The sequence below is a fragment of the Pseudoclavibacter sp. RFBG4 genome (genome assembly GCF_002931515.1).
Lineage (GTDB): Bacteria > Actinomycetota > Actinomycetes > Actinomycetales > Microbacteriaceae > Pseudoclavibacter.
This window is the reverse complement of record NZ_PSYC01000028.1, coordinates 56,265-112,275: the sequence shown is the minus strand read 5'-3', so window position 1 is coordinate 112,275 and position 56,011 is coordinate 56,265. Positions and strand designations below refer to the sequence as shown.

General features: G+C 69.8%; 51 protein-coding genes (2 of these 51 only partly in view). 30 read left to right on the top strand and 21 right to left on the bottom strand.

Features of this window, described 5'->3' with window-relative positions; genetic code table 11:
* Together C5E10_RS11100 and C5E10_RS11095 are read left to right on the top strand one after the other, a co-directional pair.
* A protein-coding gene (locus C5E10_RS11100; RefSeq protein WP_104331684.1) for an ABC-F family ATP-binding cassette domain-containing protein crosses the window boundary here: on the top strand, positions 1-1,030 show its 3' portion. Its footprint begins 656 nt before the window's first position; the window shows 1,030 of its 1,686 coding nt (coding positions 657-1,686); its start codon lies off the left edge, out of view; it ends in the stop codon at positions 1,028-1,030.
* 76 nt (positions 1,031-1,106) lie between these two features.
* Complete coding sequence (locus tag C5E10_RS11095) at positions 1,107-1,514, top strand: DUF5684 domain-containing protein (protein WP_104240949.1); 408 nt, start codon at positions 1,107-1,109, stop codon at positions 1,512-1,514.
* A 76-nt stretch (positions 1,515-1,590) separates the two neighbouring features.
* On the opposite strand, the gene C5E10_RS11090 is transcribed toward C5E10_RS11095, so the two are convergent.
* On the bottom strand, positions 1,591-2,433 hold the full coding sequence (locus C5E10_RS11090; protein WP_104331683.1) for an alpha/beta fold hydrolase: 843 nt from the start codon (positions 2,431-2,433) through the stop codon (positions 1,591-1,593).
* Between the two features lie 134 nt (positions 2,434-2,567).
* On the opposite strand from C5E10_RS11090, the gene C5E10_RS11085 reads away from it, so the two are divergent.
* Positions 2,568-4,742 carry a cell wall-binding repeat-containing protein gene (locus C5E10_RS11085; protein ID WP_104331682.1) on the top strand — a complete coding sequence of 725 codons (2,175 nt, stop codon included), beginning with the start codon at positions 2,568-2,570 and terminating at the stop codon, positions 4,740-4,742.
* Between the two features lie 63 nt (positions 4,743-4,805).
* Here C5E10_RS11085 and C5E10_RS11080 read toward each other — a convergent pair whose 3' ends face one another.
* Both C5E10_RS11080 and C5E10_RS11075 read right to left on the bottom strand, forming a co-directional pair.
* The gene (locus C5E10_RS11080; protein WP_104331681.1) at positions 4,806-5,585 is read right to left on the bottom strand and encodes a response regulator; all 780 of its coding nucleotides are present in this window, start codon (positions 5,583-5,585) and stop codon (positions 4,806-4,808) included.
* 43 nt (positions 5,586-5,628) lie between these two features.
* On the bottom strand, positions 5,629-6,921 hold the full coding sequence (locus C5E10_RS11075; protein WP_258071095.1) for an ATP-binding protein: 1,293 nt from the start codon (positions 6,919-6,921) through the stop codon (positions 5,629-5,631).
* Between the two features lie 191 nt (positions 6,922-7,112).
* Here C5E10_RS11075 and C5E10_RS11070 point away from each other — a divergent pair, with 191 nt between their 5' ends.
* Genes C5E10_RS11070 through C5E10_RS11060 form a run of 3 tightly spaced genes read left to right on the top strand, consistent with a single transcriptional unit; the run spans position 7,113 to position 10,313 of the window.
* Positions 7,113-8,156, top strand: a complete 1,044-nt coding sequence (locus tag C5E10_RS11070; RefSeq protein WP_104331680.1) for a tripartite tricarboxylate transporter substrate binding protein — start codon at positions 7,113-7,115, stop codon at positions 8,154-8,156.
* A complete protein-coding gene (locus C5E10_RS11065; protein ID WP_104331679.1) occupies positions 8,153-8,782 on the top strand; it encodes a tripartite tricarboxylate transporter TctB family protein in 630 nt (209 codons plus the stop codon). Before C5E10_RS11070 ends, C5E10_RS11065 begins: the two co-directional genes overlap by 4 nt.
* A gap of 1 nt (position 8,783) precedes the next feature.
* On the top strand, positions 8,784-10,313 hold the full coding sequence (locus tag C5E10_RS11060; RefSeq protein WP_104299570.1) for a tripartite tricarboxylate transporter permease: 1,530 nt from the start codon (positions 8,784-8,786) through the stop codon (positions 10,311-10,313).
* A gap of 22 nt (positions 10,314-10,335) precedes the next feature.
* Here the strand turns inward: C5E10_RS11060 and C5E10_RS11055 are convergent, their stop codons facing one another.
* Positions 10,336-11,268 (bottom strand): LysR family transcriptional regulator, encoded by a 933-nt coding sequence (locus tag C5E10_RS11055; protein WP_104331678.1) that lies wholly within the window; start codon positions 11,266-11,268, stop codon positions 10,336-10,338.
* Positions 11,269-11,345: 77 nt separating this feature from the next.
* On the opposite strand from C5E10_RS11055, the gene C5E10_RS11050 reads away from it, so the two are divergent.
* Positions 11,346-13,085: an L-aspartate oxidase gene (locus C5E10_RS11050; protein WP_104240957.1), complete on the top strand. Its 1,740-nt coding sequence runs from the start codon at positions 11,346-11,348 to the stop codon at positions 13,083-13,085.
* Positions 13,086-13,303: 218 nt separating this feature from the next.
* On the top strand, positions 13,304-13,522 hold the full coding sequence (locus tag C5E10_RS11045; RefSeq protein WP_104331677.1) for a hypothetical protein: 219 nt from the start codon (positions 13,304-13,306) through the stop codon (positions 13,520-13,522).
* Here the strand turns inward: C5E10_RS11045 and C5E10_RS11040 are convergent.
* On the bottom strand, positions 13,492-15,240 hold the full coding sequence (locus C5E10_RS11040) for a BCCT family transporter (RefSeq protein WP_104331676.1): 1,749 nt from the start codon (positions 15,238-15,240) through the stop codon (positions 13,492-13,494). The genes C5E10_RS11045 and C5E10_RS11040 overlap by 31 nt on opposite strands.
* Positions 15,241-15,309: 69 nt before the next feature.
* On the bottom strand, positions 15,310-16,254 hold the full coding sequence (locus C5E10_RS11035) for a flavin reductase (protein WP_104331675.1): 945 nt from the start codon (positions 16,252-16,254) through the stop codon (positions 15,310-15,312).
* 117 nt (positions 16,255-16,371) lie between these two features.
* On the opposite strand from C5E10_RS11035, the gene C5E10_RS11030 reads away from it, so the two are divergent.
* Genes C5E10_RS11030 through C5E10_RS11000 form a run of 7 tightly spaced genes read left to right on the top strand, consistent with a single transcriptional unit; the run spans position 16,372 to position 21,884 of the window.
* Entirely contained in the window at positions 16,372-17,079 is a 708-nt protein-coding gene (locus C5E10_RS11030) for a GntR family transcriptional regulator (protein ID WP_104331674.1), read from the top strand.
* A 53-nt stretch (positions 17,080-17,132) separates the two neighbouring features.
* On the top strand, positions 17,133-17,792 hold the full coding sequence (locus C5E10_RS11025) for an amino acid synthesis family protein (protein WP_104331673.1): 660 nt from the start codon (positions 17,133-17,135) through the stop codon (positions 17,790-17,792).
* A complete protein-coding gene (locus C5E10_RS11020) occupies positions 17,789-18,340 on the top strand; it encodes an amino acid synthesis family protein (protein WP_104240962.1) in 552 nt (183 codons plus the stop codon). The genes C5E10_RS11025 and C5E10_RS11020 overlap by 4 nt, the downstream gene beginning before the upstream one ends.
* A 12-nt stretch (positions 18,341-18,352) precedes the next feature.
* Positions 18,353-19,126, top strand: coding sequence for an alpha/beta fold hydrolase (locus C5E10_RS11015; RefSeq protein WP_258071094.1), 774 nt, complete (start codon positions 18,353-18,355; stop codon positions 19,124-19,126).
* Positions 19,119-20,600, top strand: coding sequence for an aldehyde dehydrogenase (locus C5E10_RS11010; RefSeq protein WP_104331672.1), 1,482 nt, complete (start codon positions 19,119-19,121; stop codon positions 20,598-20,600). Before C5E10_RS11015 ends, C5E10_RS11010 begins: the two co-directional genes overlap by 8 nt.
* 6 nt (positions 20,601-20,606) lie before the next feature.
* Positions 20,607-20,804: a 2-hydroxymuconate tautomerase gene (locus C5E10_RS11005; protein WP_104240964.1), complete on the top strand. Its 198-nt coding sequence runs from the start codon at positions 20,607-20,609 to the stop codon at positions 20,802-20,804.
* Positions 20,805-20,840: 36 nt separating this feature from the next.
* Positions 20,841-21,884 (top strand): LLM class flavin-dependent oxidoreductase, encoded by a 1,044-nt coding sequence (locus C5E10_RS11000; protein ID WP_104331671.1) that lies wholly within the window; start codon positions 20,841-20,843, stop codon positions 21,882-21,884.
* 27 nt (positions 21,885-21,911) lie between these two features.
* Here C5E10_RS11000 and C5E10_RS10995 read toward each other — a convergent pair whose 3' ends face one another.
* The 11 genes from C5E10_RS10995 to C5E10_RS10950 all read right to left on the bottom strand — a co-directional run bounded on the left by C5E10_RS10995 (position 21,912) and on the right by C5E10_RS10950 (position 34,952).
* On the bottom strand, positions 21,912-22,829 hold the full coding sequence (locus C5E10_RS10995; protein WP_104331670.1) for a DUF1295 domain-containing protein: 918 nt from the start codon (positions 22,827-22,829) through the stop codon (positions 21,912-21,914).
* Positions 22,830-22,873: 44 nt separating this feature from the next.
* Positions 22,874-24,739: a long-chain fatty acid--CoA ligase gene (locus C5E10_RS10990; RefSeq protein ID WP_104331669.1), complete on the bottom strand. Its 1,866-nt coding sequence runs from the start codon at positions 24,737-24,739 to the stop codon at positions 22,874-22,876.
* A gap of 140 nt (positions 24,740-24,879) precedes the next feature.
* A complete protein-coding gene (locus C5E10_RS10985; RefSeq protein WP_181062729.1) occupies positions 24,880-25,332 on the bottom strand; it encodes a DoxX family protein in 453 nt (150 codons plus the stop codon).
* Between the two features lie 266 nt (positions 25,333-25,598).
* Positions 25,599-26,234 (bottom strand): pentapeptide repeat-containing protein, encoded by a 636-nt coding sequence (locus C5E10_RS10980; RefSeq protein WP_104331667.1) that lies wholly within the window; start codon positions 26,232-26,234, stop codon positions 25,599-25,601.
* Positions 26,235-26,293: 59 nt separating this feature from the next.
* A complete protein-coding gene (locus C5E10_RS10975; protein WP_104331666.1) occupies positions 26,294-26,779 on the bottom strand; it encodes a nuclear transport factor 2 family protein in 486 nt (161 codons plus the stop codon).
* Positions 26,776-28,647, bottom strand: coding sequence for an ABC transporter ATP-binding protein (locus C5E10_RS10970; RefSeq protein WP_104331665.1), 1,872 nt, complete (start codon positions 28,645-28,647; stop codon positions 26,776-26,778). Before C5E10_RS10970 ends, C5E10_RS10975 begins: the two co-directional genes overlap by 4 nt.
* Positions 28,644-30,407, bottom strand: coding sequence for an ABC transporter ATP-binding protein (locus C5E10_RS10965; RefSeq protein WP_104331664.1), 1,764 nt, complete (start codon positions 30,405-30,407; stop codon positions 28,644-28,646). Before C5E10_RS10965 ends, C5E10_RS10970 begins: the two co-directional genes overlap by 4 nt.
* Positions 30,408-30,589: 182 nt before the next feature.
* Positions 30,590-31,957, bottom strand: a complete 1,368-nt coding sequence (locus tag C5E10_RS10960; protein ID WP_181062728.1) for a glycosyltransferase family 2 protein — start codon at positions 31,955-31,957, stop codon at positions 30,590-30,592.
* On the bottom strand, positions 31,954-32,931 hold the full coding sequence (locus tag C5E10_RS19160; RefSeq protein ID WP_181062727.1) for a hypothetical protein: 978 nt from the start codon (positions 32,929-32,931) through the stop codon (positions 31,954-31,956). The genes C5E10_RS10960 and C5E10_RS19160 overlap by 4 nt, the downstream gene beginning before the upstream one ends.
* Positions 32,928-33,842: a WcbI family polysaccharide biosynthesis putative acetyltransferase gene (locus tag C5E10_RS10955; RefSeq protein ID WP_104331662.1), complete on the bottom strand. Its 915-nt coding sequence runs from the start codon at positions 33,840-33,842 to the stop codon at positions 32,928-32,930. The genes C5E10_RS19160 and C5E10_RS10955 overlap by 4 nt, the downstream gene beginning before the upstream one ends.
* 51 nt (positions 33,843-33,893) lie before the next feature.
* On the bottom strand, positions 33,894-34,952 hold the full coding sequence (locus C5E10_RS10950) for an epimerase (protein WP_104331661.1): 1,059 nt from the start codon (positions 34,950-34,952) through the stop codon (positions 33,894-33,896).
* Positions 34,953-34,978: 26 nt separating this feature from the next.
* Here C5E10_RS10950 and C5E10_RS10945 point away from each other — a divergent pair, with 26 nt between their 5' ends.
* The 4 genes from C5E10_RS10945 (at position 34,979) to C5E10_RS10930 (ending at position 39,881) form a co-directional block, all read left to right on the top strand.
* Positions 34,979-35,677, top strand: a complete 699-nt coding sequence (locus tag C5E10_RS10945; RefSeq protein ID WP_104331660.1) for a TetR/AcrR family transcriptional regulator — start codon at positions 34,979-34,981, stop codon at positions 35,675-35,677.
* Positions 35,677-36,660: a DUF4166 domain-containing protein gene (locus tag C5E10_RS10940; protein WP_104331659.1), complete on the top strand. Its 984-nt coding sequence runs from the start codon at positions 35,677-35,679 to the stop codon at positions 36,658-36,660. Before C5E10_RS10945 ends, C5E10_RS10940 begins: the two co-directional genes overlap by 1 nt.
* 73 nt (positions 36,661-36,733) lie before the next feature.
* Complete coding sequence (locus C5E10_RS10935) at positions 36,734-38,089, top strand: glucose-6-phosphate dehydrogenase (RefSeq protein ID WP_104331658.1); 1,356 nt, start codon at positions 36,734-36,736, stop codon at positions 38,087-38,089.
* A 211-nt stretch (positions 38,090-38,300) separates the two neighbouring features.
* Positions 38,301-39,881 (top strand): aldehyde dehydrogenase (NADP(+)), encoded by a 1,581-nt coding sequence (locus tag C5E10_RS10930; protein WP_104331657.1) that lies wholly within the window; start codon positions 38,301-38,303, stop codon positions 39,879-39,881.
* 154 nt (positions 39,882-40,035) lie between these two features.
* Here the strand turns inward: C5E10_RS10930 and C5E10_RS10925 are convergent, their stop codons facing one another.
* A complete protein-coding gene (locus tag C5E10_RS10925) occupies positions 40,036-41,061 on the bottom strand; it encodes a 2-hydroxyacid dehydrogenase (protein WP_104331656.1) in 1,026 nt (341 codons plus the stop codon).
* 276 nt (positions 41,062-41,337) lie between these two features.
* Between C5E10_RS10925 and C5E10_RS10920 the strand changes: the two genes are divergently transcribed.
* The 4 genes from C5E10_RS10920 (at position 41,338) to C5E10_RS10905 (ending at position 45,852) form a co-directional block, all read left to right on the top strand.
* A complete protein-coding gene (locus tag C5E10_RS10920; RefSeq protein ID WP_104331655.1) occupies positions 41,338-42,957 on the top strand; it encodes an ABC transporter substrate-binding protein in 1,620 nt (539 codons plus the stop codon).
* 34 nt (positions 42,958-42,991) lie between these two features.
* Positions 42,992-44,020, top strand: coding sequence for an ABC transporter permease (locus C5E10_RS10915; protein WP_104240982.1), 1,029 nt, complete (start codon positions 42,992-42,994; stop codon positions 44,018-44,020).
* Positions 44,013-45,053, top strand: coding sequence for an ABC transporter permease (locus tag C5E10_RS10910; RefSeq protein ID WP_104331654.1), 1,041 nt, complete (start codon positions 44,013-44,015; stop codon positions 45,051-45,053). The genes C5E10_RS10915 and C5E10_RS10910 overlap by 8 nt, the downstream gene beginning before the upstream one ends.
* A 70-nt stretch (positions 45,054-45,123) precedes the next feature.
* The gene (locus tag C5E10_RS10905) at positions 45,124-45,852 is read left to right on the top strand and encodes a sulfite exporter TauE/SafE family protein (RefSeq protein ID WP_104331653.1); all 729 of its coding nucleotides are present in this window, start codon (positions 45,124-45,126) and stop codon (positions 45,850-45,852) included.
* Positions 45,853-46,354: 502 nt separating this feature from the next.
* On the opposite strand, the gene C5E10_RS10900 is transcribed toward C5E10_RS10905, so the two are convergent.
* The 3 genes from C5E10_RS10900 to C5E10_RS10890 all read right to left on the bottom strand — a co-directional run bounded on the left by C5E10_RS10900 (position 46,355) and on the right by C5E10_RS10890 (position 49,817).
* Positions 46,355-47,329: a 2-hydroxyacid dehydrogenase gene (locus tag C5E10_RS10900; protein WP_104331652.1), complete on the bottom strand. Its 975-nt coding sequence runs from the start codon at positions 47,327-47,329 to the stop codon at positions 46,355-46,357.
* A gap of 41 nt (positions 47,330-47,370) precedes the next feature.
* On the bottom strand, positions 47,371-48,756 hold the full coding sequence (locus tag C5E10_RS10895; RefSeq protein WP_104331651.1) for an enolase C-terminal domain-like protein: 1,386 nt from the start codon (positions 48,754-48,756) through the stop codon (positions 47,371-47,373).
* A gap of 101 nt (positions 48,757-48,857) precedes the next feature.
* Positions 48,858-49,817 carry a 5-dehydro-4-deoxyglucarate dehydratase gene (locus tag C5E10_RS10890; protein WP_104240987.1) on the bottom strand — a complete coding sequence of 320 codons (960 nt, stop codon included), beginning with the start codon at positions 49,815-49,817 and terminating at the stop codon, positions 48,858-48,860.
* A gap of 147 nt (positions 49,818-49,964) precedes the next feature.
* Here C5E10_RS10890 and C5E10_RS10885 point away from each other — a divergent pair, with 147 nt between their 5' ends.
* From C5E10_RS10885 to C5E10_RS10855, 7 genes are all read left to right on the top strand, one after another.
* Entirely contained in the window at positions 49,965-50,864 is a 900-nt protein-coding gene (locus C5E10_RS10885) for a LysR family transcriptional regulator (protein ID WP_104240988.1), read from the top strand.
* Positions 50,865-51,025: 161 nt separating this feature from the next.
* Positions 51,026-52,354 (top strand): enolase C-terminal domain-like protein, encoded by a 1,329-nt coding sequence (locus C5E10_RS10880; protein ID WP_104331650.1) that lies wholly within the window; start codon positions 51,026-51,028, stop codon positions 52,352-52,354.
* A gap of 65 nt (positions 52,355-52,419) precedes the next feature.
* Positions 52,420-54,231 carry an ABC transporter ATP-binding protein gene (locus C5E10_RS10875; protein ID WP_258071093.1) on the top strand — a complete coding sequence of 604 codons (1,812 nt, stop codon included), beginning with the start codon at positions 52,420-52,422 and terminating at the stop codon, positions 54,229-54,231.
* Positions 54,232-54,242: 11 nt separating this feature from the next.
* The gene (locus C5E10_RS19410; protein WP_374953503.1) at positions 54,243-54,653 is read left to right on the top strand and encodes a biopolymer transporter Tol; all 411 of its coding nucleotides are present in this window, start codon (positions 54,243-54,245) and stop codon (positions 54,651-54,653) included.
* Positions 54,654-54,724: 71 nt separating this feature from the next.
* The gene (locus C5E10_RS10865; protein WP_104240990.1) at positions 54,725-55,126 is read left to right on the top strand and encodes an ethanolamine utilization protein; all 402 of its coding nucleotides are present in this window, start codon (positions 54,725-54,727) and stop codon (positions 55,124-55,126) included.
* Positions 55,127-55,146: 20 nt separating this feature from the next.
* Entirely contained in the window at positions 55,147-55,953 is an 807-nt protein-coding gene (locus C5E10_RS10860; protein WP_146080236.1) for a hypothetical protein, read from the top strand.
* On the top strand, positions 55,950-56,011 hold the 5' portion of the coding sequence (locus C5E10_RS10855) for a PDR/VanB family oxidoreductase (protein WP_104331648.1). 901 nt of this gene lie beyond the right edge of the window; the window shows 62 of its 963 coding nt (coding positions 1-62); the start codon lies at positions 55,950-55,952; its stop codon lies off the right edge, out of view. Before C5E10_RS10860 ends, C5E10_RS10855 begins: the two co-directional genes overlap by 4 nt.

The following is a 56,011-nucleotide window of genomic DNA, read 5'->3' as shown; positions in this document are numbered from 1 at the left end:
TGTCGTCGTGAGCCACGACCGGGCGCTGCTCGCCGACGTCGCCGAGACGATCGTCGACCTCGACCCGACTCCGGATGAGCGGCCCCGCGTCTCCGGCAACGGCTTCACCGGGTATCGCGAGGCGCGAGCCGCCGAGCGCGAGCGGTGGGAGCAGGACTACGAACGTCAGCAGCAGGAGCAGGCGCGCCTGCAGGAGAGCCTGAGCGCGGCGCAGAACCGTCTCGTCACGGGGTGGCGACCGGGCAAGGGCGCGAACAAGCACGGCCGAGCCACCCGCGCCGCTGGGCTCGCGCAGAGTGTGCACCGTCGCCAGGAGGCCCTCGAAGCGCACGCCGTGACGGTGCCGGAACCACCGCGGCTCTTCCGGTTCCCGGAGCTTCGCACCCGGGCAGGAGCTGAGCTGCTGAGCGCCGACGGGGTGGTCGTCACGGGGCGCCTCCACGGTCCCGTGTCCCTCGCGCTCACCCATCGGGGCAGGCTGGCCGTCACCGGCCCGAACGGTGCAGGGAAGTCGACGCTCCTGCGCGTGCTGGCGGGCTCCCTCGCCCCGGATGCGGGTTCCGTGCGCGTGCAGCCCGGCACCCGAGTCGGCGTGCTCCCGCAGGAATCGTCGCTCCCGCTCGAGCGGCGCGCGGCTGAGGTGTACGAGCTGCGACTGGGCGAACTCGAAGCCGCCGGCGCCGTCTCAACGAGCGAGACGATGGGGCTCTCGCAGCTCGGCCTGCTGCGCGCGAGGGAGGCGGCCAAGCGGGTCGGCGAGCTGTCGATGGGGCAGCAGCGCAGACTCGACCTGGCGCTGGTCCTCGCCGCGAAGCCGCACGTGCTGCTCTTGGACGAGCCAACGAACCACCTGTCGATGGCCCTGGTCGATGAGCTGACCGATGCCCTCGCGGCGACGCAGGCCGCGGTTGTGCTCTCGAGCCACGATCGGCAGCTCCTGCGGGACGTCGACCACTGGCCGAGCCTGCAACTCGGGCCTCGAAGCGTGCAATTCGTGCCGTCCAGCGACGAAGGGCTCCCAGCAAGTTGACAGCTCGCGGTAGCGTTGCTCCGCTCCCCGAAGCCCAGGGGATCTCACAAGCTTCACGGACCTCAAGGACGTCACTATGTTCACGCTCGAAAACTCCACCCAGATGGACTCCTGGCAGTGGGAAGCGCTCTCGCCCGGCGGCACCGCCAGCGGCTTCGTCGGCTGGGTCCTCCTCATCATCGCGCTCTGGCCTGTCTTCCGGAAGGCCGGCTACCCGGGATGGGGCGCCATCATCCCGATCTACAACGTCTACATCCTCGTCAAGATCGCCGGCTACCACGGGGCGACGGTGCTGCTGTACCTCATCCCGATCGTGAACGTCGTGTTCTCGATCTTCGTCGCGATGCGCATCGGCAAGGCGTTCGGCAAGGGCGGCGTCTTCAGCTTCTTCCTGCTCTGGCTGCTGTCGATCATCGGGTACTTCATCGTGGGCTACGGCTCTGCGCAGTACCGCGGACCGGGCGGACGCGCCATCACGGCCTAGCCTCCGCTCCACCCGCATCGCGCGCGCATCGCGCGTCTCGGCCGCGGTGACCCGCTTGTCCTCGACGGCAAGCGGGTCACCGCGGCCGATCGCGTTGCAGCGGCTGCCGTCTCTCTCCGCTGCCGAGGAACTCCACGAGCGCCGCGGAGACCTCGTCCGGCGCATCCAGCGTCACGACATGGCCGGCGCCCTCGACGACGAGCTCCGTGAGTCTGTCCGCCGCAGCCCAGGCGGGCATGGCTCGCGAGATGTTCCCCGTGCTGTCGCTCGCGCCGCGGACCAGCAGCGTCGGCACCGGCGTGCGGTAACCGGGAGTCGGACGCACGAACTGCGTCGTCGTACGCCAGACCGCCACGAACTCCCGCTTCGACATCGCGGCGAACGTTCGCGTCAGCTCGGCACGTGCCGTCGCCGTCACGGCTGAGGCATCCGCCATGAGCTTCGGTAGGCTCCCCGCCGGGATCAGCTGGAGGATGGGCGCCGCGGCGCGGAGACCGGCGCGCTCCAGGAAGCTGAGCGGGCCTGCGTTCCAGGTGGAATCCAGCACCACGAGGCTCCGGAACCGCTCAGGGGAGCGCCGAACCAGCTCCTGCGCGAGATTCCCGCCGAGCGAATGCCCGAGCAGCGAGACCCGGCGGAGGCCGAGGTGCGCGATGAGCCGCTCGACATCGCTCGCGAGCAGCTCGGGGGAGAGGTCCGTCGAGTTCGGACGCGACGCCCCGTGCCCCCGAAGGTCGACGAGCACGACGCGAAGGCCCGCCCGGCGCAGCGCGTCGGCCTGGCGCCTGAACATCGTGTGGTCGGCGCCCGCCCCGTGCAGCAGGACAACCGCGTCGGCATCCGCGTCGGCCGCATCGAGGCTGTCGGAGTAGCGGAGGGAGCATCCGCCGAGGCTGAGGCGTCCCGGGAGGCTTTGCATGCCAGCGACGGTAGTCGCTCAGCGAATCCGTGCCAATTCACGTGATTTCACATGCACGAGTGATTTCACCCCGTATTTCACCCTACGATCAGGCCAGGGGGCCACCGCTCGATCAATGAACACGGATGTGACTCATGAAGAAAGCGCTCTCCCTGTCTCTCGCCGCGCTCCTCGCGGCCTCACTGCTGACGTTCCTCGGAACCGGACCAGCCCAGGCGGCGAACTTCGGGACCGTGGGCCAGGACGTCATGTCGCCCGCGAACTACGTCGCCAAGGGCAGCTACGCGACCACGACACCGCAGGGCGCGCCCGTCTCGTCGCTCTCCGCGCAGACGGCCGCGATGGTCGACACGCTGCCCGACCGGTACCTCAGCGACGCCTGGCAGGGGCGGCTCAAGACCTCCACGAACCGCGAGAACTTCACGATCCCCATCTACACGGTCGACAGCTCGAAAGCCGACGCCAACTGGGTGAAGGTGAAGATGCAGAGCTATGCGCTCTACCCGGACATCCACCCCGTCATGGAGGGCCGGGCGACCGCTTCGGCGACCGGGGGCACGTACGGGTTCCAGATCACTCCGTTCGCGACCACCGCGAAGAACTACGGCAAGGTCGTCATCCCGGCGCACGCGCTGCCTGGCGGTCCGATTCCGGGCGGCGACCAGTCGATGACCGTCGTCGACCTCGCCACCGGCATCGTGCGCGGGTACTACGTCGCGGAGAAGCAGAGCGACGGGTCCTGGATGATGGGCGGCGGCTACCTCACCACCCTCAACTCCCCGAAGTCGACGAACTGGTTCGACCAGAACGAGTGGCTCAAGGCGGAGCGGGGCACGAGCTCCGTCGGTGGCGTCATGAACGAGTTCCTCATGGCAGGCGCCGAGGAGATCGCGGCGGGCTCCATCAACCACATCACGAGCTGGACCTTCCCCTCCACGCGTTCGGGCACGGCGATGTGGCCCGCCTACCAGACCGACGGGAAGCTGAGCGAGGCGCATGCCCCGAAGATGGGGCAGCGGTTCTGGATCCCCAACGACGCGGCCACGAACGCGAAGATCGCAGCGCTCGGTCTCTCCAGCTTCGAGAAGGTCGTCGTCAAGAACCTGCAGGAGTACGGCGGCATCGTCACCGACCAGAACTTCTGGACCATGGCGCTCAACCTGCAGCATCCCGTCACCTACACCGCGCAGGGCAAGCCCAACCCGTACCTCCCCGGCGGCATCGTCCACAACAAGCACGGCAGCGTCGACCTCATCAACAAGATCCCGTGGACCCTCACGAAGTGGGGCGAGATCACCTCGAGCACGAAGCTCCCGCAGTTCGGGGCGCCGACCGCCACACCGAAGCCGACCGCAACGCCGAGCCCGACTGCGACCGCCACGCCGACGACGCCGGCAACACCGAGCCCGACGACGGCGCCGGGCGTTGCCGAACGCCTCAGCTCGGCCGACACCTACGCCAACGCGGTCACGGCCTCCGGCAAGGTCAACACGGTTGGCAACAAGCTCGTCATCGCAAGCGGTGAGGGCGGTGTGGAGGCACTCCTCGCGGCCCCCGTCGCCGCCAAGATCAAGGGCAACCTGCTGCTCACGAAGCCCGATGCGCTCCCGTCCAGCATCGCCGCGGAGGTGAAGAGGCTGAAACCCTCGGCGATCTTCGTCATCGGCACGCTCTCGGAGGCGCAGAAGACCGCGCTCGGAAAGCTCACGCCGAGGCTCGAGGTCGTCGTGGCCGCGGACAAGTCGGAGACCGCGTTGGCGGTGGCGAAGCGGTTCTTCCCGAACGATCCCAACGTGTACATCGCCAACAGCGGCAAGGCGACGGAGATCGCCAACGCCTCGGGGAGGGCTACCCTCGCGAAAGCGCCGGTGCTCTTGACTGGGCCGACGCAGAGCAGCGCCAACTTCAAGGCCTACTTCGCAACGGGCAAGGTCACCTCGGCCAGCGTCATCGGCACGGAGGCGTCGCTCTCGGCGACCGTCTTCAGCCAGGTGAAGGCGAAGGTCGCAGCCACGACCCGCGTCAACTCCTCGGACGCGTTCACCGTCAACGCGACGCTCCTGAGCGACTTCGCCGCCGGGAGCATACGTCCGAAGGGGTTCGCGCTCGCGAACGCCGGGAGCTCTGCGGATGCTGCGGTGGCCCTGCTCGTCTCTGCCCGCACCGGGTACCCGCTGGTGCTCGCCAAGCAGACGTGTGTTCCTCAGGGGGCCTGGGCTGTGACCTCGAAGTACCCGGGGGCCAACTCCACCATCGTCGGGACGACGACCGACCTCGTCTCGGGCATCCAGACGAAGCGCTGCGCGTAGGAATCACGGAACGCGCACTGCGTGCGATGCCCATGCAGCAGTGAAGTGCCCATGGCTGGGAGATCAGCGCTCGGGGGAGGGAGACAAGCGGTAGAGCACCTGCGGCCGCCCGCGCTTGCCGTACCGGTGCGCTAGGTCGATCACCCCCGTCTCCACGAGGTGGTCGAGATAGCGCCTCGCCGTCGCGCGAGAGATGTCGCAGGCCTCGGCGACGTCGAGCACCGTGGCGGGGATCACCGGGTCGAGCGCCGCGACGACCCGCTCGAGCGTGACCTGGGCCAGCCCCTTGGGGAGAATCGCGGACTGCGCGGCGCCGGTTCGCGCCGTGCGCGCGAGGCTGCGCGGCACGGCGGGCTGACGAATGCTACCTGTGGCCAGCAGCCGGTCGATCTCACCCTGGCCGAGCGGGCGTTCGCGGTCGCTCTCCGAACTCGCCCGACGCTCGGCGCTGTAGAGGTCGAGGCGCTCCTGCAGGGCCGCCTGCGTGAACGGCTTAATGAGGTAGCCGACGACGTGGGCCGCGAGGGCCTGTCGCACCGTCGTCTGGTCGCGGGACGAGCTGATCACCAGCACATCCGGCACCTTCGCACCGAGCGTTCTGAGCCGGTGCAGGACTTCGACTCCGCTGATGTCGGGCAGTCGCATGTCCAAGAGCATGAGGTCGACCCCGCTCATGCTCTGCGCGAGCGCGGATTCACCGGTGCTGGCGGTGCCCGCGAGCGAGAACCCGGGGATGTCGGTGACGAACCCGCTGTGCAGTGCCCGGGCCCCGCGATCGTCATCGACCACGAGCACGCGGATCGGGCTCGAGGCCGCCCGCGGGCTCTCCTCGGTTCTGCTCATGCCGCTCCCCTCCTCGTTGCAACGCCGACGTCGATGATCCCGGTCATGGCAGCCGCTCGATCTCGAAGGCGAAGCGCGACCCGCCGAGTCGTGACGCCCCGACCTCGATGGCGCCGCGGCGCGACGTGACCGTCCGGCGGACGAGCTCGAGGCCGATGCCCCGGCCGAGTCCGCTTGGGTCGGCCTTGGATGAGAATCCAGGGGCGAAGATACGGCCGCTCGCTTCGGCGTCCAGGCCGGGACCATCGTCGTCGACGAGACCGATGATGCGGCTGTCGCTCTCGCGAAGCGTGCAGAGGACCTGGGATGCGCCCGCCTCGCCAGCATTCCGGCAGAGGTTCGCGATGACGGTCACGACGCCGTCGTCGATGTCCTCGTCGAGCTCGAGATCGAAGCTCGCCTGCGCTCCCAGCTCGTGCAGCTCAGCCCGCACCGCCTGCGTCGTGGCGTCGAGGAGGGGGAGGTGGCGACTCGAATCGGTGCTGTCGGAAGCACCGACCCCTGCCGTCCGAACCGGCACGACCTCGTCGATGTACTCGAGCGCGTCCTGGGTGTCGCCTCTCGAGACGAGGCCGTGGACCACGTGCATGCGTGTGCTGAACTCGTGAGACTGCTCGCGCAGGGCGGTGGTCGTGCGCCGCATCTGCGCGTGCTCGGCGGCGAGCGCGTCGAGTCTGCGGAATCGTCGCTCGACTGCGAAAGCGAGGGCCGAGCTGGCGAGCGTTCCGAGGACGAGTGCGCTGATCGTCCAGGGGAGGAGCTCCCCGAGGGCCTCGGCGCTGTCTTCGGAGATGCTCGACTCGAGCACGCCGACGGCGACCATTCCGATGACGACGCCGTCTGGCCCTACGACGGGGACCTTCGCGCGCAGCGAGGGGCCGGACGCACCTTCCTCCGTGCCGTGGAACGCCTCACCGGCGAGGACGGAGGCGTTGGCCGTCGACACCTGCACGCCGCGCTCGGCGGGGTCCGGATGCGTGATGCGCACGCCCTCGTCGTCGGTGATGACGACGTAGTAGACGCCCGTCGCGTTCTCCACGAGGCTGGCAAGTGGCTGCAGCGCATCGGTGGCCCCGACGAGGTCGTCCGCGTCGGCGAGCGCTGAGGTGGTGCCCGCGCTCGTGACGGCTTCGAGCGCTCCACGCACCTCGTCCAGCTGTGCGAGGCTCGACGCGACTTCATGCACGCGCTCGGCGGTGGTCTCGCGAAGCTCCCTCTCCTGCACGGAGAACGCGATCGCCGCCGTGACCGAGACGGAACCGAGCGTGATGAGACTCGGCACCACGAGCATCCCGAGGCGCACGGCTCGCTGGCTGAGCTTGAACGGCATCGTCATCCCCACTTCCCGCGCCCGTGGCTTCCGGCCTCTGGCTCGAGCCCTCGGCCTGCGCAAACCCACGCGGCGCCTCGTCGCACCGGGCTCGCGAGCACTTATGAGCACAACTCCTCGTGGAGCTCCTCGCATGCGAGCGCGGTGCAATCCTAAGGCGATATTGCGGAGACAACGATGTCCGCGCGAATGGAGCAATGATGATCCGAGAAACGAAGGAGCCGGCGGTGCCGGACGAACCGGGCCGGCAGGCCAAGCCCGGCGGCAGGCGCGTCGTCGGCCGCGTCATCGGCGGGGTCGTGGCCGCCGCATCGATCGCCGTCGCGAGCTTCGGGTCGATCACGTCCGCCGCGGCGGGTCAGGACATCAACGCGTCCATGACGATCATCGCCCCGGCAGCTGCCGGTGGTGGCTGGGACACGGTCGCCCGCGAACTGCAGCAGGCGCAGAAAGCCGAGGGGCTCGTCAACAACGTGCAGGTGGTCAACATGCCAGGGGCTGGCGGAACGATCGCGCTTGGCAACGTCTCCGTGCTCGATGGCGAACCCAACAACCTCCTCGTCGGTGGAACCGGCCTGCTGGCCGCCACCATCCAGTACGACTCCGCGGCGAAGCTCGAAGACGTCACGCCGCTCGCGGTGATGGTCGAGGAGTACGACGTCATCGTCGTCCCAGCCGACTCCCCGTACGAGACCCTCGAGGATCTCGCCACGGCATGGAAGGCCGACCCGAAGTCCATCCCGTGGACCGGCGGTGGCTCGTTCGACCAGCTCGTGGTGACCGACCTCGCGCTGAGTGCAGGCATCGAGCCCGTCGACACCACCTACATCTCATCTGACGGCGGTGGCGAGGCCATCCAGGCGCTCCTCAACGGCACGGCGAAGGCCGCGGCAGGAGGCTACGCAGACAACATCGACCAGATCGAGGCCGGCAGGTTGCGAGCCCTCGCGGTGGTGGCTGAGGAGCCCATCGAAGGCGTCGACATTCCGACAGCCGCCGAGCAGGGCTACGACATCTCGCTCACGAACTGGCGCTCGATCCACGCGCCCTCCGGCTTGAGCGAGGAGCAGACGGACGCCCTCGCCGAACTCGTGGTGCAGACGACGGAGACACCCGAGTGGCAGGAAGCCATCGACAGGTACCACTGGAACGAGCGCCTCATCACGGGCGACGAGCTCGACACGTTCCTCGCTGAAGAGGAACTGCGCATCACGGCGCTCTACGAGGAGATGGGACAATGACGCACCACGCCAACCCGACGGCCGCGTCGGCGGTCATCGGCGGAGACCTGACCTTCGCCGCAGGCCCAAGCAAGACGGCTACCCTCCTCAAGGGGCTGACGATGCCGCTGGTCATCGCAGCCTTCGCCACCTACCTCCTCTACGGCATCTTCACGATGAAGGTGCCAGAGGGGGCCGACTTCCCCGGGCCGCAGTTCTTCCCCGGCCTCATCGCCGCCGGCCTGTACCTCTTCGCGGCTCTGCTCGCGGTCGGTGCCGTCCGTGAGCTGCGCGCGACCGCGGCCTCTTCGTCGACGATGACCGAGGAGGAGCTTCTCGCCCGTGCGCTGGCCGACGACGAGGCGCTTGCTGCAGCCGGCGCAGCAGACGCCCCCCGCAAGGTGCGCGTCGACGTGAAGTCCTTCGCCTGGGTCGTCGGCTCGTTCCTGGTGTTCTCGCTGACGCTCGACCTGCTCGGCTGGGTCATCGCAGCAGCTCTCCTCTTCTGGTGTGTGGCCCGCGGCTTCGGCTCGACGAAGCCAGTGGCGAGCCTCGTCGTGGGGTTCACGCTGAGCTCGCTTGCCTACATCGCCTTCGACATGGCACTCGGCATGTCGCTCCCGTCCGGCATCCTCGGAGGTATCTGACATGGAAACGCTCCAACTCCTCATGGAGGGGTTCGCCGGTGCCCTCACCTGGCAGAACCTCATGTGGGTCTTCGTCGGCTGCCTCCTCGGGACCGCCGTCGGCGTGCTGCCGGGCCTCGGTTCCTCGATGGCGGTCGCCCTCCTGCTGCCCGTCACGTTCTCGCTCGAGCCGACGGCCGCGTTCATCATGTTCGCCGGCGTCTACTTCGGCGGCCTCTTCGGCGACTCGACCATGGGCATCCTGATGAACACGCCAGGCCAGGCGTCGGCCATCGCCTCCACGTTCGAGGGCCACAAGATGGCGCTGAACGGTCGGGCCGCCCAGGCGCTCGCGACGGCCGCCATCGGCGCGTTCATCGGTGGCTTCATCGCCTCGATCGTGGTGGTCTTCCTGGCCCCTGCGCTTGCCGACTTCTCCAGCAGCTTCGGCCCGGCGGAGTTCTTCGCCCTTGCAGTGTTCGCGTTCGCCGCGACCTCAACTGTGGTCACCGACAACGTCGTGAAGGGGCTCACGGCACTGTTCATCGGCCTCGGCATCGCGGTCATCGGCATCGATGGCGTCTCCGGCGCCCCGCGCTTCACGATGGACTCCCCACAGCTGTTCGACGGCATCTCGCTCGTGACCGTGACGGTCGCGGTCCTCGCGCTCGGTGAGGTCATCTACGTCGCCTGCCTCGAGCGGCACGTCAACGACAAGGGCATGATCCGTCCGAAGGGTCGCCCGTGGCTGAGCCGCAAGGAATTCAAGGAGGCAACTCCGGCCTGGCTGCGTGGCACCGTCATCGGTCTCCCGTTCGGCGTGGTGCCGGCCGGTGGCTCCGAGATCCCCACGTTCCTCGCCTTCGGCCTGGAGAAGCGACTGGATGCGCGCCGCAAGGACCCGCAGTTCGGCAAGGGCGCGATCAGGGGCCTCGCAGCCCCGGAGGCCGCTGGCAACGCGACGACGGGTATGGCGATGGGCGCGCTCCTGGCGCTCGGCCTTCCCATCTCGGCGACGGCAGCGATCATGCTCGCCGCGTTCCGTCAGTACGGCCTGCAGCCGGGACCGCTGCTCTTCGACCGCGCCCCCGAGCTGGTCTGGGCGCTGCTCGCGAGCTTCTTCATCGCCATGGTGGTGCTGCTCGTCCTGAACCTGCCGTTCGCGATGCTGTGGGCGAAGCTGCTCCTGATCCCGCGTCCCTACCTGTACGCGGGCATCACGATCTTCTGCGCGCTTGGCATCTACGCCACGTCGGGTTCGACGTTCGACCTGCTCATGCTGCTTGGGGTCGGCCTGCTCGGCTTCCTGATGCGGGCCCTCGACTTCCCGATCGCACCGCTCATCATCGGCATGGTCCTCGGCCCGCTCGCCGAGACGAGCCTGCGAGACGCGGCGATGAGCGCCAATGGCGACTTCTCGGTGCTGGTGCAGGGGCCGATCGCGATCGCGCTCTACACCCTCCTGGCGCTGGTGCTCGCCTTCACCGTGCGCGGCCGCCTGGTGGCTCGCAAGCGCGCGAAGCAGGAGCAGAAGGAGCTCGTGAACAGCTAGTGCGCCGTCCCCAGCAGCAGCCTCACGGCTCCACGCTGCTGGTTCCCGGCGTCTGGCCGACCATGGCGGCGGCGATCGATTCGATCGTCGCCGCCATGGCGCGTGCGGCGCGCGAGAGGGGCACGTCGCTCCGGTGCGCGAGGCTCACGGTGCGCTGCAGGATGGAGCTGGTGAGCCTGGCGGAGCGGAAGCCCGCCCGCCCGCGGATGACCATGGCTGGCACAACCGCAACGCCGAGTCCGAGCTCCACGAAGCGCAGCACCGCATCCATCTCCGGCCCCTCGACCACCACGTTCGGTCGCAGATCGGCCTTGAGGAACGCGGCCTCTGCTGTGGCACGAAGGTCGTAGCCCCGCGAGAAGACCACCTGCGGGGCGGCGGCGAGCTCCTCGAGGGAGATGGTGGCAGAGCGGATCGCCGCGGCCCCGTCGATGGGGGATACCACGACGAGTTCCTCATTGAGCAGCGGCAGCCTGGTGAGGGTGGCTCTCGGGGTCTGCCTGGATTCGGGAGTCGTGATGAGCGCGAGATCGAGCGCGCCTTCCGCGAGCTGCTCGATGAGGCCCTGGGAGCCGCTCTCCGAGACGTGCAGCTCGATGCCGGGATGCGAGGCGTGGAACGACTGCAACGCGTCAGCGACGAGGCTCACGCACAGCGAGGGCGTGGCGCCGAGTCGCACCGTGCCCCGCTTGAGGTCGGTGAGCTCCGCCATCTCGCGCCGCACCGAGTCGGCGTCGGCGAGCATTCGCCGCGCGAGCGGGAGCAGGGATTCGCCGGCGTCGGTGAGCGCGACTCGACCTGGCGTGCGGTTGAAGAGGGGCGCGCCGAGGTCCTGCTCGAGGGTCGAGATCTGTCGGCTCAGCGAGGGCTGCGCGAGGTGCAGCACCTCCGCCGCCCGTGTGAAGTGCCCCAGCGAGGCGACCTCCACGAAGCTCCGCAACTGGTCCAGGTTCATGTCGATAGCCTACGCGCATCAGGACGAACAGGACTATGCATTGGAGTAATCATCGGGTGCTCTCTAACGTTGCTGACATGACCGCGACCAAGTCCATCGAACGCCAGATCTCCACCACCGTGCTCGTCATCGGAACCGGCGGTTCCGGCCTGCGCGCCGCCATCGAAGTCGCCGAGCAGGGTGTCGACGTGCTCGCCGTGGGCAAGCGCCCCAAGCACGACGCCCACACCTCGCTCGCCGCCGGCGGCATCAACGCGGCCCTCGGCACGATGGACGCGGACGACAGCTGGCAGCAGCACGCCGCCGACACCATCAAGGAGAGCTACTGGCTCGCCAACCCGCACACCGTCGAGATCGTGACCCGGGGCGCCGAGCAGGGCATCCGCGACCTCGAGCGCTACGGCATGGGCTTCCAGCGCGAAGGCGACGGCCGCATCTCGCAGCGCTTCTTCGGCGCCCACAAGTTCCGCCGCACCGCCTTCGCCGGCGACTACACGGGCCTCGAGATCCAGCGCTCCCTCGTCGCCCGCACGGAGCAGCTGAACATCCCCATCCTCGACACCGTCTACATCACCCGCATCCTCGTGCGCGACAACGTCGTCTTCGGTGCCTACGGGTTCGACATCAACGACGGCACGAGGTACCTCATCCACGCCGACTCGGTCATCCTCGCCGCCGGCGGGCACAATCGCATCTGGCGCCGCACCTCCTCGCGACGCGACGAGAACACGGGCGACTCGTTCCGCCTCGCCGTCGAAGCCGGCGGACGCCTGCGCGACCCCGAGCTCGTGCAGTTCCACCCTTCAGGCATCATCGAGCCCGAGAACGCGGCTGGCACGCTCGTCTCGGAAGCCGCCCGCGGCGAAGGCGGCATCCTCACGAACGGCCTGGGGGAGCGCTTCATGGAGCGCTACGACCCCGAGCGCATGGAGCTCTCGACACGTGACCGGGTCGCGCTCGCCGCGTACACCGAGATCAAGGAGGGCCGCGGCACCGCGAACGGCGGCGTCTGGCTCGACGTCTCGCACCTGCCCCGCGAGACGATCATGAACCGCCTGCCGCGCATCTACCAGCAGATGCTCGACCTGCAGATGCTCGACATCACCGTCAGCCCGATCGAGATCGCGCCGACCGCCCACTACTCGATGGGTGGCGTGTGGGTTCGCCCCGACGACCACGGCACCGACGTCGACGGGCTCTACGCGATCGGCGAGGCGTCGAGCGGCCTCCACGGCGCGAACCGCCTCGGCGGCAACTCGCTCATCGAGCTGCTCGTCTTCGGCCGCATCGTCGGCCGGGCGGCCGTCGCCCATTCCGAGGGCCTGGATGCGCAGCTCCGGTCTCCGGCAGCCGTCGCGCAGGCGCGCGGCGAGATCGACGAGCTGCTCAGTGCGGACGGTCGTGAGAACGTGCGCGCCCTGCAGCGCGCCATCCGCGACACGATGACCGAGTACGCGGGCGTCGTGCGTGACGAGGAGGGGCTCAAGGCCGGCATCGCGGCGCTCGACGTCATCGAGGCCCGGATGGAGGACGTCGGCATCCACCCAGACATCGCCGGGTTCCAGGACCTCGCGCACGCCTTCGACCTCAAGTCGTCGGCCCTCGCCGCGAGGGCGACCCTGGAGGCCGCCCTGGAGCGTCGCGAGACGCGCGGCTGCCACAACCGCAGCGACTTCCCCGAGCTCGACCCCGCCATGCAGGTCAACCTCGTGTGGTCGCCGGGCGGTGGCATCACCCGGGAGGAGATCCCGCCCGTCCCCGCCGAGATCGCCGAGCTCATCGGCGAAGTCTCCGTGGAGGGCAAGCTCGTCGAATGACGGCGAGCCAGGATCGGACGATCGAGCCCCCCTAGCGAATCGGGAATCCCGGTTCCGAGCTGGGTGTAGACACCGCGGGAGCGAGGAGCGCACAATGAAGTGCTCCATCACTCTCGCGGTGTCCGACCTCGGCTGGTGTGCCTTCGATCGTCAGCAGATGTGAACGCGGTTGCCGTGCATCCACTGTCAGGAACACCCCGATCCCGCAGGAGCCCCTCATGAGCACCGACGACACCTCGAACCCACTGGCACGCAAGACGCCGCTCGGCGGCCGGACGGGGGTGGCGATCGTCGCGATCGTGCCCCTGCTCGCGCTCGCCGCGTTCCTCCTCATCGGCTTCCTCGCGGGTGGATGGGGATGGGCGTGGGTCTTCTTCCTCGCCATCCCCATCTCCGCGATCATCGTCTACGGCGTCGGAGGCAAGAGCGGCCGCTGAGCAGCGGAACCCGGCTGTTCCGGTGCTGCGTCGGCGTCTTTCCTTCGAGCGGGGCCGTGGACGGGCAGTCGAAGGACCCCGGTGCGAAGGTCCTCCCGACGCACGTCCCGCGTGTAATCGAAGTGCGGGTCCTTCTTCAGCTGCATGACCAACGAGACAGCGAGCAGCGCGACGATGACCGTGAAGGGCAGTGCGGAGAGCATCGCCGCCTGCTGCAGCGCCTGCAACCCGCCGGTGAGGAGCAGCAGGGCCGCGCAGAGGCCGGTCAGCGCGCCCCAGAGAGCCAACACCAGCTTCGTCGGCTCGAGCGCGCCGCGGGACGACATCATGCTGAGGACGAACGTGTTCGCGTCAGCGCCGGAGACGAAGAACAACACGACCAGGATGATCGCGACGACCGAGGTGATGCCCACCAGTGGCAGGTTGGAGAGCATCTCGAAGAACGCGGTATTGACATCGGCGCTGGCAGCCTCGCCGATGCTGCCGACCCCGTCCATGTCGAACTTGATCGCCGACCCACCGAAGATGGTGAACCAGGCGAAGAAGACGAGGCTCGGGACGACCATCACGCCGATCACGAACTGGCGAATCGTGCGGCCACGCGAGATCTTCGCGAGGAAGACACCAACGAACGCGCCCCAGCTCAGCCACCAGGCCATCATGAAGTACGTCCACCACTGCATCCACTGCCCGTCCTCTGCCGTGAGCGGGGTTGTGAGGCTCATCGAGAAGAAGTCGCCGAAGTACGCACCCGTCGCCCGGAAGAACAGGTTGGTGATGAAGTTCGTCGGGCCCGCGAAGAAGACGTAGATGGCAAGGAGGATCGAGGCGAGCATCGTGAACTGGCTGATGTACTTGATGCCGCGGTTCACGCCGGACAGCGCGGAGAGCGTGAAGATGACCGTGATGACGGCGATGACGAGGATCTGCGTGAAGGTCTCTGCGGGCAAGCCGAAGACCCGGTTCAGACCCTCGGTGATCTGCGACGCTCCGAGGCCGAGCGAGGTCGTCGTGCCGAACAGCGTCGCGATGATGGCGAAGACATCGATGACGTTGCCGAGCCACCCGTCGACGCGTTTGCCGAGAATCGGTCGCAGCATCGGGGAGACGAGGCCGGTGTTGCCCTTGCGGTGCGTCGAGTAGGCGATAGCGACGCCGAAGACGCCGAACACGGCCCAGGCGTGGGGCCCCCAGTCGAGGTACGAGTACTGCATGGCGACGACCGCGGCCTCGGCGGTGCCCGGATCGGCGAGTGCGTGCGGCGGCAGCACGAAGTGCGAGATCGGCTCGGCGACACCGTAGCTGATGAGCCCGACGCCCATCACGGTCGAGACGATCATGGCGAGCCAGGCCCACGTGGTGAATTCGGGGCGGTCCTCGTCAGCCCCGAGTCTCACCCGTCCGAACCTGCTGCACGCAAGGTAGATGAGCAAGCCGATGCAGCCGGTCGTGACAAGAAGGTACGACCAGCCGACGGTTGCCGAGGCCCAGTTGATGGCTCCCGTCATCGATGCGTTGAGGGTCTCGGGCGACAGCGCCGCCCACGACACGAACGCCAGGATGAGGGCGATCGAAACCCAGAAGACGACGCCGGGACGGTGACGCAGTGCGTCGGCCGCCGCCTGAGCTCGACTCGGGCCGGACGTCGGCTCGAGCCCGTGACCATCGAGTGCGTCGTCATCATGCAGCTCGGGCTTCGGAGGATGGTGAAGAGTCATGGTGTTGCTCCACTTCGGAGGAGGCAGGCCCGGGAGGGCGGAACGGTCATCGCGGTTGTGATGACCTGGTCAGAGCTCTGAGAGCCCTCGTCCATCGAAGAACTTGCCGGCCTTGTACAGAATGGGCGCGTCGTCGGTGGTCGTCGCGTGATGCACGCGGCCGATGAAGATGGTGTGCGTGAGCGCCTGGAAGCGCTCCTTGATCTCGACCTCGATGGAGGCGGAGGAGCCGTCGATGAGCGGGCTGCCTTCTGGCCCTTGGTGCCAGGTGATGTCGGCGAACTTGTCCGGGGACTTGGAGGCGAAGGTCGCGAGCACGTGCTGCTGCTCGCTCGAGAGGATATTGATGCCGAGGTGCGTGGATCTGAAGAGCGAGGGGTAGGTGGACGACGACTTCTGCACGCACACGAGCACGAGCGGCGGGTCGAGCGACACCGAGGAGTAGGCGCTGACGGCGAGTCCGCGTGGCCGGCCCTCCTCGTCCTTCGTCGTGACGACCGTGACGCCGGAGATGAACTGCTTGTTGAAGGCCTTGAGCATGTCGCGCGGGGGAGCTGCGGACTCGTCGGCATAGTCGGCGTCGGCATCCTCGAACGCCGAGTGCAGGGAGGGGAGGCCGAGGTGGGTGAGCAACTCGGCGGAGTCCCAGGTCACGCGTTCGTGCGAGACGAGGCCGTCTCGGAGCGTGCCGCTGTTCGAGCCGTTGGTGATGACGCGCTTGCCCGTCGGAGGGACGTTGCCGAGTGGCTGCGTGAACGTGCCGTCGGAGGTCCAGAAGACGGCGATCGCCTCGTCCTCGACGAGCACACTATCGATGCGCGTGACGAGGTCCGGGAACGCGGCGCGCACCTCGGTGACCTCCTGCTTGAACTCGTCGAGTGCGGACACCCGACCCGATCTTGTGCTCTCGCGCCGATAATCCGTGGTCACGAGGGCTTCGAACGCACCGAAGTCACCCCGATCCCAGACGTCGGACCATGCAGCTGCGACAGCATCTTTGATGTTTGCTTGCATGCAACGGAGCGTAACCCCGCGTTCATGCATGCGTCAACGCTTGGTTGTAAACGTTGTGTTTCCTGAGAAAACTAGGGCTCGTTGACAATTCTGTGGCATGCCAGCTAGCGTTCTTGTATGCAACAGATCATGCCGTTGGGTCTCAGCGATGAGGCGTACGCAGACCTCCCTCTCCTCGAGCGACTCCGCCGTCTCGTAACGAGCGGCACGTACCCACCCGGTGACCCGATGCCGGAGCTCGTGCTGGCGCAGGAGTTCGGCGTGAGCCGCACGCCTATCCGCGAGGCGCTCAAGCAGCTGGAGAACGAGGGCCTCGTCGAGATCCGTCCCCGCGTCGGGACGTTCGTGCGAACCCCCACCCGGCGGGAGATCGTCGAGCTGTTCCAGCTCAAGGAATCGCTGGAAGGGCTGGCCGCCAACCTGCTCGCCCGCCGCGGCCCCACCTCGGAGGTCGCAGCCCTCTCGCGCAACCTCGACGAGAGCGACGCCGCCGCCAAGACCGGCGACACGGCCGAGTACGCCCGCCTCGTGCACGAGTTCCACTGGACCATCGTGCTCGGCGCCGACAACGCGAAGCTCGCTGAGCACTACGAGCGCCTCATGAACCAGCTCGCCTACCACCGCATCGTGCTGCGCACGATCGAGCGCCCCGGCCGTCTGCTCGCCTCCAACCACGAGCACCGCGCGGTTGTGCGCTCGATCGTGGAGAAGGATGCGATCGGCGCGGAGTTCGCCATGCGAACGCACGTCGAGGCGTCGAGCCGCGCAGCGCTCGCGCCGGCAGATCACGGCAACCCGGCCGACAGCGAGTCGATCACCGCCTGAGTCGCCGACGCCCATCCGGGCACACCAGACGTTCGAGGAGACCAGGAGCCACCATGACCACCACCACCGCCACAGCGACCGAGCGTCGCGGCGAGACGCTGCGCGAGCGCGCCGTCGCGCTCGGCGTGCGAAAGATCTCGACTGCCTACGAGGACATCATCTCGGACGGCGGCGTCGACGCCCCGACCGCGATCCGGCAGGCGAGCGCCGTCGCCGTCGTCTGCAACCCGTGGGTCGGGGCAGGGCCCATCGCCGACCTCACGGAGGCCACGTCCGAGATCGCCCCCATCGTCGCCAAGCTCCTCAGCGACCGCCTCCTCGAGGCGCTCGGCGGGGCCGCGAACGTCGAAGCGTTCGGGAAAGCCGCCGTCGTCGGCGTCGACGGCGAGATCGAGCACGCGGGCGCGCTCATCCATACCCCCTACTTCGGCAACCTGCTCCGCGAGTTCCTCGAAGGCACCTCGATCATCTGCTTCTCGGACACGAGAGCCGAGGCCGGTGGCGACCTGCGAGTGCCGCTCTGGCACAAGACCGCCGCGGCAACGCGCAGCCACTACCAGTCGCTCGACGTGCACCTCGCGGATGCGCCTCACCGCGACGAGATCGCGGTCATCGCGGTCGCGTCGTCCGGCCCCCGCCCTCACCCCCGGATCGGAGACCGCACGACCGACGTGAAGGTCACCTCCGACATCCTGAAAGGAATCGCAGCATGAAGGTTCGCAGAGTCATCACCATCGTCGACGAGACGCTCATCGAGGGCGGCCGCACGGTCTCGCCCGCGGCGAGGACCGCGGTTGTTGCCGCCATCATCGAGAACCCATGGGCTGGCCAGGGGTTCGTCGAGGACCTGAGCGCCGGCATCGACGCCGTGGCATCCGAGCTCGGAGCGCTGCTCGCGCCCCGAGTCATGGAGGCGCTCGGAGCACCGCTCGAGGCATACGGGAAGGCCGCGATCATCGGGCTGAACGGCGAGGTCGAGCACGGCTCGGCGCTCATCCACACGCTCAAGTTCGGCGACCACTTCCGGAAGGCGGCGAACGCGAGCACCCTGCTGCCCGCCGTCGAGAAGCGCGGGCCGGCCGGCGTCGCTTTCGACATCCCGCTCAAGCACTTCACCGACGCGACGATCCGGTCGCACCACCAGTCGTTCGAGGTGCGGATCGCGGATGCGCCCCACCCGGACGAGATCCTCGTCGCCCTGGCCGGGGCTGCCCAGGGCCGCCCGCAGCAGCGGCTCGCGGCGCTCTCGACCGAGCTGTAGCGGGGCGCCGACGTGAGCTCGACGCCGACACGCACGCCCATCGTGCTGCTGCACGGGGTGGGGCTCGATCGGACCATGTGGGGCCGCGTCGAGGAGCTGCTCGACCGGCCGACCATCGCCCTCGACCTGCCGGGTCATGGAGCCCAGCCGCGGCTGCGCGGGGCGATGTCGCTCGCCGAGTTCGCGGCCGATGTCGCCGAGCGACTTCCGAGCGGGCAGGTCCACCTCGTGGGCTTCTCGCTCGGGGCGCTCGTCGCCCAGCGAATCGCGAGCCACTCGAACCACCGAGTCCGGTCGCTCGTCTGCGTCAGCTCCGTCTGCAAGCGGACCCCACAGGAGCGCGACGCCGTGCTCGCCCGGCTCGCCTCGGCGCAGACCGACTTCGCAGCGACCGTCGAGCGCTCGCTCGAACGCTGGTACTCGGGGAGCGACGTCGCTCCCGAGACGGTCGACGCGACGAGGCGCGTGCTCGAAGCCAACGACGTCGAGTCGTTCGGGCACGCCTATGAGATCTTCGCGACGGGTGACCGGCAGATCGAAGCTGATCTGTCCTCCATCTCCGTCCCGACCCTCGCCATCACGGGCGAGCTCGACCCCGGCTCGACGCCCGACATGAGCCGCAGGCTCGCGGCCGCCATCCCGGATGCCCGGTCGCACATCGTCGCCGGCGTGCGGCACATGCTTCCCGTCGAAGCGCCCGAGGTCTTCTCGGCGAAGCTGGCGGAGCACATCGAAGACACGGAACTCTCCAACTCCAGGCACCACGAAGGAGCACACCATGACTGACCGCTACGGACATTTCATCGACGGAGGCTGGCGCGATCCCGCCGGCGGCGCCTACTTCGAGAGCATCAACCCCGCGACCCTCGACGTGCTGTACGAGGCGGCGAGGGGCGACGCCGCCGACGTCGAGCTGGCGGTCTCCGCGGCCAGCCGGGCGTTCGAGGCGCCGAGCTGGAGTGGACTCACGGCGACGCAGCGGGGCAAGCTGCTGCGCCGCCTCGGCGACCTGGTGGCCGAGAACGCCGACGAGCTCGCCCGACTGGAGAGCCTCGACAACGGCAAGCTCCTGCGCGAGATGCGCGGCCAGCTCGCGTCACTGCCCGAGTACCTCTACTACTACGGCGGGCTCGCCGACAAGATCCAGGGCTCGCAGATCCCCACCAGCAACCTGCAGATCCTCAACTACACGCAGCACGAGCCGCTCGGCGTGGTCGGCGCGATCACGCCGTGGAACTCCCCGCTGACGCTCACGACCTCGAAGCTCGCGCCTGCGCTGGCAGCCGGCAACACCGTCGTCATCAAGCCGAGCGAGTACACCTCGCGCACGGTGCTCCGCTTCGCCCAGCTCGCGAGCGAGGCCGGGTTCCCCGACGGCGTCGTCAACGTCGTCACGGGTCTCGGCGCAGAGGCGGGCGCGGCGCTCGTCGAGAGCCCCCACATCGCGAAGATCTCCTTCACGGGGTCGACGCGCACGGGCTCGGCCATCGCGGCGAGCGCGGCGGCACGCTTCATCGGATGCACGCTCGAGCTGGGCGGGAAGAGCCCGAACATCGTGTTCGACGACGCGAACATCGAGAACGCGGCGATGGGGGTCATCGCGGGGATCTACGCCGCGGCGGGCCAGACCTGCATCGCCGGGAGCCGCGTCTTCGCGCATCTCTCCGTCTACGACGAGCTGCTCGAGCGCGTCTCCGCTCGCGCGAAGTCCATCGTCATCGGCGACCCGCTCGACGATGCGACCGAACTCGGCCCGCTCGCCTTCAGCGACCAGCTCGAGAAGGTCAGATCGTATGTCGGCATCGGCGTCGACGAGGGCGCGACCCTCTACGCCGGAGGCGGCCGCCCCGACGTGCAGCTCCCCGGCTACTACTTCGAGCCCACCGTGCTGACCGACGTCACCAACAGCATGCGCGTCGTCCGCGAGGAGATCTTCGGGCCCGTCGCCGCGATCATGCCCTTCGACACGGAGGACGAGGTCGTCGGGCTGGCCAACGACACCGAGTTCGGCCTCGCGGCCGGCGTGTGGACGCAGAACCTCGCCCGCGCCCATCGCCTCTCGCGTCGCCTCGACGCAGGCACCATCTGGGTCAACACCTACCGCGCCATGTCGCCCATGTCGCCGAGGCAGGGCTTCAAGAACTCCGGCGTCGGCATCGAGCACGGCATCGAGTCCATGCACGAGTACACGCGCCTCAAGAGCGTGTGGATCAACACCGACGAATCGCCCGTCGCCGACCCGTTCGTGATGCGGGGGTAGGGGCGCATGCCACTCATCGACATCTCCATCGCCAAGGGGCGCACCCCGGAGCAGCTCAGGGCCCTCATCGACGGCGTGCACCGCGTCGCCGAGGAGACCGTGGGCGCCGCACCCGAGAACATCACGGTCGTCATCCGCGAGATCGAGCACGAGCACTGGTCTCGCGGGAACACCACCATCGCGGAACGCGCCGCCCGCCGCTGACGGCAGCAGCACCTCCACTCTCGAAAGGACACGACAATGCGTTTCTCTCTGTTCATCCACATGGAGCGCTGGGACGACTCCGTCAGCACCGAGCAGCTCTTCGCCGAGCTCGTCGAGCTCACGCTCCTGGCCGAGAAGGCCGGCTTCAGCACCGTGTGGATCGGCGAGCACCACTCGATGGAGTACACGATCTCCCCGAGCCCCATGCCGCAGCTCGCGTACCTCGCCGCGGTCACCACGAAGATCCGGCTCGGCGCCGGCACGATCATCGCCCCCTTCTGGAACCCGCTCAGGGTTGCCGGAGAGATGGCCCTGCTCGACGTCATCAGCGGCGGGCGCGCCGAGGTCGGACTGGCGCGCGGCGCGTACCAGTTCGAGTTCGACCGCCTCGCGGGCGGCATGCCAGGCAAGGAGGGCGGCAAGCACCTGCGCGAGCTGATCCCCGCCGTGCGCGAGCTCTGGCAGGGCGACTACGCCCACGACGGCGAGGTCTGGCAGTTCCCCGTCTCCACGAGCGTCCCGAAGCCCGTGCAGCAGCCGACTCCGCCGATGTGGGTCGCGGCCCGCGACCCAGACACGCACGACTTCGCGGTCGCCAACGGCTGCAACGTCATGGTGACGCCGCTCATGAAGGGCGACGAAGAGGTCGCCGACCTCGTGACCAAGTTCGAGACAGCAGTGTCGAACCATCCAGAGGTCGCACGCCCCGAGATCATGGTGCTGCGCCACACCTACGTGCACGAGGAGAGCGACCCAGACGGCTGGCGACCGGCCGCCGAGGGAGTCAACAAGTTCTACCGCACCTTCGACGCCTGGTTCGGAAACAAGACCGACCCCGTCGACGGGTTCCTCGAGCCGAGCCCGGAGGCGAAGTTCTCGGAGCGGCCGGAGTTCACGCCCGAGTCACTGCACAAGACCGCCATGATCGGCACGCCGGACGAGGTCATCGCCCGCCTGCGCGAGTACGAGTCGCTCGGGGTCGACGAGTTCAGCTTCTGGAGCGACAACTCCCTCTCCCACGAGCAGAAGAAGCGCTCGCTCGAGCTGTTCATCGAGCACGTCGTACCCGCCTTCCAGTAGCTCGGGGCTCACGCGCCCCGGCCGGGGTCAGGGGCGCGTGAGCTTCAGCAGGAGCACGGGCGTCTTCGCCTTGTACTCCTCGTAGTCGGCGTCGCCGCCCCACTTCTTGTCGGCCTTGGCCTCGAGCAGCGGCACTCCGCTGACCTTCGAGAGCAGCAGCACGACGAAGACCGGCGAGATGAGCGCGATCCATTGCCAGCCGACCAGGACGGGGACGGCGACGATGGCGACGCCGACCCAGAGCAGGATCTCGCCGAAGTAGTTGGGGTGGCGCGAACGCGACCAGAGGCCCGTGCGGATGAATCGACCCTTGTTCGCCGGGTCGGCCTTGAACGCGTTCTTCTGCAGGTCGGCGACGACCTCGATGACGAACCCGGCCACCCAGATGACGATGCCGACGATGCCGAGCCAGCCGATGGGCTCGCGCTCCGCGGTGCCCCCGGCGATCGCGATCCACGCCGCGGCCGCCGTGAGGCTCACCCAGAGTCCCTGCATGATCCAGACCCGCAGGAAGCGCAGCTTGTCGCCCTTGATGTCGTCGAAGCGATCGTCCGACCCCGAGCGGTGGATGCGCGCGAAGAGGAACGAGCCGAGCCGCAGGGCCCACAGGATGACCATGGCTCCGAGGATCCAGGAGCGAGCATCCGGTGCCGGTGCCGCGATGAGCAGGCCGATGGTGACGACGATGAACGTCGCGCTTCCCGTGAGGTCGAAGAACCGCTCGGTCTTCGCCGCCGCCGAGGGCAGGTAGACGAGCACCTGGATGAGGAACGCGGCCGCGACGGCCCACGCGTAGAGGGGGAATCCGGCGAGCTCCGCCCCGCCCTGGCTGCCGGCGAGCGCGACGAGCGCCCCGATCAGCAGGGCGATGGCGATCGTGATGATCGTCGCCCGGTTCTTGCTCCCCGCGGTGCTCGTGCCGCCTGGGGTGATGTCGCTCGTCATGCTGCTGCCTCTCGAGGCGCCGTGCGCCAGGGGGAATGGGGTGATCAGGAAGAGTAGAGGGCGTCGACGACGTCCGTGCTGCGCTGCAGCACCGCTGCGCGCTTGAGCTTCAGCGTCGGCGTCACGAAGGTCGGATCGTCGAGGTCCGTCGCGATGAGCGTGAAGCGTCGCACCTGCTCGCTGCGGGCAACGAGCTCGTTGGCGCGGTCGACGGCGCGCTGGACGTGCTCGCGCGCCTTCGCATCCACGACCGTCAGGAGCTCGTGCTGCTCTGGCCTCGGGTGGGCGCTCGCCGCGACCTCGGCGGAGAACTCGGCGAGTGCCACTGGGTCGAGGATGATGAGCGCCGAGAGGTAGTTGCGTCCCTCGCCGATCATGACGGCGTGCGAGACGAGGGAGTCCGACTCGACGGAGGACTCCCACCGCATGGGGACGATGGTCTTGCCGTTCGAGGTGACGATGACGTCCTTCAGGCGTCCCTCGAGGACAACCCGGCCCTGCTCGTCGAGGCGGCCGAGGTCGCCGGTGCGGAAGAAGCCGTCGACGAACGCGTCCTGGTTGTGATCGGGGTTCCGGTAGCCGCTGAAGACGCCGATCCCGCGGGCCAGGATCTCCCCGTCGTCGCTGATGCGAACCGTGGAGCCGGGCAGCGGCCGACCGACCGTTCCCGAGCGGATGTCGCTTGGGAGGTTGCCGGTCAGGGGTGCCGTCGTCTCGGTGAGGCCGTAGCCCTCGATGACGGGCACGCCGATGCCGCCGAAGAAGAGGGAGAGCTCGGCGTCGAGAGTGGCGCCGCCGGAGAGGATGTGGGTGACGCGGCCGCCCATGACCTGCCGCAGTCGGCGGTAGAAGACCGAGTCGAAGAGGCGGTGCCGGATGCGAAGGCCAAGCGGGGCGCGTGCTGCCGGAGCTGCCGTCTCGCGGAACTCACCCCACTGGACGGCGGTGCTCTGCGCCGACGCCCAGACCTTGGCGAGCCCGCTCGCGGCGGCCTTGGCACCGGCTGCGGCCTGGATCTTCTGCAGGACGCGGGGCACGACGACGAGGAACGTCGGCTTCAGCTGCCCGAGGGTGCCGACGACGGCGGTCGGGTCGGCGAGGTGGGCGATGCGCATGCCGCTCGCGAGGCAGATGAGCTGCAGTCCGCGGGCGAGCACGTGGGCGAGGGGCAGGAAGATGATGGTGTTGCCCGCGGGATGCACGACCTCGCCGTAGGCAGCTGCGATGTTGAGGACCTGGCCGAGGAAGTTCTCGTGCGTGAGCACGGCCCCCTTGGGCTCTCCCGTGGTGCCGGAGGTGTAGACGATCGTCGCGGGGGAGTCGGGGGTGGCGAGCAGGCGGCGCTCCTCGAGCGCCTCGTCGGCGACGCCGAGCCCGAGGGCGGCGAGGCGCTCGAGGTCGCGATGCTCGCCGGGGCCGTCGGCCGTATCCATCGACCAGACGCCGAGCGCGTCGGATCCGCGCGCATCGAGCGGTGTCGTGAGCAGTCCGACGTGGTGGGCGCTGCCGCCGACCGCGAGCACCACCTTGGCGTCGTGGATGATGGCCGAGACCTGGGTGGGTGCCGAGGTCTCGTAGATCGGCACGACGACGCCGCCGGCGAACCACACGGCGAGGTCTGCGACGGCCCACTCGTAGCGGGTGGGCGCCATGATGGCGATCGCGTCGCCGGGGCGCACGCCGATGGCGAGCAGCCCCTTGGCGACGGCTCGCACGGTCTCCGTGAACTCGCTCGTCGACACGTTGCGCCACGGAGCACTCGGGTCGGTGGGGTCGCTCGGCACCTCGAACGCCGCGTGGTCCGGGGCGATCTCGGCACGTCGGGCGAGCAGGTCGGTGACGTTGCGGTACCCGCCGGGGGCTCCGATGACGTCTCGGCCCACGAGGAGGGGAGTCGAGGATTCCAGCACTGCAGCCGCCTTTCGCGCGCCGGGCTGTCTCGCCCGTGTACGAAGGATTCGGAGCAGGGGAAGCCGGTGGATTGGACCGTATCGTGTCTTCGGCTTCTGGGGCTATCGACCCGCCAGATTTTTGCTAGCCAGGCTAGCTATTACGCCGTCTGGGCGACTGCGTGGCGCTCAGTGCTGGCGGTGCGAGCGCTGCGCGGTCGACGAAGGAGGGCGTCGACGGCCCACCGTCCGCCTCCCGTGAGGACAAGGGCGATGCCGAGAAGCGCCAGCACGAGCACGAACTCGTAGCCGCCGTCCTGCGCGAAGAAGCCGGCCGTGAAGTGCACCGTGAACATGGCTCCGAGCGAGACGATCGCGAGCAGGGCTGCGGCGACGCGAGTAAAGAGGCCCGCGATGAGCAGCGCCCCCGCGCCGATCTCCACGAAGGGGAGGGCGACGCCGGCCACGTCGGCGAGCGGGACGCCGAGGCCACCGAGCATCTCTTGGACCCCGCCGATTCCCGTGGTCGTGAGCTTCTGGACTCCGTGGAGCAGCATGGTCGCGCCGAGCGCGATACGGAGGATGAGCAGAGCGGCATTCGCTGAGGTTGACATGCGGTCGACGCTAGGAAGCGAGGCAAGCGGGAACCTGAGAAGCGCGGGTCGGGGGCGACGCCGAGCTCTCCGGGTGTGCCCCGGGTGTTCCAGCTCGTCCGCGACGCGAGCTTCACCGACGCTCGTCTGCGGGGCCGCGGTTGCTTGCATAATGGGAAGCCGGGCGGGTGAACGGCTCTTCATCCCGAGCCCGTCTGTATGACTTTGCTATGACTCAGAGCTCCCGAGCCCTGGCCGGGCGTGCCTGCACGGCGTGGTCGCCGGGGTCAGCCGGCGAGCGGCTCGATCGTCGTGCCGCTCTCGGTCGCTTTGCCGAACTTCGGTGCCTCGCCGACGAACGTGCATCCGCGGAACGTCGTGGCTGCGTTGAACTTGGCTCCGGTGAAGCTGCAGTCGATGAACCGCGTGTTCGTGAACTCGGCGCCGGAGAGCTCGGCGCCATCGAATGCGCAGTTCGAGAAGATCGTGCCGGGGATGGCGCGGAGGCGTCGCAGCTTCGCGTCGCGGAACGTGCAGTCGGAGACCTCCGGCCCGATGGAGGCCTGCGGGATGCTCGCGCCCGTGAATGCGCAGGCCCGCAGTGCCCCCTCGAGACGGGTGTGCGCCGTCAGCTTGGCGCCGTCGAAGTGGCAGTGCGCGAGGGTGCTTTTGCTGATGCTGAGTCCGCCGACGAGTCCGCTGGCGTCGACGTTCGAGAGCTCGAGGTGCGCGATGGCGATGCCGAGACTGCCGGCCTGCAGCTCGCGGAGATCCGTGGTGCCGGCGGACGCATCGTGCCAGCTGGGGGTGAGCCGATGCGGCCCGGGCACGACGCTCGAGAGGCGCGAGAGCTGGGTGCGCAGCGACGAGAGCTCCGCGGAGGTCCATCTTTCGCGGAGGGTCTTGCGGTCGGCGGCGCTCATGCCCTCGAGCGTAGCGGGCCAGACCCATGGGGCTGGGGCCGTTCGGTGCGGCGCACGCGTCAGCGTCGGTTCTCCGGGAGGGTGATCTGCTCGGTGCTCTGCCAGCGGATGCGTGAGGCGCGTCGGCGGATGCGCCACCGGCTTCCCTCGCGCACGAACTCGTCGTCATAGCTTCCGCCCGTGGAGACCTTCGCGGCGACGCCGCCGTGCCAGGTGGCGGGATCTGCGGTGCGGCGGACGGTGATGGCGAGGAACTCGCTGTGGGCAGTGGCCGTGTCGTCGCCCAGGTCGATGATGGAGTTGAGCACGAGGTGCTGCCCCGTGATCCGGTCTGGGCCGGAGGAGTCGGTGAGGATCTGCCTGAGCTCGGCAGGGGAGTGGAGGCCCCAACCCTGGGGGTTCTCCGCCCAGAAGGAGCCCCGGAAGTCGATGACGGCGTCGCCGGTGAAGAGCGTCTCCCACAGGTCCCATCTCCGGTCGTCGACGGCGAGGCTATAGCGATGCAGGAGCTCTTGGATCTCGAGCCGGTCAAGCGCTTCACTCATGGTCGGTGCCTCTCGGTGTCGGTCGTGCTGCTGGGCTCAGCCCGCTGCTCGAGGGGCGCTCGGGATCGGTGCGACGACCAGGCGGCCCACAGTTCGCGGTAGGGGCCCTCGGAATCGAGCAGCTCGACGTGCGTTCCGTCCTCCACGATGCGACCGTGCTCCATGACGAGCACCCGTTCGGCGCTGCTCGCCTGCGTCAGGTGGTGGGCGACGGTGACGACCGTCCGCCCCGCGAGGGCTCGCCGGGCCGCGGCCTCGAGGGCGCGTGCGTCGGTCGTGTCGGCGTCGGCCGTCGCCTCGTCGAGGATGACGATGGGGGCTCGGGTCACGAGCGCACGAGCGAGGGCGAGCCGGTGCGCATCCGTGGCCGTGAGCTCCGCGTTGCCCTCGCCGATGAGCGTCTCGAGGCCGTCGGCGAACGTGTGCCGCCATCGTGGACCCGCGACCGATTCGAGGGCTTCGCGCAGCTCCGCGTCACTTGCGTTCTCTCGCGCCATGAGGAGGTTGTGGCGGAGGGTTCCCGAGAAGACGTGCACGTCCTGGCTCACCATCACGACCCGTCGCGCCCGCTCGTTCTCCTCCATGAGCGCCGGGTCGAGACCGGCGACGTCGACACGCCCTTCGCGCACGTCGAGGAGCCCCATCAGCACGCGCGCGAGGGTGCTCTTGCCTGCGCCGGACGAGCCGACGATCGCGACGCGCTGGCCTGCCGGGATGCGCAGCTCGTCGATCCAGAGGACCGCCGGGCGGCCGGGGTATGCGGCGACGACACCGCGCAACTCCACGTCGGGGGTGGCTGGCTCCCCGGCGACGGCGGCCGCGATCGCGGCCCCTGCGGCGGAGGCGGGCGCGGAGAGCCCGGCCGGTGCCGGAGCGAGCTGGATGACGCCCGCGACGCGGGCGAGCGAGGCGCCCGCCGACTGCAGGTCGTCGACGAGCATGAGCAGCGCGATGAAGGGCCCGAAGAGGGCTTGGAAGAGGAGCGCCGCGGTCGTGACCTCACCGATCGTCGCCGAACCGCTGAAGGCGAGCCAGGCGCCGACGAGGAGGACCGATGCCAGGCCAACGGCCTCAGCCATGTTCATGCGGAACCCGAAGCGGCTCTGCACGATGCGGGTGCGCAGCGACCAGCGCAGCACGTTCCAGGAGCGCGTGCGGATGCGCTCGGTGATGGCCTTGCCCCACCCGAAGGCGTGCACGGTCGGGAGGGCCTGGATGGCGGAGACCATCTCGCGGGAGCGCGCCGCGACGGCGACCCGCTCGGCGGCGTAGAGGCGTGGCGCCTTCCGCAGGTAGCGCCACAGGGCGAAGGCGTGCACGGGCACGACGGTGAGCATGGCGAGCAGGAACAGGGGGTTGAGGACGGCGAGGCCGATGCCCGTCGCGACGACCGCGAGCCCCGCCGAGACGACGGCGGGCACGGCGCCCGTGGTCACCTCGCCGACGGTGTCGACGTCGTCGGTGGCCCGGGAGACGAGCTCGCCGTCGGCGATCTCGTCGACGAGGACGGGCGGCAGGGAGAGCGCGGCGGCGACGAAGTCCTCGCGGAGGCGGGCGAGCGCCGTCTCGAGGACCGCGGCGAGCGCCATCGAGCCGAGGGCGCCGAGTGCCGCGCTGCCCGCGATCCCTGCGACGAGCAGGAGCGCGACGTCGAGGAGGCTGTGGTCGACGCCCGTGACGGCGTCGACGAGACGCCCCAGCCCCGTGGGCACGAGCAGCGCTGCGCCCGCGGCGGCCCCGAGCAGGGCGATCGAGAGCACGAGCATCCACGGGCGAAGGGTGAGCAGATGCCAGGCGAGCCTGGCTGCGCGCTTGCCGCTCGCGATCGGCAGCGTCGCGGGCTTGGCCGACGAGTGCACGCCGGTCATGCGACCGCCTCCGCGTAGTGGAGGTCCGTCGACATCAGCTCTTCGTGAGTTCCCTCTGCAGCGATGCTGCCGTCGCGGAGCACGAGCACGCGGTCGGCCCTGACGAGGAGCTGCGGGTTGGAGCAGACCACGACGGTCGCGCGCTGGGCCGTGGCCGTGCGCATCCGCTCGCCGATGTGCTGCTCGGTGACGGCGTCGATGGATCCGGTCGGCTCGTGCAGCACGAGGACGGGGGCCGGGGCGGCGAGGGCCCTGGCGAGGGCGAGCCGCTGGCGCTGGCCGCCGGAGAGGGTGCGCCCCGCACCGTCGAGTGGGGTGCGGATGCCGTTCGGCAGCTGCTCGAGCACGTCCTCGAACGCGGCGGCCGCGAGCGCGTCGTCGGGCGATCGTCGCGCGCCGGCGACGCCGGTCACGCCGACGACGTTCGCCGCGACGGTGCCCGGAACGGTGTGGGCGGCGTGGGGCGCCGCGGTCACGAGCTCGTGGAGGCGGTCGGCGTCGACCTCCGCGAGCGGGAGCCCGTCGACCGTGATGGTGCCGAGGGGTGGGTGGATGCGCCCGCCGAGCAGCCCGACGAGCTCGGCGGCGTCGTGGGCGTCAGCGACGACGCCGATGATCTCGCCCCGCTCGACCGTGAAGCTCACCTCGCGGAGGTGCTCGCCGGTCAGGCCGGAGACCGCGAGTGCGGGGGTCGGGCGCGCTGGGGTCGGGTGTTCGCGGGCCGACGCGCCGCCTGAGGTCTCCGCCCTCGGGTCGACGGCTGGTCCTTCGCCTTCTCGCGGCTCCCGCGCGTAGGGGGCCTGGAGCAGGGAGAGCACGCGCTTCGCGGAGGCCCCGGATCGCGCCCACACGGCGCCCACGTTGACGGCGAGCGCTTCCATCGGGCCCATGACGACCTGGACGACGCCGACGACGGTGATGAGCTGCCCGACCGTGATGCTGCCCTGGGCGGCGAGGGCCGCGGCGATGAGGCCGACCGCGACGACGAAGGCCCCCGTCGCGGTGCTCGAGACACCCACGAACCACGCTTCCGCCCGTCTCGTGGCGATCGCCGCGACGCGCGCCCGCTGGCTCGCTTCCGCGTAGCTGCGGGCGGCGCGCCCCGTCGCCCCGAGCGCGGTGAGGGTGCGGAACCCGGCGATGGCGTTGGCGGCGAGCGACGCGGAGTCGGCGGTGAGCCGCTGCTGGTCTTCGGCCCGCGTGCGCAGGTGCCTGCCGAAGCGGTCGAGCAGCAGGAGGAAGAGGGGGCCGCCGAGGATCACGGCCACCCCGAGCGGCCAGGCGATGCTGATGAGCACGACGCCGGCGGCGATGACGGCGGCGAGCTCGGCGACGGGATGCACGAAGAGGAGACCGCCGAACGCGACCCGCTGCACATCGGACCCGCCGACGCCGAGCAGCTCACCCGTGGGGCGCTGCCGGTCGCCGAATCCGCGGGGGTCGAGGCTGCGCTCGCTCACCCGCATCCGCAGCTCGTGGTGTGCTCGCTGGATGCCGTTCACGAGGAAATAGACGCCGGTCCGGTACGACCAGGCCAGCAGCACGAAGACGGCGACGAGAACCGCGACCCACACCGCGAGCTGGGGCACGTCTCGGTCGACGATGCCGCGGTCGATGACGAGGCCCACCACGACCGGCACCGCCACCTCGCAGAGCTGGTGCGACACGAAGAGGGCGGTCGCTGGGGCGAGCCAGCGCCGCACGCTCATCGCGGTCTGCACGATGAGGCGCCTTGGCCCGGTCGTCTGCGCTGCTGCCACGCGTGGCCTCCTGCTTGGTGCGGTCGACGTGCTTCGGATGCGCGGGAACTGAGCCGCGAGGCGCCTGGGGTTAGGGCGACCTTGCTATTTTTCCCTAGTTTCGAGAATTCCGCGCCCACGTCGCTCTTGTGCAGCATTCACGTGTGCAGCATTCACGTGCGCGGCATTCACGTGCGCGGCATTCAGTCGAGGGAGAGCCATCCGCCGAGGTGTGCGGCGACGCTGACGGCTGTGGGCAGCACCTGGACCGTCGGGTCGGGCCTCTGCTCGGTGCGCCACGCGGCGGCCGCGCCCCAGCGCTCCGTTCGGCGCAGCGCGCGTTCCGACCTCACGACGACGTGCTCGCTGAGGCGGACTGCCCCGAGATCCGAGATGCCGACCTCGGACACTGCGCGCTGGAGGGCGCTTGCTTCCGGTCGGCCGAAACGCACGGCGGCATCGATCTCGATGCGGACTCGCCCGCGGGGGAGCGCGCGCGAGGCCGGGACCACCCTCGTGTCCGAACCGAAGACCCGGTGGTGCTCGTCCGGGACGACGACGCTCGCGTGGGGGAGGTGCTCGAGGAGGCTGTCGACGCAGACGAAGGCGGCACCTGCGCTCGGCGCAGCGGCCAGCACGGCGATGACGTCGGGGGCCGCCGTGCGGAGTGCGCGGGGTCGAGAGCCGTCGACGCCGATCTTCCGCGACAGCAGCAGGGTCTCGTTGTTCTTGTGCACCTGGCTATCAGCGTCGGCGGCGGTCCTTCCCGCCCAGTCCGGGCCGTCGTGCCACGCCACAGCGGCCGGCTCGTACGCGAGCACCGCCCCGGCGAGCCAGGCTCGGTGGGCCCACTCCCAGTCTTCGCCGCCGTAGCCGAGGAAGTCCTCGTCGAAGCCACCCGTCTGGTCGAAGAACCAGCGGGTGCACGAGAAGACGGCGCCGATGACGAACCGGTAGGAGCGGTCGTCGGCATCGAGCAGCATGCGCGAATCACGGTAGGCATCGGCGAGCCAGGCGGGTTCCTCGAGTTCGTGCTCGGGCCCGGCGGCCTCGATCGCAGCTTCGGCGTCGACGCCGGCGCCGGCGAAGTCCGCGTGCTTGCGGTGGCCCGCGACAACCGCCTCCGGGAGAAGGGACGGGAGCGCCGCCATCCGCGATACGTACTCGGGCTCCGGTGCGGTGTCGGCGTCGAGGAAGCACAGCACGTCGCCCGTCGCGGCGCGCGCGCCGAGGTTCCTCGCGGCACCGGCCCGGAAGCCGAGGTCTTCCTGGACGAGGAGGCGCACCCCCGCTGGCACACGTGGCGCCTCTCGCGATCCGTCATCGACGACGATGAGCTCGAGCTGCTCGCTCGGATGCGTCTGCCGCGCGAGGGCGGCGAGGGTGCGGTCGAGCTCCGCCTGCTGTTCGAAGTGCACGACGATGACCGAGACGCTTCGCGGTGCGGGCCCTCCGGCACCTGCGTCAGTGCCAGCGGCACCGCCGATGTTGCCTTCAGCGAGGGCGAGGTCCCAGCGGTTGCCGGGGACCGGGCGGCCGAACGGGGGCAGCTCGGACGCACGAGAACTCACAGCGCCGCCCACCAGCTGAGGTAGGCGCGGGCGATCTCCTCGATGCTCGGGGAGGTCGACGTGGTCTCGTCGAGCCACGTCGACTCGGGCTCTCGGAGCGCACTTCGCAGCGCCTCGGCGAGCCGGCCTTCCCGGACGAGGAGCATGGTCTTCGGCCGGATGGTGTCCATCTCGCGGAAGTAGTCGGAGTCGACCGTGAGCGGCCTGCGACCCGCGGACAGCCAATCGGTGAGGGAGCCGGAGGCCGACACGTGCTGGTGCGCGATGATCGGCACGGCGACGGCGCGGCTGCGCGCGAGGCGCTCCTCGGGGGAGAGGAACCCGGTGCTCGTGAACTCGACGCCCAGCTCGGCCGCGTACCTGCCGAGGTCGACGAGCTCCTGCTCGTGCCCGGCGGACGCGCATCCGAGGGCCACGACGCGCGGACGATCCGAGGCCGGGATGGTGGCGACCGCCTCGACGACCTCGAGGTGCCCCTTGCCCGGGTAGTAGAAGCCGAGCACGGCGATCTCGTCGCTCGGCTGCCAGCCGGCGGGGCGGGGCTGCGGTGGCTGCGCCGGGAGCGGCACGACGTGCACCTCCACGCGGCGGCCGAGGGCGAGCTCGAGGAGTCGCTGCTCGTGGGCGCTGTTGCAGACGGTGCCGGCCGCGGCCTCCACGACCCGGCGGTAGCAGTCGGTGCGGCGGGGGAAGCCGCGTTCACCGTCGGAGTGCTGTGGGACGTCGTGGAGGGTGACGCTCACCGGTCCTCGCGAAGCGAGGCGCTCGAAGCGCTCGGCGGCGCGCTCGGGGGTGCTGCCCCAGAGGCGGTCGGTGAAGTGGACGTGCGCGAGCTGCGACGAGTCGAGCCCGTGCGCGCTGCGGTACGTGACCGCGGAGTCGAGCTTCGCGACGGCCGTCGCCACGGCGCGCGCGTACTGGTCGACGCCGTGGGTCTCGTCGTCGCGGTGGAGGAGGAGGGGCGTTGTGCTCACGCCGCCCTCAGCGCTTCCATCGTCGCCCCGTGCCTGGCGAGCCCCGCCGCGACGGCGTCCGGGTGCTCCCGGTACCAGGCGAGGTGGGCATCGCGGATGCGGTCGGTCGGGATCGCCTGGCCGTCGACGGTCCACGACTCGGTCGCGACGTCCTCGAGCCCCCATGCGTCGATGACCGACTGCTCTCGGGGTGCGTGGATGGAGCTCAGGATCTCGCGGTCGAGGGTGATGGCCACCTCCGGGAGGCCGAGGCGATCACGCACGCGGCTCGCGGTCTCGAGCCAGATGGGGTTGCCGGGGTGGTTGATCGTGCGCGCTTGCGCGAACGTGGGGTGCCGGAAGAGCTCGGAGACCGCCACGGTGCCGTGGTGCTCCTCACGGGTGCGCAGCTGGGCGATCGACTCGGCCGCGACGGCCGCGACGGCGACCGGCGAGGCGGACTCGGGGAGCGCATCCACCCCCGCCGCCTCAGCCAGGATGCGGAGGTCGTGGTAGGGCACGAGGGGTGGCACGAGCGAGGTGTCGGACGGTGGGCGGATGATCGCCTGGAAGGGGTAGAGGCCAGCGAAGCGGATGACGGGGAACAGGGCCACGCGCGCGCCGCTCGGCAGCTGTGCTGCGAGCTGTCGTGTGCCGACGGGCAGCCCGCGGTAGTCGTCGCGCACGGGCTGGGAGACGAGGAAGCTCGCGCGGCCGAGCCAGGCCTCGAGGTGCGGGAGGTCGGCGGCCTCGAGCTCGTGCACCGGCGGCGTGCGCACGAAGCGAACGTCGTCACCGAGCGCGAGACGGAGCGATTCTGCCTGGCAGTTGCCGATGGCGAGCCCGATGGGGCGGTTGTCCGCGCAAGCGGCGGTGTTCTCGGACGCGAGGAAATCCGCGAGGTGCGCGGGGCGTGCGGTGGCGTGCGTCATCGAGGGGAGCGTTCTCCGAACCTGCCGAGGTGGGTGGGGGTGGGGTGCCGCTCAGCCTAGCTCCCGGGCGACCTGCCGCAGTGTGGGGTTGAGTTCGGGGTGCACAAAGTGGTAGCCGGCCTCCGTGAGGCGCTCGGGCAGCACCCACCGGCTCTTCAGGATGAGCTCGGGCTCGGTGCGCAGCACGGCCATCGCGGGCTCGAGCATCCACCGCCAGGACGGCATGCCGAAGGGGGCCCGCACCGCGCGGCGGATGCCGGCCATGAGGGTGCGGTTGTCGCTCGGGTTCGGGCTGGACACGTTTACGACGCCGTCGAGCTCCGCTCGGTCGAGGAGGAAGCGGACGGCCCCGACGACGTCGTCGACGTGCACCCAGCTGAACTTCTGGCGGCCTCGCGTGCGGTACTGCGGGGCGCGTCCGTCGCCGCTCGGCGCGCTGCCGATGCCCCGGTAGCGACGGTGGTTCGGTGCCCAGCCGTCGATGTTGGGCCCGCCGAGGCCGATGCGGGCAAGCGTGAAGAGCTTGCTGGCGGCGGGGCCGTCGCCGAGCACGATCGCCATGCGCAGCGCGACCCGGCGGGTGCCGGGCAGCTCGCCCTCGAAGAACGCGTGCTCCCAGCTGCGGGCGACGTCGACGGAGAAGCCCTGCCCCAGCTCGCCGGTCGACTCCGTGTTCGGCCGGTCGGTGGCATGACGGTAGATGGTGGCCGTCGAAGCGTTGAACCAGACGCGCGGAGGGGTGGCTGCGGTCTCGACGGCAGCCCGCAGCGCACTCGTCGTCTCGACCCGCGAGCGGAGGATCTCGTTCCTGTTGGCATCGGTGTAGCGGCAGTTCACGGACTTGCCGGCGAGGTTGATGAGCACCTCGGCGCCTTCGATGGTCCGCTGGATCGCTGCGGGGTCGTCCCAGCGCACCGACTCGTGCCTGCCGATGCGCGTGATCTCCCAGCCGTTGCGCTCGAAATCGGCGGCGAGGGCTCGGCCCACGAAGCCGCTTGCCCCGGCGATGACGAGGCGGCGTCGCCTGGCGGCGGGGGACTGCTCGGCGGATGACTGCTGGAGGCGGTTCTGCTCGGGGAGGTTCTGCTCGGCGTGGTTCTGCGGTTCCATGAGGCCGAGTGTAGTACTTTCTGAACATGTTCAGTTCTGAGAGCGGCGAGATGATCGAACCGGGAGCGGCACCCACGAAGCGCGAGCGGACCCGCGCCCTCATCCGAGACATCGCACTCCGGTCCTTCCGCGAGCGCGGGTACGACGCCACGACGGTGCGGCGCATCGCCGACGAGGCCGGAGTCTCGGTGGGCACCACCAACTACCACTTCGCCACCAAGAACCACCTCGTGCAGGAGCTGTACCTCGACGTCCAGCTCGGGCACGCCGCCGCAGCGGAACCACAGCTCGAGGGGGTGCGCGACCTCGTCGATCGCCTCGCCGTCGTCTACCGCACGGGACTCGAGCAGCTCGAGCCCTACCACTCGCACGCCCCGGAGTTCCTCGCGGCCTCGGTGTCGCCGCGCTCGCCCATCAACCCGCTCTCCGAGGAATCGGCGCCGGCGCTCGCGGTGATCCGGGGGCTCTTCGAACGCGCCGTCGAGGGGGCGAAGTCGCCGCTTCCCGACGAGTTCAGGGCTGGCCTGCCGCAGGCGCTCGTGCTGAGCCACCTGCTGCTCGCGCTGCTCTGGGTCTACGACTCCTCGCCCGGGCGCGAGCGCACGAGCCGCATCCTGGACCGCGCGCTCAACCTGCTGCGGATGACGTTGCCGCTCACGCGGATTCCCGTCGTGCGGGCCCCGCTGCGCGAGCTCCTCGCGCTGGCCTCCGATGTGAGGGCCTGATGGGCGGGGGAGAGGGCGCGGCGGAGCGCGGGGTAAAGCGCGGGACGAAGCGCGAGCTGGAACGCGCTGGCGTACCCAAGGTCGAGGCCGAGGCCGAGGCCGAGCCCGAGCCCGAGCCTGGCGTCGGGGCCGGCGACGGGCCTGGCGACGAGCCGCGGGCTGTGGGGCCGCTGTCCGTCTCCGAGGCTGTGCTCGGTGACGACTTCGCGCGCCTCGACGCCCAGCTCCAGCGCTACTTCGGGCCGATCCCGGCCGGGCATGAGGGCCGCGGGCGAGGCGTCTACGCCTGGGCCGGTTCCCGGTACCGGCTGCTGCGCCCGGTGCTCGCCTGGCTTGCTTGGCGCCACATCCTCTTCCCTGAGCGCGGCCGCGACGTGCCGTTCACCGTGGTCAACCGGCCGGAGGGGGCCGAGGCGCTCTCCGCGCGACGGGAGTTCGAGTTCTCACGCGTCACCCGCGTGATGGAGGACACCATGAGCGTCATCCGCAGCCCGGGAGCGCGGCCGCGCCTCGTCGACCGGCTCGGCAGGCGTCGCGGGCTCGAGGTCGAGCTCGACCTGTCCGTCGAAGAGGGCGGTCTGCGGATGCGATCGACGCGGCTCGCGCTCCGGCTCCGCGTGCCGCGCCTGCCGATGCGCTGGGTGCCCTGGGTGCGCCGGGTTCACGGGGTGCGCGGGGTGCGCGGGGCGGGCACCGTGTCACGCATCCGGCACCTGCGCATCCCGCTGCCGCGCATCGTGACCATGACGCTCGACGAGCGCGCGCATCCGGACGATGACGGGCGCCAGTGCGTCGACGTGCGCCTGCGGGCGCCGCTGCTCGGGGACGTGTTCCGCTACCTCGGCGAGTTCGACTACGGCATCGTGCCGGTGCCAGCCCCGGAGCCGGTGTCGCTGCCGGTGTTGGCCCCGGAGCCGTTGCCGAAACCGGAGCAGCTCTCGAGCTCGGGCGACTCCGGAGGATTCCCGGGCACGAGCGCGTAGTCTCGCGCCGGAACGAGCCGCACAGGGCCGGCATCCCAAGACCCGCATCCCGAGACCAGCATTGCGAGGCCGCATGGACACGAGCACCGAGACGCCCGAGATTCCGGAGATCGCCATCGGCGGCCCGATCAGACGCACGATCGCCATCCTCGGCGCGGGCGGTGACCTGACGGAGCGCTTGCTGCTGCCCGGCATCGCGAAGGTCGTCGACGCGAGCCCGGAGGTCGAGGTGCACCTCATCGGGGCGGCCCGCACGCCGCAGTCCCGCGACGAGTGGCGGGGCGTCGTTCGCCGCAGCCTCGAGGCCGCCGGCGTGTCCGCCGCGACCATCGACGGTCTCGTGGCGAGGTCCGAGTTCGTGGCGACCGACGCTTCGTCACCCGAGGAGCTGCGGGAACTGCTCGATGCGTGCCCGACCGCGCCGCTGCTCTACATCGCCCTGCCGCCCGCCATGGGCAAGAAGGTCGCCGCGGCGCTCGCCGAGCTCGAGCTGCCGGGAGAGCTGCGGATCGCGATCGAGAAGCCCTTCGGAGAGAGCGAGGCCGACGCACGAGAACTCAACGAGGCGCTCGCCGAGGTCGTCCCCGACGAGCGGCTGTGGCGCATCGACCACTTCCTGGGCACGCCGGCCGCCGTCGAGCTGATGCGCTCACACGCGATCGTCGACGCGAGCGGCGTCCCCCGCGTCGAGGCGAGCGAGGGCGGCGCCCTCGGGCGGGTCGAGATCGTCTTCGAGGAGGAGCTCGGCATCGAGGGACGCGGTGCCTTCTACGACGAGACCGGAGCGCTGCGCGACATGCTGCAGAGCCACCTCATGCTCATGCTCGCGCTCACGGCCATGGAACGGCCGGGCGACCAGGAGAGCAGGAACGATGCGGCGAACGACGGCGAGCAGGCCGGCACGCTCGACGACGCCATGATCGACGTGCTCCGCAACGTGCGCGTGTGGGACGACGAGCCGGTCTCGGCACGCCGGGCGCGCTACACGGCGGGCGAGGTGGGCGGCAAGCAGCTCCCGGCGTACGTCGACGAAGAAGACGTGGAACCCGAGCGCGGCACGGAGACGCTCGCGGAGATCACGCTGCGGGTCGAGACGCCGAGGTGGCGGGGCATCCCGTTCCTCCTGCGCTCCGGGAAGGCCATCGGGGCAGCGCGGCAGGAGATCATCCTGACGCCCGCCGATCCGGGCAGGGAGCCGACGCGCATCCGGCTCGACGCCCCGGCTGACGACGACAGCGCCGACCCCTATGCGAGGGTGATCGCCGGCATGCTCGGCGGCAGCACGCTGCTCTCCGTGCGTGGGGATGTCGCCGAGGAGCTCTGGCGCATCGTGGGTCCCGTGCTCGACGCGTGGGATCGGGACGCGGACGAGCTGGGTGAGTACGAGGCCGGCTCGGCGGGGAAAGTCGGGGACGAGGGCGGCCGCTGAGCGCTTCACGCCCGAACCCGCCCCGCGCCGGGAGGTAAGCACGTGCCGCGTGCATGTCGAATCGGCATCGGGTCATGCAGATTCTGAAGCGCCACTGTCGGTGGCCGGCCATAGCCTCGAAGGAGGACTCACCACAGCACGGGGCTCACTCCAACGCATCAGGCTCGCGCCCAAGCGCGGGCTCACTCAAACGCACCAAGAAAGGCACGCAATGACGCTGGCACCACATTCGCTCATCGCCGGAAGCAGCGAACTCGGGGGCGGCGACGAGCTCGTTGCTCGTCGCGCCGCGGACGGGGCGGTGCTCGCGCCGACCTTCCGCAGCAACACAAGCGAGGAGCTCGAGGCCGCTGTCCGGGCGGCGCACGAGGCGTTCGACGAGTACCGCTCGACGTCACCGGCTGATCGGGCGGCCTTCCTGGAGCGGATCGCGGCGGAGATCGAGGCCGACAAGGACGAGATCATCGCCCGCGCCCACGAGGAGACCGGGCTTCCGGTCGCGCGCCTGACCGGCGAGGTCGGGCGCACGACCGGACAGCTGCGCCTCTTCGCCAAGGTCGTCGCCGAGGGAAGCTGGCAGGGGGCCCGCATCGACGAGGCGCTGCCGGACAGGGCGCCCCTCCCGCGCGCCGACATCCGCCAGCGGAAGATCCCGCTCGGCCCCGTCGCCGTCTTCGGCGCGAGCAACTTCCCGCTCGCGTTCTCGACGGCAGGCGGCGACACGGCCTCCGCGCTCGCGTCGGGCAGTCCCGTCGTGGTGAAGGCGCACAGCGGCCACCTGGGCACGGCGGCGCTTGTCGGCCACGCGATCGCGCGCGCCGTCGAGGCCTCCGGCCTGCCGAGCGGCGTCTTCTCGCAGCTGTACGGCTCCGGGCGGGTCATCGGGCAGGGCCTCGTCGCCGACCCGCGTATCAAGGCGGTGGGCTTCACCGGCTCACGTTCCGGCGGGCTCGCCCTCGTGCGCGTCGCCCAGCAGCGTGCGGAGCCGATTCCGGTCTACGCCGAGATGAGCAGCGTCAACCCCGTGTTCGTCCTGTCGGCGGCACTCGCCGCCGACCCCGCGAAGGTCGCAGCCGACTACGTCGGCTCGCTCACGCTGGGTTCCGGCCAGTTCTGCACCAACCCCGGGATCGTCCTCGTGCCGAGCGGTGAGTCGGGGGACGCCTTCCTCGCCGAGGTGGGCACCCGCATCGCTGCGGCGAACGGTCAGACGATGCTGACGTCCGGCATCGGCGACGCCTACCGCGAGGGGGTCGCCGAACGTGAGGCCTCCGGTGCGACGGTCGTCGCGCGTGGGCAGGCCGACGTGGCCGCGAACGCCCCTGCGCCGATCGTGTTCAGCGATGCCGTCGAGGCCTTCGGTGAAGCGCTCGAGGGCGAGATCTTCGGCGCCGCTGGGCTCGTCCTGCGCTACGACGGCACCGAGCAGCTGCGCGAGTTCGCGGAGCAGCTCGAGGGGCAGCTGACGGCGACGGTCCTCGCGGACGACGCCGACGCCGACGAGGCCCGAGCACTCCTGCCCGTGCTCGAGCGCAAGGTGGGTCGCATCCTCTTCAATGGTTGGCCCACCGGCGTCGAGGTCGGCTACTCGATGGTGCACGGTGGGCCGTACCCGGCGACCTCGGATGCGCGCTCGACATCGGTCGGCGCGCTCGCCATCGAACGGTTCCTGCGTCCCGTCGCCTACCAGGACGTGCCAGACGCTCTCCTGCCGGAGGCGCTGCGCGACGCCAACGAGTGGGGCGTTCCTCGCCTGGTCGAGGGGCGCATCCACCTGCCCGCCCAGTACTGAGTCACCGCCAGTCGTGCTGAAACGACACCGATTCTGACACTGTTGAACGCCTCGTGAAACGAGGAAGACCTCACCCGAGCCGGGGTGAGGTCTTCCTCGTGTCGTCAGGTGCGCTGAGCAGTTAACCAGTGCGCTCAGCGCTGCGCCGGCCTGCTCAGAGCTTCACGGGGGTGAGCAGGGTGCCGTTCTCGAGCCAGGATGCGAGGTTGTCGAGGACGAGCTGCCGCATGTCCGCTCGGGTCTCGACGGTTCCGCTGCCGAGGTGGGGGAGCAGGACGACGTTGTCGAGGTCGAGGAGCTCCTCTGGCACGTTCGGCTCGTCGGCGAACACGTCGAGGCCTGCTCCGCGGATCGTGCCGGCCGTCAGGGCGGCCACGAGCGCGTCCTCGTCGACGACGGACCCCCGGGAGATGTTCACGAGCACCCCGTCCGGGCCGAGCGCCTCGAGGACCTGTGCAGAGATGAGCTTCTGCGAGTCCGGCCCTCCCGCCGCAGCCACGACCAGGGCGTCGCTGCGGCGTGCGAGCTCGACGAGCGAGTCGACGTACGGGAACGGGGAGCCCGTTATCTCGCGGCGGTTGTGGTAGCTGATGCGGCAGTCGAAGCCCTGCAGTCGCTGCGCGATGGCGGAGCCGATTCGGCCGAGGCCGACGATGCCGACTCTGGTTCCCGTGAATCTGGTCGTGAGCGGGAAGTTGCCCGATGTCCAGGAGCCGGCTCGCACGTAGCGGTCGGAGGCGCTGATGCCCCGGTACACGTCGAGCAGGAGCGAGAGGGCGGTGTCGGCGACGCAGTCGTTCAGGACGTCGGGGGTGTTGCTCAGCGCGATGCCGCGCTCACGGGCTGCGACGGTGTCGGTCGTGTCGTAGCCGACCCCGAAGTTCACGATCGCCTCGAGAGCGGGGAGGCGGTCCATGAGCGCTGCGGACACGCCGAATCGTCCGCCCGTGACCACGACTCGCACCTGCGTGAGCTCCTGCTCGCGCTCCGGCGTCAGCTCGTCGGCGACGGCCGAGATGAGCGGAGCGTCGAACTCGGCGATGAGCTCCTTCTCCAGCTGCGGCATGAGCGGTCCGACGCGCAGCACGGTGGCCGGAGTGCCGGGCGAGGGGGGCGCGGGCGTGGTGTCCGGCGAGCCGTTGGGAGCGGTGGCTGGGGTCGACGCGAGAGGGGTTTCCATGTCTGGATCGTAGGACGCACGACCGATGCTGGTCCAAGATGCACTTTGCATAGATTGATTCACTCGGAGCATGGATGCGTGTGTTGCCAGTAATCGCAAGGGAACGCGGGTCGCTAGTGTTGAGTCCGGCCCCGCGCCTCCCGCCGTCCCCCGCGGCTCCCTCGCTCAGCTCTGTTGACGCCGCCGAATCGGCGGACACAAGCTGAAGGCGTCTCAACGAGGAGAACCACTGACTCAGGGCAAGGCTCTCGAGTTCACAACACCGGAGGAACAACGATGTCTTCTTCACACGAACCGTCCCCGACGATCGGGCGATCCCCAGCTCACCGGCCGTCACGCACGCGCCGTCCCATCGCATCCGTCACCAAGGCCGTCGCCGTCGGGGCCGCCGCGCTGCTCCTCACGAGCTGCGCCGTCGCCAACTCGGACGGCGCCGCGGGCGGCACTGGCGGCGGAGCGGCCGGCGCGCTCCGGGTCGTCCTCCAGCAGGAGCCGCCGACGCTCGAGCCCTGCGAGGCGAACCTCACCTCGACGGGCGTCGTCGTGCGCTCGAACATCACGGAGCCGCTCATCGAGCGCAACCCCACGACGGGCGACCTCGACCCGCTGCTCGCGACCGAATGGGAGCAGACGAGCGACACCGAGTGGACCTTCACGCTGCGTGACGACGTGACCTTCCAGGACGGCACCCCCTTCGACGCCGAGGCTGCGGCCTTCTCGATCGACCGCGCCGTGAACAGCGACCTCGGCTGCAACGTCGAGGGCTACGTCTTCGGCGAGACCGACCTCGAGGTGAACGCGGTGGACGCGACGACGCTCACGGTCACGACGCCCGAGGCCGACCCCATCCTCCCCCTGAAGCTGTCCTTCATCGAGATCGTCCCGACCACGACGAGCACCACCGACAAGGTGCGCGAGCCCATCGGCACCGGCCCGTACCAGATCGGGCAGTGGGACGTGGGAACGAAGCTCACGCTGAACGCCTACGACGGCTACTGGGGCGACGCCCCCGCCTACCCGCAGGTCGACTACCAGTGGCGCGGCGAGGGCACGGTCCGTGCCGCCATGATCACGGGCGGCGAAGCCGACATCGCGATGGGCCTCAGCCCGGATGACGGCATCGGCGAGAACGGCGTCAGCTACCCGAACAACGAGACGATCGCGCTCCGCTTCTCCGGCGACATCGCGCCGCTGGATGACATCCGCGTCCGTCAGGCGATCAACTTCGCCGTCGACAAGGAGGGCATCATCTCCTCCCTCTACCCGAACGGCGACGTCGTCGCCTCGCAGCTGATCCCCGAGGGCGTCGTCGGACACAACGACTCGCTCGAGCCGTGGGCGTTCGACCTCGACAAGGCGAAGGCGCTCGTCGCCGAGGCCAAGGCCGACGGCGTGCCTGTGGACACGAAGATCACCCTCGTGACGCGGACCGCGCAGTTCCCGAAGGTCAACGAGCTCTCGCAGGTCCTGCAGGAGCAGCTCACCCAGGCGGGCCTGAACGTCGAGCTCCGCATGGTCGACACGACGCAGCACCTGCAGTACCAGCTGCGCCCGTTCGTCACGAACGAGGGCCCCATCGCGCTGCTCGTGCAGCACGGCAACCAGGCCGGTGACGCCCAGTTCACGGTCGACCAGTACATGAGCTCCACAGGAGCCCAGTCGACGTTCGGCACCCCCGAGTTCGACCAGAAGCTCGACGACGCGGCGAAGACCTCCGGCGACGAGCGACAGACGGCGTACGAGCAGATCTTCGCCGACCAGAACGAGGAGATCGTGCAGTTCGCGCACATCGCGCACCAGACGGGCCTCCTCGGCATCGCGTCTGGCATCACCTACGAGCCGAACTCGGCGAGCGGCGACGAGCTGCGCATCGCCGAGGTGAAGCCAGCGGCCTGACGGCCGTCCGCCACCCTGGAGAAAGCAGCCGCTCATGTGGACTTATCTCAGAACCAGAATCGTCTCCAGCCTGCTGCCGCTCGTGGCCGTCGTCCTCGGCGTGTTCATCCTGGCTCGCCTCACCGGAAACCCGGCGAGCCTGTACCTGCCGCTCAACGCGACGGAGCAGATGAAAGAGGACTTCGCGGTCCGCAACGGGCTCGACCAGCCGCTGTGGATGCAGATCGTCAACTACTTCTCCGGGGTGCTGCGCTTCGACTTCGGCGAGTCCCTCCGAACGGGAGAGCCCGCAGCAGCCATGGTGCTGCGGGCCTTCCCGGCCACGCTGCAGCTGGCCGGCGTCACGATGCTCCTCACCGTGGTCCTCGCCGTCATCATCGGCAGCTGGGCGGCGCTCAAGCCCAACGGCGTCGCCGACCGCATCGCGAGCTTCTTCTCGATGGCCGCCGCCAGCGTTCCGGACTTCTGGCTGGCCATCATGGGCATCTGGATCTTCGCGATCACGCTCGGCTGGCTGCCCACCTCGGGCGTCGACAGCGGCGGGCTCTCCTGGATCCTCCCCATAGCGACGCTCATGCTGAGGCCCGTCGGTGTGCTCACGCAGATCGTCCGCGGCTCCATGGTGAGCGTGCTCGGGCAGCCGTTCATCAAGGTGGCCCGCAGCAAGGGCGCAGGCCAGCTCCGCGTCGTGTTCAAGCACGCGCTGCGCAACGCGGCGGCCCCAGCTCTGACGGTGGCGGGTGACCTCACGGTCGGCCTCATCAACGGCGCGGTCGTCGTCGAGACGATCTTCGGCTGGCCCGGCATCGGAAAGCTCATGATCGACTCGATCCTGCAACGCGACTTCGCCGTGCTGCAGGCCGCCGTGCTCATCACGGCCCTGTCGATCTTCATCCTCAACATCCTCATCGACCTCGGCTACGCGCTCCTTGACCCGCGGGTCAGGCCCGCCGCGAAGCAATCGCGCATCCGCCCGACGAACAAGGACGACAAGCGGGATGCGGCCGGAGCTGCCGCTCGCACCTCCGGCAGCAACGCAGAGAAGGGCAAGGCGCATGTCTGACCCCCAGAACCCACCGATCTCGGGCGGCCCGAGCACGGGAGCCGCCGCGCAGCAGCCCCCCGCGACGACGAACGTGCTCCTGCAGAAGGAGAAGCGCGAGCGGAACGTCGCCGAGCGGCCCTCCATGTTCACGCTGCTGCTCAAGGACAAGGTCGCGACGGTCGCGGCCGCCGTCCTCGCCGTCGTGGCCGTCGTGGCGGTCTTCGGCCCGCTCATGGTGGGCGAGCTCGCGTCGAAGCAGGACCTCACGGCGATCAACCTGGCCCCGTTCAGCCTCGACAACGGCTGGGCGTTCATCCTCGGCAGCGACTCGCTCGGCCGCAGCATGCTGGCGCGCCTCGTCATCGCGACGGGGACGACGCTCGGCGTCGCGGTGCCCGCCGTGCTCGTGGCGCTCATCATCGGCTCCATCTGGGGCGTCTGGGCCGGCTACTTCCGGGGCTGGCGCGAGTCGGTGTCGATGCGCATCGCCGACATCATCATGAGCTTCCCGTCGCTGCTGCTCGCCGTCGTCATCCTGTACGTCTTCAACCCGAGCCTCGCGAACATCGTGGCGGTGCTCGCGCTGACCCGCATCCCGATCTACCTGCGTACCGCGCGGGCCGAGGCCGCTGAGCTGCGTTCGCGCATGTTCGTGGATGCGGCGACCAACTTCGGGACCAAGCCGCGGAGCATCATCTTCCGCCACATCGTGCCGAACGTCGTGCCGACCCTCGTCACGCTCGCGACGCTCGAGTTCTGCTACGTCATGCTCGCGGAGTCGTCGCTGAGCTTCCTCGGCATCGGCGTGCAGTCGCCAGACGTCAGCTGGGGCCTCATGGTGGCGCAGGGACGCCAGTACCTGCAGCAGGCGTGGTGGCTCTCGGTGCTTCCCGGCCTCGCGATCGTCATCACGGCCGTCGCCGCGAACGTGCTCGCCTCCTGGCTGCGCATCGCGACCGACCCGAACCAGAAGTGGCGCCTCATGCAGAAGGCCACCAAGGTGAAGCACCGCCCGGCGCTCCCCACGCGCGAGCCCGCCGGCGAGGTGTGAACCTCATCCAGGAGCTGCAGTCCGAGCCTGCGGTTGGTGCCGCAGCAACCCACTCGGCCGGAGTCGCACGATGACTCCGGCCGAGTGGGTTGCGCTCGTCGTCATCTTCCTCGCCGCCTCCTGCCTGCAGGCCGGCATCGGCTTCGGCATGGGGATGCTCGCCGCCCCGTTCATCGCGCTCATCGACCCGGCCCTCCTGCCGGCGACCGTCATCATCATGTCGATCCTCCTCACCTCGATCGTGACGGTCGCCGAGAAGGACTCGCTCGACCTGCGGGGCGCGGGCTGGGCTCTCGTCGGCCGCGTTCCCGGCAGCGTCGCGGGGGCGCTGCTCGTCACGGTCATGGCACCCGCCGTGCTCTCGTGGGTGGTGGTCGCGACCGTCGTCACCGGTGTCGTGTTCTCGCTGCGCGGGTGGGCTCCGAAGGTCACCAGGTGGTCGCAGATCGTGGCGGGTGCCGCATCCGGCGTCATGGGCACCACCACCTCCATCGGCGGGGCGCCGATGGCCATCATCTGGCAGGGCTCGGACTCGGCTCGCCTGCGCGGCACGCTGTCGGCGTTCCTGCTCGTCGGGTCGATCATCTCGTTCGGCCTGCTGCTCGCCTTCGGCGCGGTCGCCCCGCAGACGTGGCTCGTCGTCGTGTGGATGATCCCCGTCGTGCTGCTCGGCTTCGTCGCGAGCAGGTTCATCACGCCGCATCTCGACAAGACGCGCACGAAGCGCCTCGCGCTCGGCGCATCCCTCCTCGGCTGCGCGCTCCTCGTGGCGACGCAGCTCGTGCAGCTGCTCACCTGAGCGCTCGCGCCCGCGCCCGCGCCTGTGTGCGCCTGCTTCTGCGCCTGCGCCTGCTTCTGTGTCCGCTCCCTTGCAGCGCAGACCTGGGGCTCGCGCATCCTGCCGGGCAGCCTCTGACGTGAACCCTCAGGTCTGTAGGGGCGCCGGGCGTGCTGTGCGTGCTGTGCTTGCAGACCTGGGGGTTGCGCACGTGCTGGGCTGGGTGTGGGTGCTGAAGTCCCAGGTTTGTGGGGGCGCGGGGGCGCCGGGCGTGCTGTGCAGACTTGGGGGTTGCGCACTTGTTGGGCCGGGCGTGGGTGCTGAAGTCCCAGGTTTGTGGGGGTGCGGGGCGTGCTGTGCAGACCTGGGGGTTGCGCACTTGTTGGGCTGGGTGTGGGTGCTGAATCCACAGGCCTGGGCGACCGGGCGGACGCGTACGCACCGCAGCATCCGCGACACCATCTCCCCGTGAGCCTGCGGCTGGGAAGGGCAGGGCAGGGCAGGGGCAGGCGCAGGAAGGGGGCTAGCGGATGACGCGCTCCAGGGGCAGGCCGGCCGCGCGCAGGTCGATGTTGCGGGCGATGTCGGCGGCCCGCAGCTCGAAGACCTGGCGGGCGTGGCCGGAGTGGTGAGGCGTGAGCACCGTGTTGGCGAGGGGCGAGAAGCGCTCGACCGACGCGGGAGCGTGGCCGTCCGCATCCGGCGCGTCCCACCACACGTCGATGCCGGCGCCGGCGATGCGTCCCTCGGCGAGCGCGTCGAAGAGGGCGTCTTCGTCGACGACCCCGCCGCGCGCCACGTTGATGAGCACCAGCTCGGGCTTCGCGGCAGCGAGCTCGGCGGCGCCGATCGTGCCGCGCGTGCGCTCCGAGAGGGGGATGGAGACGACGAGCACGTCGGACGCCGCCACGAAGTCGAGCAGTCGGTCTGGCCCGAAGACCTCTGCGAGGTCGAGCCCGTCGGGACGGGGAGCATCCGGCCGCCGCCGGAGCGCGATGAGGCGCATGCCGAGGGCCTGCGCGAGGCGACCCACCTCGGTGCCGATCTCGCCGACTCCGAGGAGCCCGAGGGTGGTGCCGCGCAGCATCGGGTGGAAGGGGATGCTCGCGTCGTTGCCGATGGTGCGCCACTCGCCCGCGCGCATCTGCGCATCCGCTTGCAGGGCTCGCCGGCGCAGCATGAGCGCCGTCATGACGACGTGCTCGGCGATGGCCGCGCCGTGATGGCCGGTGTTGCAGATCGTCACCCCCGGTGGCAGGGCGTCGACGCTCACTCGGTCGGCCCCCGCGCCGGTGACGTGGAGGAGCGCGTCGGGTCGGAGTGACGACGCCTGCTGGGCGGTGAGCACGGAGGCGATGACGATGTCGGCCCCGCGGAGCGAGTCCTCCAGCTCCGCGGGGCCGAGCTCGGCCGCGAAGCTCCATTCGTGCTCCCGCTCGGTGCGGGCGAGGAGCTCCGCGAAGCGGGCGATGATCGGGTCGGTCACGAGGATGCGCATGGCGGTCTCCGGCTCTCTCGAAGGGGCGGCGGGGCTCGGGGCTACCAGCGTGGGCTGGCGACGGTGTAGTCGGGCTGGAAGCGCTGCATGTAGCCGGTGTCGTCGCGCTGCGTGATGCCGCTCGCCAGGAACTGCTCGTGCAGCTTCGCGAGGCCGTCCTCGTCGAGCTCGACGCCGAGGCCGGGACCGGTGGGCACCCGGACCGCGCCGTTCACGAACGAGAGGTCGTGCGTGACGACGTCCTCGTCTGCCTGCTTCCACGGCCAGTGGGTATCGCACGCGTAGCTGAGCGACGGGGTCGCGGAGGCGAGGTGCACCATGGCGGCGAGGCTGATGCCGAGGTGCGAGTTGGAGTGCATGGACAGGCCCCAGTCGAGCGACTCGGCGAGCCCGCCGAGGGTGCGCGAGCGGGTGAGCCCACCCCAGAAGTGGTGGTCGGAGAGCACGATGTCGATGGAGCCCTGCTCGACGGCGGGCTTCACGTCGGCGAAGCTCACGACGCACATGTTGGTGGCGAGCGGCAGCGTCGTGCCGCGTCGCACCTCGGCCATGCCGGCGAGGCCGGGGGTCGGGTCCTCGAGGTACTCGAGCGACGATTCGAGGGCCTTGGCGACGCGCAGCGACGTGTCGACGCTCCAGGCGGCGTTCGGGTCGAGACGGAGCCCCAGGTTTGGGAAGGCGTCGGCGAGGGCGAGGATCGCGGCGATCTCCTGGTCGGGTTCGAAGACGCCGCCCTTGAGCTTGAGGGCGGTGAAGCCGTAGCCGTCCACCAGCTGGCGTGCCTGCTCGACGATTCCCTCGGGGGTGAGGGCTTCGCCGAACTCGTCGTCGCCAGCGCCGGGGTGGCCGGCCCACTTGGAGGACCCACCCGGAGCGGGGGGATGGCCGGCCCATTTGTAAAACAGGTAGCCGCTGAAGGCGACCTCCGGCCGGAGTGCGCCCCCGAGGAGCGAGCTGACTGGCACTCCGAGGATCTTGCCCTGCAGGTCTAGGGCGGCGACGTCGAAGGGGGAGAGGACGCGGTCGGCGGTGCTCGACCCGGTCACCATGCCGCTCATGCCGTGCCCGCCCTGCGAGGTGTCGGCGACGAGGGCCGCGGCCACCTGGAAGCGCAGCCGGTTGGTGTCGAACACGTTCACGCCGACGACGGCATCCGCGGCGAGGGAGAGACGGTGCAGGTGGGGTGCATCCCCGTAGGTCTCGCCGAGCCCCGTGAGCCCGGCTCGTGTCCGGACCTGCACGATCGCGCGCAGCGCGTACGGCTCGTGGACGCCGACCGTGTTCAGCAGCGGCGGGTCCTTGAAGGCGACCGGCGTGATCGTGACGCTCGCGATCTCGTTCCCCGGGTTCCGGTCGAAGGGCTGTGGGTGCCCGGTCTCTGCTGCTGAAGCGGCTGCGGTCTGCGTGGTCGTGCTCGACGCGGTCATGTCGTCTCCCTCGGTTCGTCGTTGAACGTCGCGGTCGGTGGTCTCAGCTGGGCGCACCCGATTGTGCCCGCCGGGCACAATCGGGTGACCTCAGCTCAGCGTCAGGCGACGGTGGCTGCGACGCGGTCCTGCTCCGTGGGGGAATCGGCGCGCTTGGCGAGGAGTGCCCTCGTGTCGTCGATGAGTCGCTTCAGCTCGGTGACGTGCTCCGGCTTGGCGTCGATGAGGGGCGCTCGCACGTGGCCGGCGTCGATGCCCGACAGCTTGGTGGCTTCCTTGACGAGCGAGACGGCGTACCCGGGAACCGAGTTCCGAAGGCGGACGAGCGGGTGGTAGAAGCTGCGGTTGAGCTCGGCGAGGCGTTCCTTGTCGCCCGACTCGACCGCGTCGTAGAACGCCAGGGCGATGTCGGGCGCGAACGCGAAGGATGCGGAGGAGTACAAGGGCACGCCGATGGCCTTGTAGGCCTCCTGCGCGATCTCCGCCGTGGGGAGGCCGTTGAAGAAGAGGAAGTCCTCGCCGCGCGACTGGGCGTCGTCGGTGACGGAGCGCACGATGCGCGACATGAGGTCGATGTCGCCGACGCCGTCCTTGAGGCCGATGACGTTCGAGATGCGCGAGACGGTGACGGCGCTGTGCTCGTCGAAGCGGGCGGTGCTGCGGTGGTAGACGATGACGGGGAGCGTCGTGGCCCCGGCGACCTCCTCGACGTAGGCGACGAGCCCCTCGCTCGGGCCTGCGACGAGGTAGGGCGGGAGGAGGAGGATGCCGTCGGCGCCGACGGCTTCCGCGCTGCGCACCTGCGCCTTCGCGTCGGCGACCGTGCCGCCGGCTCCCGCGAAGACGGGGGTCGCCTTCTTGGTGGTCTTCACGGCGGTGTCGACGACGGTCGTGTACTCGTCGAGGCTCAGGGCGTGGAACTCGCCGGTGCCGCAGGCGATGAAGATGCCGCCGGGCTCGTGGGCGAGGCCCTGTTCGAGGTGCTGCGCGAGGGCTGCGACATCGACGGCATCGTCAGCCGTGAAGGGGGTGACCGGGAAGAAGAGGATTCTGTCGAGCACGTCGATCTCCTTAGTTGCGTGTCTCCGCGGTGCGTCGTTGCACGGTGCGGCTGTTCCGAGTTGTTTGCCCGGCTATCTGCGACGCTATGGTCTTATGGATGCGCAAACAAACTAAAGTGTGGATGAATCAATGTTGGGAGTGAATTGATGTTTACCCTGGTCCAGCTTGAGTGCTTCGTCGCTGTCGCCGAGGAGCTGCACTTCGGGGCGGCCGCCGAGCGGCTCCGGATGACGCAGCCGCCCATCAGCCGTCAGATCCAGCAGCTCGAGCGCGAGCTCGACACGCAGCTCTTCGTGCGCACGAGCCGTCGGGTCGCGCTCACGGAGGCGGGGCGCACGCTGCTGCCGAGCGCTCGCAAGCTCATCGACCTGTCGGCGAAGGCGGCCGCCGACGTTCGCGCGGTCGGCGAGGGTGCGACGGGCACGCTCACGGTGGGCTACACGGCGGTCGCCGCGCACAGCGTGCTCCCCAAGCTGCTTCGGGCGGCGGCCGAGGAGCTGCCGGGCCTCCAGCTCATCCTGCAGGAGTCGGTGACGGTCGACCAAATGGATGAGCTCGAGCGCGGGACGGTCGACATCGGCCTGCTGCGTCCCATGCGTGACCGGCCCGGCGTGCAGTCGACGACGGTGCTGACGGAGCGTCTGGTGCTCGCCCTCCCGAAGGGCTCGAGGCTCGCGGAGTTCAGCGGACCCATCTTCCTGAGCGACCTCAACGACGAGGCGCTGCTCATGTACTCGCCGGGCGGTGCGCGCTACTTCCACGACCTGCTGCTCAGCATGTTCGTCGCCTCCTCGAGCCACCCGCGCATCGTCCAGTACGCCGGCCAGGTTCCCGCGCTGCTCGCCCTCGTGAACGCCGGCATCGGCGTGGCACTCATCCCGGAGTCGGCGACGCAGCTCGCCCCGGACGGCGTCATCTGCCGGCCGGTCGCCGACGGCGACCGCTCTGAGCCCTATAACCGCGTGCACCTCGATATCGCGTGGCGCGAGGATTCCGAGAACCCGCTCGTGAAGGCGGTCGTCGAGCTGATGCAGCGCCACGCGTGAGGCGCCGGGTCCAGGGTCGGCCCTTCGCGATCGATGCCGAAGGCGCATCCGATCATGCCGAATACGCCCTCGATCGAATGGATGCTGCTCTTTAGAGTGGCAATACGGCACCGTGGCCAACGCCACGCGTGACCAGTCAGCGCGGCGATGGAGGCGGAGCTATGAACCAGGTGACGGTCGAGAAGTGGGACGTGATCCCCGTGGCGGGCCACGACAGCATGCTGCTGAATCTCAGCGGAGCCCACGCGCCCCTCTTCACACGCAACCTCGTGAAGCTCACGGACAGCGACGGGCGCGTCGGCATCGGCGAGGTGCCGGGCGGTGAGAGCATCCGCTCCACGCTCGTGGCCTCTGCGGAGCTCATCGTCGGCAGGCCGGTGGCCGACTACCGGGCGATCCTCCGCAGCGTCAACGAGGAATTCGCCTGGCAGGACAGCGCGGGACGCGGCGCGCAGACGTTCGACCTCCGCACCACCGTGCACGTCGTCACCGCCTGGGAGTGCGCGCTGCTCGACCTCCTCGGCCAGCAGCTCGGCCTGCCCATCTCGTCCCTCCTGGGCGAGGGCAGGCAGCGCGAAGCGGTTGACGTGCTCGGCTACCTCTTCTTCGTCGGCGACCCCGACGCCACCGGCCTCGACTATCTGCGCGGTGACGACGACAGGGACGCGTGGGGTCGGGTGCGACGCGAGACGGCACTCGACAGCGACGGGGTCGTCCGGCTCGCGACGGCAGCGCAGGAGCGCTACGGGTTCCGCGACTTCAAGCTGAAGGGTGGCGTGCTGGAGCCAGCCGTCGAGGCTGGGGTCGTCGCCGACCTCGCCGCCGCGTTCCCGGATGCCCGAATCACGCTCGACCCGAACGGCTCCTGGCCGCTCGCGGAAGCCCTGCGCCTCGGCCCGGACCTCAAGCGGGTCCTCGCCTACGCCGAGGACCCGGTCGGCGCTGAGAGCGGCTACTCGGGCCGTGAGGTCATGGCCGAGTTCCGTCGTGCGACGGGCATGCGGACGGCAACGAACATGATCGCGACCGACTGGCGCGAGCTCGGCCACGCCATCCGCTCGCAGGCCGTCGACATCCCGCTCGCCGACCCGCATTTCTGGACCATGAGCGGATCCGTGCGCGTCGCCCAGCTCTGCGACGAGCTCGGCCTCACGTGGGGCTCCCACTCCAACAACCACTTCGACGTGAGCCTCGCCATGTTCACGCACGTCGCGGCCGCCGCCCCGGGAACGCCGACGGCGATCGACACGCACTGGATCTGGCAGGACGGGGAGGAGCTCACGACGGCAGCCCCGAAGATCGAGGACGGCGTCATCCGCGTGCCGACGGCCCCCGGCCTCGGGGTCACGCTCGACGACGATGCCGTCCGCCGCGCGAACGAGCTCTACCGGGGTCTCGAGAACTCGGCGCGCGACGACGCGTTCGCGATGAAGACCTTCATGCCCGAGTGGGCATTCCACCCGAAGCGGCCGGCGCTCGTCCGCGCCTAGCGGGCGACGCACGAGCACCCAGAGCAACCAATCCAACACGACGAGGTGTGAGAATGGACCAGCGAATGACGCAGCAGCAGCTCCAGGCCGAAGAACTGGCCGAGGCGGCGGGGCGAGCCGATGCTCCCCAGCCCGACCTGGTGGCGAACGACGACAAGGCCGGGAGGCCCATGCTCCTCTCCGTGCGCGACCTCTGCATCTCCTACGGCATCGGCGGCCGAGCCGTCGACGCCGTCCGGGGTGTCTCCTTCGAGCTGTACGCGGGGGAGGTCCTCGCGGTCGTGGGGGAGTCGGGCTCCGGCAAGAGCACCGTCGCGCACGCGCTCATCAACCTGCTCGCGCCCAACGCGACTGTGACGTCGGGAGAGATCAAGTTCGACGGTGAGCCCATCCAGGGGTTCAGTGACGCGCAGTGGCGCGGCATCCGCGGTCGCCGCATCGGGCTCGTCCCGCAGGACCCGGCCCTGTCGCTCAACCCGACGACGAAGGTCGGCGCGCAGGTCGCGGAGCCGCTGCTCATCCACGGACTCGCGAGCCGGAAGGACGCCCACGCCGAGGCGGTGCGCCTGCTCGACATGGCCGGGCTCACCGAGCCCGCCGCCCGCGCGCAGCAGTACCCGCACGAGTTCTCCGGCGGCATGAAGCAGCGCGCGCTCATCGCGACGGCGCTTGCTGGTCAGCCCGAGATGGTCATCGCGGATGAGCCGACGAGTGCGCTCGACGTCACGGTGCAGAAGCAGATCCTCGACCACATCGACTCTCTTGTGCAGGAGCTGGGCACCGCGGTGCTCATGATCACGCACGACCTCGGGGTCGCCGCCGACCGCGCCGACCGCATCATCGTCATGCGCAAGGGGGAGATCGTCGAGACCGGCACCGCCGACGACGTCATGCTCCGCCCGCAGCACGACTACACGAAGAAGCTCCTGCGCGCGGCCCCAAGTCTCCACAGCCACGAGGCGCGCACCGTGCTCGTGACGGACAAGGCGACCGGTAGGGCCGCAGGCGCGGTGACGGGAGCGGCCGCGGGGGCGAAGAGCGGGCAGGCCACGGATGCGCGTGCCGGCGTTCCCGACATCAGTTCGCCGCTCCTGCGGGTCGAGAACCTCACGAAGGAGTTCGCCCTGCCTGGTGGGCGCGGCGGCAAGAGGACCCTGACGGCCGTCGACAACATGAGCTTCGACCTGCACCGCGGGGAGACGCTCGCAGTGGTTGGGGAGTCCGGCTCGGGCAAGAGCACGACCGCGCGGCTCGTGCTGCGCCTCGAGAAGCCCACCTCCGGCCGAATCGTCTTCGACGACCAGGACATCACCGACCTCGAGGGGGAGCGGCTGCGTGCGCTCCGGCGCAGGTTCCAGATGGTCTACCAGAGCCCGTACGCCTCCCTCAACCCGCGCTTCTCGATCGAGCAGCTCATCGCGGAACCGCTCGTCTCGTTCAAGCTCGGCGACTCGAAGTCGCGTGCGAAGCGGGTGCGGGAGCTCCTCGACCAGGTCGCACTGCCGCAGCTGTTCCTCAACCGGGGGCCCGACGAGCTCTCCGGCGGTCAGCGCCAGCGTGTGGCGATCGCAAGGGCGCTGGCCCTTGAGCCGGAGTTCATCGTCCTCGACGAGGCCGTCTCAGCGCTCGACGTGTCGGTGCAGGCGCAGATCCTCGACCTGCTCACCGAGCTCCAGCAGGAGAACGACCTCACCTACCTGTTCATCACGCACGACCTCGCGGTCGTCGCACAGATCTCCGACCGGGTCGCCGTCATGAAGAACGGGGTGCTCGTCGAGCTCGGGAAGACCGGGGACATCCTCATGAAGCCGCAGGAGCCCTACACCCGCAAGCTCATCGACGCCATCCCCGGGCACGGGAGCTCGCACGCCGCGTAGGCTCGGCGCCCATGGGCGACGACGGAGACGAGGGAGACGCGGGCCGCGGAGGCCGTGGGGCTGAGCAGCCTGATGCCGCTGCACAGGGCGGCGACGCTGCGCAGGACGACGACGCTGCGCAGGACGACGATCGGTGGCTGGTCGTCGAGGGTCGCCGCTGGCGTCGCGCCGACCCGGCGCTGCCTGCGGACATGGTGGAGCGCCTGAAGTCGCATCTCGGGCGCGGCCGTTCCGGCGTCGGCGCTGCGAAGCGCCGAGGTGACGATGCCGCGGTGGCCGAGGCTCGGACGAGGGTCGGCTTTGCCAAGCACGGGCTCGGGGAGCGCGGCCCACGCTGGTGGGATGAGCCCGAGGAGGCTCGTCTGCAGCGCGCCCGGGAGGCGCTCAGTGATCTCGACGCTCTCGACGAGTCCGGAAGCTGAGGACTCGACCGCCACACGATCGACCACCACTGTTTACACGTGGGAAACTGTGTTCACTCGATACTTGATTCATGAGCACTGAATTCCTGAGCGTCGACGCCGTGACCACCGCCGTACCGCCGTTCCGGGTGACCCCGGACTTCTGGTCCGAGCTGCCCCGGATGCCGCTCGAGCAGTATCCGGGCACCGATGGCTACATCGCGGACGTCTACTCGAACCCCGACGGATCCGCCATGTCGGCGGGCTACTTCGCGTTGAACCACACCGATGCGCCGCTCGACTACTTCTACGACTACGACGAGATGAAGGTCGTGCTCTCCGGCACGTTCCGCCTGGAGAACGTCGACACGGGGCAGGTCTCGTTCGCGGGCCCGCGGGACGCGATCTTCTTCCCGAAGGGATCCCGCATCCTCTTCAGCACCGAGGATTCGGCGCTCGCGTTCTACGTCGGCCACCGCTCCGTCGCGCCCTGACCATGATGGAGGCGACAGTCGTGGAACCGGTGGCGGGCGCTGAGGCGGTCGTGACCGAGGTCGCCCCTGGCGTGAGTCTGGCCGCGACGAGCTCGTCTCGCTGGCGGCGGCTGCTGGCCTCGGGGAGCAGCAGGGACGTGGATCCCGACCGGGGCGAGGACGCTCGCGCCCGCCGCATCACGTTCCTCGTCGACACCGTGGATGAGGCCGATACCGGCGACGGCATCATCGTCGAGCTCGGGGACTTGGCCTCGCCGGCATCCCGAGCACGGGTCGACGCCGCGCTCGCGCGGGCCCGGACCGGGTGGCGGTTCCGCGTCGGCGGCGACGAGGCCGCTCTCGGTGCCTTGCGGGCGATCCTGCACGAGGCGGGTGTCCTCGACGAGGAGATCGAGTTCGTGCTGGCGGCGCCCGGGCAGAGCGACGCGCAGGTCACGGTGTACTGCGGCCACTGCCACGCGAAGACGCGCACGACGGCGCCGCACGCGAGTGGTCCGGCGGGTCCGGCGGATTCGGCGCAGCCGTCCGAGCTGTCTGAGCTGTCTGAGTCGGCCGCACCGGCCGAGCTGGTGGCCTGCGGGGGATGCGGCATCGCGCTCACCGTGTACCACCACTATTCGCGTCGACAGGGCGCCTACCTGGGGTACTTCGCCGGCGCAGAGCAGGGCAGTGCCGAGCTTGAACCAGCCGAGCGGGGCCGTGCCGAGCAGGGCAGTGCCGTGCAGGGCCGTGCCGAGCAGGAGCCTGCCGATCAGGACCCCGCCGAGCACCCCTCGGCGGGTCGCCGCCCCGTCACGCGTGAGCGCTCAGAACTGGCCCTCGCGTGAGCGGCGCCGTCCTCGACCTGGTCGTCGCCGGTATCAGCGAGCTCTGCGTCGGCGTCCG

Bases quoted from the DNA above. Each gene is read 5' to 3' on its own strand.
- C5E10_RS10940 (WP_104331659.1), top strand. From the start codon at position 35,677: ATGGGCGGGGGAGAGGGCGCGGCGGAGCGCGGGGTAAAGCGCGGGACG.
- C5E10_RS10900 (WP_104331652.1), bottom strand. From the start codon at position 47,329: ATGCGCATCCTCGTGACCGACCCGATCATCGCCCGCTTCGCGGAGCTC.
- C5E10_RS11090 (WP_104331683.1), bottom strand. From the start codon at position 2,433: ATGCAAAGCCTCCCGGGACGCCTCAGCCTCGGCGGATGCTCCCTCCGC.
- C5E10_RS10930 (WP_104331657.1), top strand. From the start codon at position 38,301: ATGACGCTGGCACCACATTCGCTCATCGCCGGAAGCAGCGAACTCGGG.
- C5E10_RS10910 (WP_104331654.1), top strand. From the start codon at position 44,013: ATGTCTGACCCCCAGAACCCACCGATCTCGGGCGGCCCGAGCACGGGA.
- C5E10_RS11025 (WP_104331673.1), top strand. From the start codon at position 17,133: ATGACCACCACCACCGCCACAGCGACCGAGCGTCGCGGCGAGACGCTG.
- C5E10_RS11050 (WP_104240957.1), top strand. From the start codon at position 11,346: ATGACCGCGACCAAGTCCATCGAACGCCAGATCTCCACCACCGTGCTC.
- C5E10_RS10885 (WP_104240988.1), top strand. From the start codon at position 49,965: ATGTTTACCCTGGTCCAGCTTGAGTGCTTCGTCGCTGTCGCCGAGGAG.
- C5E10_RS11030 (WP_104331674.1), top strand. From the start codon at position 16,372: ATGCAACAGATCATGCCGTTGGGTCTCAGCGATGAGGCGTACGCAGAC.
- C5E10_RS11075 (WP_258071095.1), bottom strand. From the start codon at position 6,921: ATGACGATGCCGTTCAAGCTCAGCCAGCGAGCCGTGCGCCTCGGGATG.
- C5E10_RS10945 (WP_104331660.1), top strand. From the start codon at position 34,979: ATGTTCAGTTCTGAGAGCGGCGAGATGATCGAACCGGGAGCGGCACCC.
- C5E10_RS19410 (WP_374953503.1), top strand. From the start codon at position 54,243: ATGGGCGACGACGGAGACGAGGGAGACGCGGGCCGCGGAGGCCGTGGG.
- C5E10_RS11045 (WP_104331677.1), top strand. From the start codon at position 13,304: ATGAGCACCGACGACACCTCGAACCCACTGGCACGCAAGACGCCGCTC.
- C5E10_RS10880 (WP_104331650.1), top strand. From the start codon at position 51,026: ATGAACCAGGTGACGGTCGAGAAGTGGGACGTGATCCCCGTGGCGGGC.
- C5E10_RS10950 (WP_104331661.1), bottom strand. From the start codon at position 34,952: ATGGAACCGCAGAACCACGCCGAGCAGAACCTCCCCGAGCAGAACCGC.
- C5E10_RS11060 (WP_104299570.1), top strand. From the start codon at position 8,784: ATGGAAACGCTCCAACTCCTCATGGAGGGGTTCGCCGGTGCCCTCACC.
- C5E10_RS11000 (WP_104331671.1), top strand. From the start codon at position 20,841: ATGCGTTTCTCTCTGTTCATCCACATGGAGCGCTGGGACGACTCCGTC.
- C5E10_RS11085 (WP_104331682.1), top strand. From the start codon at position 2,568: ATGAAGAAAGCGCTCTCCCTGTCTCTCGCCGCGCTCCTCGCGGCCTCA.
- C5E10_RS11035 (WP_104331675.1), bottom strand. From the start codon at position 16,254: ATGCAAGCAAACATCAAAGATGCTGTCGCAGCTGCATGGTCCGACGTC.
- C5E10_RS10995 (WP_104331670.1), bottom strand. From the start codon at position 22,829: ATGACGAGCGACATCACCCCAGGCGGCACGAGCACCGCGGGGAGCAAG.
- C5E10_RS10935 (WP_104331658.1), top strand. From the start codon at position 36,734: ATGGACACGAGCACCGAGACGCCCGAGATTCCGGAGATCGCCATCGGC.
- C5E10_RS11095 (WP_104240949.1), top strand. From the start codon at position 1,107: ATGTTCACGCTCGAAAACTCCACCCAGATGGACTCCTGGCAGTGGGAA.
- C5E10_RS11020 (WP_104240962.1), top strand. From the start codon at position 17,789: ATGAAGGTTCGCAGAGTCATCACCATCGTCGACGAGACGCTCATCGAG.
- C5E10_RS11010 (WP_104331672.1), top strand. From the start codon at position 19,119: ATGACTGACCGCTACGGACATTTCATCGACGGAGGCTGGCGCGATCCC.
- C5E10_RS10925 (WP_104331656.1), bottom strand. From the start codon at position 41,061: ATGGAAACCCCTCTCGCGTCGACCCCAGCCACCGCTCCCAACGGCTCG.
- C5E10_RS10875 (WP_258071093.1), top strand. From the start codon at position 52,420: ATGACGCAGCAGCAGCTCCAGGCCGAAGAACTGGCCGAGGCGGCGGGG.
- C5E10_RS10955 (WP_104331662.1), bottom strand. From the start codon at position 33,842: ATGACGCACGCCACCGCACGCCCCGCGCACCTCGCGGATTTCCTCGCG.
- C5E10_RS10980 (WP_104331667.1), bottom strand. From the start codon at position 26,234: ATGAGCGCCGCCGACCGCAAGACCCTCCGCGAAAGATGGACCTCCGCG.
- C5E10_RS11055 (WP_104331678.1), bottom strand. From the start codon at position 11,268: ATGAACCTGGACCAGTTGCGGAGCTTCGTGGAGGTCGCCTCGCTGGGG.
- C5E10_RS10895 (WP_104331651.1), bottom strand. From the start codon at position 48,756: ATGACCGCGTCGAGCACGACCACGCAGACCGCAGCCGCTTCAGCAGCA.
- C5E10_RS10970 (WP_104331665.1), bottom strand. From the start codon at position 28,647: ATGACCGGCGTGCACTCGTCGGCCAAGCCCGCGACGCTGCCGATCGCG.
- C5E10_RS11080 (WP_104331681.1), bottom strand. From the start codon at position 5,585: ATGAGCAGAACCGAGGAGAGCCCGCGGGCGGCCTCGAGCCCGATCCGC.
- C5E10_RS10920 (WP_104331655.1), top strand. From the start codon at position 41,338: ATGTCTTCTTCACACGAACCGTCCCCGACGATCGGGCGATCCCCAGCT.
- C5E10_RS10985 (WP_181062729.1), bottom strand. From the start codon at position 25,332: ATGTCAACCTCAGCGAATGCCGCTCTGCTCATCCTCCGTATCGCGCTC.
- C5E10_RS11005 (WP_104240964.1), top strand. From the start codon at position 20,607: ATGCCACTCATCGACATCTCCATCGCCAAGGGGCGCACCCCGGAGCAG.
- C5E10_RS11040 (WP_104331676.1), bottom strand. From the start codon at position 15,240: ATGACTCTTCACCATCCTCCGAAGCCCGAGCTGCATGATGACGACGCA.
- C5E10_RS11065 (WP_104331679.1), top strand. From the start codon at position 8,153: ATGACGCACCACGCCAACCCGACGGCCGCGTCGGCGGTCATCGGCGGA.
- C5E10_RS10975 (WP_104331666.1), bottom strand. From the start codon at position 26,779: ATGAGTGAAGCGCTTGACCGGCTCGAGATCCAAGAGCTCCTGCATCGC.
- C5E10_RS10915 (WP_104240982.1), top strand. From the start codon at position 42,992: ATGTGGACTTATCTCAGAACCAGAATCGTCTCCAGCCTGCTGCCGCTC.
- C5E10_RS11070 (WP_104331680.1), top strand. From the start codon at position 7,113: ATGATGATCCGAGAAACGAAGGAGCCGGCGGTGCCGGACGAACCGGGC.
- C5E10_RS10905 (WP_104331653.1), top strand. From the start codon at position 45,124: ATGACTCCGGCCGAGTGGGTTGCGCTCGTCGTCATCTTCCTCGCCGCC.
- C5E10_RS10865 (WP_104240990.1), top strand. From the start codon at position 54,725: ATGAGCACTGAATTCCTGAGCGTCGACGCCGTGACCACCGCCGTACCG.